The 57,671-nt window shown below is 39.1% G+C and carries 52 protein-coding genes (2 of these 52 cut by a window edge); 22 read left to right on the top strand and 30 right to left on the bottom strand.

Annotated elements, in window-relative coordinates:
* Window positions 1–824: the 5' portion of a glutamate synthase subunit beta gene (locus BV902_RS05340; RefSeq protein WP_075991066.1), read on the bottom strand. 637 nt of this gene lie to the left of the window's left edge; the window shows 824 of its 1,461 coding nt (coding positions 1–824); its start codon is at window positions 822–824; its stop codon lies off the left edge, out of view.
* A 17-nt stretch (window positions 825–841) separates the two neighbouring features.
* Window positions 842–5,356, bottom strand: a complete 4,515-nt coding sequence (gene gltB, locus BV902_RS05345; RefSeq protein WP_075991067.1) for a glutamate synthase large subunit — start codon at window positions 5,354–5,356, stop codon at window positions 842–844.
* Window positions 5,357–5,663: 307 nt separating this feature from the next.
* Here gltB and BV902_RS05350 point away from each other — a divergent pair, with 307 nt between their 5' ends.
* The 6 genes from BV902_RS05350 (at window position 5,664) to BV902_RS27970 (ending at window position 12,972) form a co-directional block, all read left to right on the top strand.
* Window positions 5,664–6,761: a mandelate racemase/muconate lactonizing enzyme family protein gene (locus tag BV902_RS05350; RefSeq protein WP_075991068.1), complete on the top strand. Its 1,098-nt coding sequence runs from the start codon at window positions 5,664–5,666 to the stop codon at window positions 6,759–6,761.
* Window positions 6,762–7,014: 253 nt separating this feature from the next.
* Entirely contained in the window at window positions 7,015–7,386 is a 372-nt protein-coding gene (locus tag BV902_RS05355; RefSeq protein ID WP_075991069.1) for a BlaI/MecI/CopY family transcriptional regulator, read from the top strand.
* Entirely contained in the window at window positions 7,379–8,854 is a 1,476-nt protein-coding gene (locus tag BV902_RS05360; RefSeq protein ID WP_075991070.1) for a M56/M15 family metallopeptidase, read from the top strand. The genes BV902_RS05355 and BV902_RS05360 overlap by 8 nt, the downstream gene beginning before the upstream one ends.
* Window positions 8,855–8,875: 21 nt before the next feature.
* Window positions 8,876–11,098: an outer membrane beta-barrel protein gene (locus tag BV902_RS05365; protein WP_083663484.1), complete on the top strand. Its 2,223-nt coding sequence runs from the start codon at window positions 8,876–8,878 to the stop codon at window positions 11,096–11,098.
* 139 nt (window positions 11,099–11,237) lie between these two features.
* Window positions 11,238–12,218, top strand: a complete 981-nt coding sequence (locus BV902_RS05370; protein WP_046674101.1) for a deoxyhypusine synthase family protein — start codon at window positions 11,238–11,240, stop codon at window positions 12,216–12,218.
* A 91-nt stretch (window positions 12,219–12,309) separates the two neighbouring features.
* Window positions 12,310–12,972 carry a hypothetical protein gene (locus tag BV902_RS27970; protein ID WP_237241975.1) on the top strand — a complete coding sequence of 221 codons (663 nt, stop codon included), beginning with the start codon at window positions 12,310–12,312 and terminating at the stop codon, window positions 12,970–12,972.
* Between the two features lie 13 nt (window positions 12,973–12,985).
* Here BV902_RS27970 and BV902_RS05380 read toward each other — a convergent pair whose 3' ends face one another.
* Window positions 12,986–13,993 (bottom strand): energy transducer TonB, encoded by a 1,008-nt coding sequence (locus BV902_RS05380; RefSeq protein WP_075991072.1) that lies wholly within the window; start codon window positions 13,991–13,993, stop codon window positions 12,986–12,988.
* Window positions 13,994–14,082: 89 nt separating this feature from the next.
* Window positions 14,083–14,694: a hypothetical protein gene (locus tag BV902_RS05385; protein WP_075991073.1), complete on the bottom strand. Its 612-nt coding sequence runs from the start codon at window positions 14,692–14,694 to the stop codon at window positions 14,083–14,085.
* 205 nt (window positions 14,695–14,899) lie between these two features.
* On the opposite strand from BV902_RS05385, the gene BV902_RS05390 reads away from it, so the two are divergent.
* Complete coding sequence (locus BV902_RS05390) at window positions 14,900–15,475, top strand: non-canonical purine NTP diphosphatase (RefSeq protein ID WP_075991074.1); 576 nt, start codon at window positions 14,900–14,902, stop codon at window positions 15,473–15,475.
* Window positions 15,476–15,638: 163 nt separating this feature from the next.
* Here BV902_RS05390 and BV902_RS05395 read toward each other — a convergent pair whose 3' ends face one another.
* Window positions 15,639–18,212 carry an OstA-like protein gene (locus BV902_RS05395; RefSeq protein ID WP_075991075.1) on the bottom strand — a complete coding sequence of 858 codons (2,574 nt, stop codon included), beginning with the start codon at window positions 18,210–18,212 and terminating at the stop codon, window positions 15,639–15,641.
* Window positions 18,213–18,266: 54 nt separating this feature from the next.
* Between BV902_RS05395 and tilS the strand changes: the two genes are divergently transcribed.
* The 7 genes from tilS to BV902_RS05430 all read left to right on the top strand — a co-directional run bounded on the left by tilS (window position 18,267) and on the right by BV902_RS05430 (window position 23,371).
* Complete coding sequence (gene tilS / locus BV902_RS05400) at window positions 18,267–19,598, top strand: tRNA lysidine(34) synthetase TilS (protein ID WP_075991076.1); 1,332 nt, start codon at window positions 18,267–18,269, stop codon at window positions 19,596–19,598.
* A gap of 144 nt (window positions 19,599–19,742) precedes the next feature.
* Window positions 19,743–20,147: a hypothetical protein gene (locus BV902_RS05405; protein ID WP_237241977.1), complete on the top strand. Its 405-nt coding sequence runs from the start codon at window positions 19,743–19,745 to the stop codon at window positions 20,145–20,147.
* 180 nt (window positions 20,148–20,327) lie between these two features.
* On the top strand, window positions 20,328–20,648 hold the full coding sequence (locus BV902_RS05410) for a DUF4834 family protein (protein WP_075991077.1): 321 nt from the start codon (window positions 20,328–20,330) through the stop codon (window positions 20,646–20,648).
* Window positions 20,649–20,681: 33 nt separating this feature from the next.
* On the top strand, window positions 20,682–21,785 hold the full coding sequence (recF, locus tag BV902_RS05415) for a DNA replication/repair protein RecF (protein ID WP_075991078.1): 1,104 nt from the start codon (window positions 20,682–20,684) through the stop codon (window positions 21,783–21,785).
* Window positions 21,778–22,104 carry a DUF721 domain-containing protein gene (locus BV902_RS05420; RefSeq protein ID WP_070560660.1) on the top strand — a complete coding sequence of 109 codons (327 nt, stop codon included), beginning with the start codon at window positions 21,778–21,780 and terminating at the stop codon, window positions 22,102–22,104. The genes recF and BV902_RS05420 overlap by 8 nt, the downstream gene beginning before the upstream one ends.
* Before the next feature lie 11 nt (window positions 22,105–22,115).
* The gene (locus tag BV902_RS05425) at window positions 22,116–22,679 is read left to right on the top strand and encodes a Crp/Fnr family transcriptional regulator (protein ID WP_075991079.1); all 564 of its coding nucleotides are present in this window, start codon (window positions 22,116–22,118) and stop codon (window positions 22,677–22,679) included.
* A gap of 257 nt (window positions 22,680–22,936) precedes the next feature.
* Window positions 22,937–23,371, top strand: a complete 435-nt coding sequence (locus BV902_RS05430; RefSeq protein WP_075991080.1) for an SRPBCC domain-containing protein — start codon at window positions 22,937–22,939, stop codon at window positions 23,369–23,371.
* Between the two features lie 367 nt (window positions 23,372–23,738).
* Here BV902_RS05430 and BV902_RS05435 read toward each other — a convergent pair whose 3' ends face one another.
* The 3 genes from BV902_RS05435 to sucC all read right to left on the bottom strand — a co-directional run bounded on the left by BV902_RS05435 (window position 23,739) and on the right by sucC (window position 27,469).
* A complete protein-coding gene (locus BV902_RS05435) occupies window positions 23,739–24,359 on the bottom strand; it encodes an L-threonylcarbamoyladenylate synthase (RefSeq protein WP_075991081.1) in 621 nt (206 codons plus the stop codon).
* 149 nt (window positions 24,360–24,508) lie between these two features.
* Complete coding sequence (asnS, locus tag BV902_RS05440) at window positions 24,509–25,954, bottom strand: asparagine--tRNA ligase (RefSeq protein WP_075991082.1); 1,446 nt, start codon at window positions 25,952–25,954, stop codon at window positions 24,509–24,511.
* A 321-nt stretch (window positions 25,955–26,275) separates the two neighbouring features.
* Window positions 26,276–27,469 (bottom strand): ADP-forming succinate--CoA ligase subunit beta, encoded by a 1,194-nt coding sequence (gene sucC, locus BV902_RS05445; RefSeq protein ID WP_046674091.1) that lies wholly within the window; start codon window positions 27,467–27,469, stop codon window positions 26,276–26,278.
* A gap of 172 nt (window positions 27,470–27,641) precedes the next feature.
* Here sucC and BV902_RS05450 point away from each other — a divergent pair, with 172 nt between their 5' ends.
* The 5 genes from BV902_RS05450 (at window position 27,642) to BV902_RS05465 (ending at window position 30,553) form a co-directional block, all read left to right on the top strand.
* Window positions 27,642–28,292: an ABC transporter ATP-binding protein gene (locus BV902_RS05450; RefSeq protein WP_172840750.1), complete on the top strand. Its 651-nt coding sequence runs from the start codon at window positions 27,642–27,644 to the stop codon at window positions 28,290–28,292.
* Between the two features lie 29 nt (window positions 28,293–28,321).
* A complete protein-coding gene (locus tag BV902_RS05455) occupies window positions 28,322–28,801 on the top strand; it encodes a hypothetical protein (RefSeq protein ID WP_075991084.1) in 480 nt (159 codons plus the stop codon).
* Between the two features lie 88 nt (window positions 28,802–28,889).
* Complete coding sequence (locus BV902_RS05460) at window positions 28,890–29,420, top strand: hypothetical protein (RefSeq protein ID WP_075991085.1); 531 nt, start codon at window positions 28,890–28,892, stop codon at window positions 29,418–29,420.
* Between the two features lie 127 nt (window positions 29,421–29,547).
* Window positions 29,548–29,703 carry a LacI family DNA-binding transcriptional regulator gene (locus BV902_RS27975; RefSeq protein ID WP_237241979.1) on the top strand — a complete coding sequence of 52 codons (156 nt, stop codon included), beginning with the start codon at window positions 29,548–29,550 and terminating at the stop codon, window positions 29,701–29,703.
* Window positions 29,681–30,553: a LacI family DNA-binding transcriptional regulator gene (locus BV902_RS05465; protein ID WP_237241981.1), complete on the top strand. Its 873-nt coding sequence runs from the start codon at window positions 29,681–29,683 to the stop codon at window positions 30,551–30,553. Before BV902_RS27975 ends, BV902_RS05465 begins: the two co-directional genes overlap by 23 nt.
* Before the next feature lie 80 nt (window positions 30,554–30,633).
* Here the strand turns inward: BV902_RS05465 and lpdA (BV902_RS05470) are convergent, their stop codons facing one another.
* The gene (gene lpdA / locus BV902_RS05470; RefSeq protein ID WP_070560650.1) at window positions 30,634–32,022 is read right to left on the bottom strand and encodes a dihydrolipoyl dehydrogenase; all 1,389 of its coding nucleotides are present in this window, start codon (window positions 32,020–32,022) and stop codon (window positions 30,634–30,636) included.
* A gap of 245 nt (window positions 32,023–32,267) precedes the next feature.
* Between lpdA (BV902_RS05470) and BV902_RS05475 the strand changes: the two genes are divergently transcribed.
* The gene (locus BV902_RS05475; RefSeq protein ID WP_046674086.1) at window positions 32,268–32,567 is read left to right on the top strand and encodes a DUF3817 domain-containing protein; all 300 of its coding nucleotides are present in this window, start codon (window positions 32,268–32,270) and stop codon (window positions 32,565–32,567) included.
* Between the two features lie 85 nt (window positions 32,568–32,652).
* Here the strand turns inward: BV902_RS05475 and BV902_RS05480 are convergent, their stop codons facing one another.
* The 8 genes from BV902_RS05480 to BV902_RS05510 all read right to left on the bottom strand — a co-directional run bounded on the left by BV902_RS05480 (window position 32,653) and on the right by BV902_RS05510 (window position 41,906).
* A complete protein-coding gene (locus BV902_RS05480) occupies window positions 32,653–33,057 on the bottom strand; it encodes an acyl-CoA thioesterase (protein ID WP_075991086.1) in 405 nt (134 codons plus the stop codon).
* A 67-nt stretch (window positions 33,058–33,124) separates the two neighbouring features.
* Window positions 33,125–34,531: a dihydrolipoyl dehydrogenase gene (gene lpdA / locus BV902_RS05485; RefSeq protein ID WP_075991087.1), complete on the bottom strand. Its 1,407-nt coding sequence runs from the start codon at window positions 34,529–34,531 to the stop codon at window positions 33,125–33,127.
* Window positions 34,532–34,745: 214 nt separating this feature from the next.
* Complete coding sequence (locus BV902_RS05490; RefSeq protein WP_075991088.1) at window positions 34,746–35,279, bottom strand: plastocyanin/azurin family copper-binding protein; 534 nt, start codon at window positions 35,277–35,279, stop codon at window positions 34,746–34,748.
* Window positions 35,280–35,455: 176 nt separating this feature from the next.
* Window positions 35,456–37,057, bottom strand: a complete 1,602-nt coding sequence (locus BV902_RS05495) for a response regulator (protein ID WP_075991089.1) — start codon at window positions 37,055–37,057, stop codon at window positions 35,456–35,458.
* 22 nt (window positions 37,058–37,079) lie between these two features.
* Entirely contained in the window at window positions 37,080–37,640 is a 561-nt protein-coding gene (locus BV902_RS05500; RefSeq protein WP_075991090.1) for a chemotaxis protein CheB, read from the bottom strand.
* 6 nt (window positions 37,641–37,646) lie between these two features.
* Window positions 37,647–37,883, bottom strand: a complete 237-nt coding sequence (locus BV902_RS28530) for a CheR family methyltransferase (protein ID WP_335682259.1) — start codon at window positions 37,881–37,883, stop codon at window positions 37,647–37,649.
* A complete protein-coding gene (locus tag BV902_RS05505; protein ID WP_335682260.1) occupies window positions 37,876–38,457 on the bottom strand; it encodes a CheR family methyltransferase in 582 nt (193 codons plus the stop codon). The genes BV902_RS28530 and BV902_RS05505 overlap by 8 nt, the downstream gene beginning before the upstream one ends.
* A 17-nt stretch (window positions 38,458–38,474) precedes the next feature.
* Window positions 38,475–41,906 (bottom strand): hybrid sensor histidine kinase/response regulator, encoded by a 3,432-nt coding sequence (locus tag BV902_RS05510; protein ID WP_075991091.1) that lies wholly within the window; start codon window positions 41,904–41,906, stop codon window positions 38,475–38,477.
* Window positions 41,907–42,781: 875 nt separating this feature from the next.
* Here BV902_RS05510 and BV902_RS05520 point away from each other — a divergent pair.
* Both BV902_RS05520 and BV902_RS05525 read left to right on the top strand, forming a co-directional pair.
* A complete protein-coding gene (locus tag BV902_RS05520) occupies window positions 42,782–43,300 on the top strand; it encodes a KdsC family phosphatase (protein ID WP_075991093.1) in 519 nt (172 codons plus the stop codon).
* 2 nt (window positions 43,301–43,302) lie between these two features.
* Window positions 43,303–43,881 (top strand): Maf family protein, encoded by a 579-nt coding sequence (locus BV902_RS05525; protein ID WP_075991094.1) that lies wholly within the window; start codon window positions 43,303–43,305, stop codon window positions 43,879–43,881.
* Window positions 43,882–43,934: 53 nt separating this feature from the next.
* On the opposite strand, the gene BV902_RS05530 is transcribed toward BV902_RS05525, so the two are convergent.
* The 13 genes from BV902_RS05530 to BV902_RS05590 all read right to left on the bottom strand — a co-directional run.
* Window positions 43,935–46,520 (bottom strand): TonB-dependent receptor domain-containing protein, encoded by a 2,586-nt coding sequence (locus tag BV902_RS05530; RefSeq protein ID WP_083663486.1) that lies wholly within the window; start codon window positions 46,518–46,520, stop codon window positions 43,935–43,937.
* 263 nt (window positions 46,521–46,783) lie between these two features.
* Complete coding sequence (locus BV902_RS05535; protein ID WP_145327817.1) at window positions 46,784–47,203, bottom strand: HYC_CC_PP family protein; 420 nt, start codon at window positions 47,201–47,203, stop codon at window positions 46,784–46,786.
* 351 nt (window positions 47,204–47,554) lie between these two features.
* Window positions 47,555–50,020: a phosphocholine-specific phospholipase C gene (locus BV902_RS05540; RefSeq protein ID WP_075991096.1), complete on the bottom strand. Its 2,466-nt coding sequence runs from the start codon at window positions 50,018–50,020 to the stop codon at window positions 47,555–47,557.
* 184 nt (window positions 50,021–50,204) lie between these two features.
* Window positions 50,205–50,966, bottom strand: a complete 762-nt coding sequence (gene trpA, locus BV902_RS05545; protein WP_075991097.1) for a tryptophan synthase subunit alpha — start codon at window positions 50,964–50,966, stop codon at window positions 50,205–50,207.
* Window positions 50,967–50,969: 3 nt separating this feature from the next.
* Complete coding sequence (gene trpB / locus BV902_RS05550) at window positions 50,970–52,154, bottom strand: tryptophan synthase subunit beta (protein ID WP_075991098.1); 1,185 nt, start codon at window positions 52,152–52,154, stop codon at window positions 50,970–50,972.
* Complete coding sequence (locus BV902_RS05555) at window positions 52,151–52,777, bottom strand: phosphoribosylanthranilate isomerase (protein ID WP_075991099.1); 627 nt, start codon at window positions 52,775–52,777, stop codon at window positions 52,151–52,153. Before BV902_RS05555 ends, trpB begins: the two co-directional genes overlap by 4 nt.
* 1 nt (window position 52,778) lies before the next feature.
* A complete protein-coding gene (gene trpD / locus BV902_RS05560) occupies window positions 52,779–53,768 on the bottom strand; it encodes an anthranilate phosphoribosyltransferase (RefSeq protein WP_075991100.1) in 990 nt (329 codons plus the stop codon).
* A 350-nt stretch (window positions 53,769–54,118) separates the two neighbouring features.
* On the bottom strand, window positions 54,119–54,586 hold the full coding sequence (locus BV902_RS05565; protein WP_083663487.1) for a hypothetical protein: 468 nt from the start codon (window positions 54,584–54,586) through the stop codon (window positions 54,119–54,121).
* 147 nt (window positions 54,587–54,733) lie between these two features.
* Window positions 54,734–54,955, bottom strand: coding sequence for a DUF2795 domain-containing protein (locus tag BV902_RS05570; protein WP_028072584.1), 222 nt, complete (start codon window positions 54,953–54,955; stop codon window positions 54,734–54,736).
* Between the two features lie 122 nt (window positions 54,956–55,077).
* The gene (locus tag BV902_RS05575; protein WP_075991101.1) at window positions 55,078–55,836 is read right to left on the bottom strand and encodes an ABC transporter ATP-binding protein; all 759 of its coding nucleotides are present in this window, start codon (window positions 55,834–55,836) and stop codon (window positions 55,078–55,080) included.
* Window positions 55,818–56,609: a lysophospholipid acyltransferase family protein gene (locus BV902_RS05580; protein WP_075991102.1), complete on the bottom strand. Its 792-nt coding sequence runs from the start codon at window positions 56,607–56,609 to the stop codon at window positions 55,818–55,820. The genes BV902_RS05575 and BV902_RS05580 overlap by 19 nt, the downstream gene beginning before the upstream one ends.
* Window positions 56,610–56,675: 66 nt before the next feature.
* Window positions 56,676–57,590 carry a substrate-binding domain-containing protein gene (locus BV902_RS05585; RefSeq protein ID WP_075991103.1) on the bottom strand — a complete coding sequence of 305 codons (915 nt, stop codon included), beginning with the start codon at window positions 57,588–57,590 and terminating at the stop codon, window positions 56,676–56,678.
* A 5-nt stretch (window positions 57,591–57,595) separates the two neighbouring features.
* Window positions 57,596–57,671, bottom strand: the end of a protein-coding gene (locus tag BV902_RS05590; protein ID WP_075991104.1) for a DsrE family protein. The gene runs 395 nt beyond the window's last position; only the last 76 of its 471 coding nucleotides appear in the window; its start codon lies off the right edge, out of view; its stop codon occupies window positions 57,596–57,598.

Consider the following 57,671-nt stretch of genomic DNA (forward strand, 5'->3'; position numbering starts at 1 on the left):
TCTTGTTCGATAGCTATTCCGCTTACTTCTTTATTCTGTTGGGTCAAAAAGTCCATAGCGAAATGTATGCCTTTAGCTTCATGTCCCGGCAATTGCATATGCCAAGGAACGGTTGAGCCGGTGGCCAATATAACTGCATCATAAGCTTTTAATTCATAAAAGCTGATATCTTTGCCAACTTCTGTGTTAACCTTGAATTCTATTCCCGATTCTTTCATGAGATTGACACGGCGATCGATCACCGATTTTTCTAATTTAAAATCCGGAATACCGTAACGGAGTAAACCTCCAACCTGGTCATCACGTTCGAAGACGATAACATCGTGCCCAGCCTTATTGAGCTGAGCGGCAGCCGCTAGTCCTGCTGGACCAGAGCCCACGACAGCGACGCGTTTGCCTGTTTTTAAATAGCTTTTATGTGCTTTGACATAACCCTTTTTAAAAGCAATCTCAATAATATGTTTTTCGATTTCCTCAATAGTGATCGGAGTACTATGTATGCCCAGTACACAGGCTGATTCGCATGGTGCCGGACATATTCTACCTGTAAATTCAGGAAAGTTATTGGTGGAGGACAAAATCTGATAGGCCTCTTCCCATTTTCCATCGTATACGGCATCGTTAAATTCAGGGATGACATTGCCCAGTGGGCAACCTGAATGGCAAAATGGAATGCCGCAATCCATACAGCGTGCAGCTTGCTTATTGAGCTCATTCTCTGAATATCCTTTATTGAATTCCTTAAAGTGCTTTATGCGACCTTCCACAGCTTCTTTTGTCGGAAGCACGCGCTCAAATTCTTTAAAACCTGTAATTTTTCCCATGATCTGTGCTTCCTATATTATGCTTCCACTAATTTTTGACGAATGACATTTTTGTATTCTCTAGGGAATACCTTAATGAATTTATTTTTTTCTCTTGACCAGTTTTGCAGGATGAAATCTGCTCTACGGCTATTGGTAAGCAAAATATGACGTTTCAGCAAAGCGATAATTGCGGTTTCGTCTTCACTTTCCAATGGATCCAGATCAACCATTTCCTGATTACAGTTTTCGCGGAAATCTTCGTTAATGTCGTAGATCCATGCGATACCACCGCTCATTCCGGCAGCAAAGTTACGACCCGTTGCCCCTAAGATCAGTGCACGACCTCCAGTCATGTACTCACAGCCATGGTCACCAACACCCTCAACGACAGCTGTTGCACCTGAGTTACGTACAGCGAAGCGTTCGCCGGCCTGTCCGTTGACGAATAGATGTCCGGATGTTGCTCCAAATAGTGCAACGTTGCCGATAATGATATTATCTTCCGGTACGAGAGCACTTTCTGCAACTGGATAGATTGCTAGCTGAGCTCCTGATAGCCCTTTTCCAACATAATCATTGGCTTCACCTTGTAATTCAAATGAAAGACCCTTTGTTGAAAATGCACCGAAACTTTGTCCGGCCGAACCTTCAAATTTGAAATTGATGGTATTATCAGGCAGGCCTTCAGAACCGTAGAGTTTTGAAATTTCATTGGATAACATTGTTCCGATCGTACGGTCTGTATTTTTGACCTTAAAGGTGCCAAACACAGGAGTTTTGCTCTCAAGAGCTAATTTAGACTGTTTTAATAAGCCCCAATCCAAGATCATGGCCATACCGTGATCCTGCTCTTCGGTATTGTATAACGATTGTCCAGGCTCGTTACGTTCCACGTGCAAGATGTCGGTAAAGTCAATTTTCTTTGCTTTCCAATGATCGATATTTTCACGTTTTTTTAAGAACTGGGCTCTTCCCACCATTTCGTTGATGGTACGGAAGCCTAGATAAGCCATTGTTTCACGGACCTCCTCTGCAAGGAAGGTAAATAAGTTGACAATATCTTCTGGTTTTCCAGAGAATAATTTACGCAGTTCTGGATCTTGGGTTGCAACACCTACAGGACATGTATTAAGATGGCATTTACGCATCATGATACAGCCGCCGGCAACCAATGCTGCTGTCGATACGCCCCATTCCTCAGCGCCCAATAGTGTAGCGATGATGATGTCGCGACCTGTTTTCACCTGGCCGTCCGCTTGTAATACGACGCGACTGCGCAATTTGTTTTTAACAAGTGTCTGATGCGCTTCTGCAAGGCCTAATTCCCAAGGTAGTCCAGCATGCTTGATTGAACTGATTGGAGATGCACCTGTACCACCATCAAATCCTGCAATAAGAATGACGTCGGCATGGGCTTTTGCAACTCCGGCAGCAATGGTACCAACACCAGCTTTAGAGACCAATTTTACGTTGATTCTTGCTTGACGGTTAGCATTCTTTAGATCAAAGATCAGCTGCGCTAAATCTTCGATAGAGTAAATATCGTGATGGGGTGGTGGTGAAATCAGACCGACACCCGGTGTCGAGTGTCTGGTTTTTGCAATCCAGGCATCCACTTTGGGGCCAGGTAATTGACCTCCTTCTCCCGGTTTTGCACCTTGGGCCATTTTGATTTGTAGTTCGTCCGCTTGTGTCAGATAATTGGACGTGACACCAAAACGAGCCGAGGCAACCTGTTTAATTGCCGAGCGCATAGAATCTCCATTGGGAAGCGGTTGATAACGCAATTCATCTTCTCCACCTTCACCGGTGTTCGATTTTGCACCGATGCGGTTCATGGCGATGGCAAGGGTACTATGCGCTTCGTGGGAAATTGACCCAAAGGACATCGCCCCGGTTGCGAAACGTTTTAGAATTTCACTAGCAGGTTCTACTTGCTCCAACGGAATAGAGTTGCGATGTTTTGCAAAGTCCAACAATCCACGAAGGGTAAACATATGTTCCTTCTGCTCATTGATTTTCTGTGCATATTTTTTATAGGTTGCGTAGTCTCCGGTGCGACAGGCCTGTTGCAATAGGTGAATCGTGTCGGGATTCCAAAGGTGGCCTTCACCGCGGCGTTTCCATTGGTAAATACCGCCTTCTGGCAATAGATTTTGCGGTGTACGGCTTTTTTCAAATCCACGCCAGTGTTTCGAGAGGGCTTCTTTGGCAAGATCATCTAATGTCATGCCACCGATACGTGAGACTGCTCCGCAGAAAAATTTATCAACGACAGATTTGTCGATGCCGAGTACCTCGAAGATCTGTGCTCCGTGGTAGGATTGCAATGTGGAGATCCCCATTTTGGAGAAAATTTTCAACAGACCATTATTGACGGCCTTGACGTAGTTTTTTGATAATTCTGGCCAAGTGAGCTCTGTATCTAAGGTATTTTGTTCCTTCATCGTACGGATGCTCGCCAATGCCATATAAGGGTTGATCGCAGTGGCACCGAAAGCTAATAGGCAGGCAAAATGGTGCACTTCCCAAGCATCACCGGCTTCGACCACGAGACCTACAGCGCCACGGTTACCTGTTTTGATCAAGTGGTGATGGACGGCCGAAACAGCTAGTAACGATGGTATCGCCGCGTGTTTGGAATCGATCGCACGATCTGAGAGAATTAAGACTTCAAAACCATCACGTACGGCATCATCCGCATAGCGGCACAAGCGTTCCAGACCTGCTTCCAATGATCCAGGTTTACCATCAGAGCGGAAATAAGACTGAATGGTTTTTGCTTGGAACAATCCTGTATCGATCGAACGCAATTTCTCCAGTTCTTTGGAGGTCAAGATTGGATGCGGCAAAGTCACACAGTGACAGAATTTCTTGTCTTCGATCAGGATATTGCCTGCATTACCGATGAATGTTGCTAAACTCATGACCAAGCGTTCGCGAATCGGATCGATTGGCGGGTTGGTTACTTGGGCAAAAAATTGCTTAAAATAACTTGAAATATGCTGTGGTTGATCGGAAAGAATGGCCAGCGGAACATCGGACCCCATTGAGCCTGTCGGTTCGTACCCTGTCAATGCCATTGGAGTCAGGATGGTTTCCAGATCCTCGCGGGAGAAACCAAATGTCTTTTGATATTTGAAAACGGAATCTTTGGAAAGATAGGTGTAGGTTACACGAGGTTCTTCCAGTTCTTCCAGTTTGATTTTGTAATTGTCCAACCAATCGCTATAGGGCTGCTGGTTGATCAGCTGGTCTTTTACTTCGTTATCGGTGAGGATACGGCCCTGTTCCATGTCGACAAGAAAAATCTTGCCTGCTTGTTGACGGCCTTTTTTGATGATGGTAGACTCCTCGATCGGAAGAGCTCCCGCTTCAGAAGCAACAACGACGCGGTCGTCTGAGGTTACGGCATAACGTAGTGGACGTAAGCCGTTGCGGTCTAATGTAGCGCCAATATGCTTACCATCGGTGAAGCAGAGTGCTGCAGGACCGTCCCAAGGCTCCATCAACGTCGCATGGTATTCGTAGAAAGCACGTTTTAGAGGATCCATTTGTGTATTGCCATCCCAAGCTTCAGGGACTAACATCAACATGACATGGGTGAGGCTACGACCACTGTGTAAAAGAAGTTCCGCTACATTGTCAAGGCAGGCCGAATCGGACTGACCACGGTCAACGATTGGAAGTAAGATTTCCATCTCTTCTTCTGTAAAATAGGGCGATGATAAAGCGCGCATACCTGCATAAAACCAATTCAGGTTACCTGTCAACGTGTTGATCTCGCCATTGTGTGCCAGCATACGGAATGGCTGTGCGAGGGACCATGAAGGGAAGGTATTGGTGGAAAAGCGCGAGTGAACTAAGCCAAAAGCAGATACCACACGAGGATCGCGTAAATCAAGATAATAAGTTCCGACCTGGTATGTTGTTAATTGACCTTTGTAAATAATTGTTTTGCAAGAAAGCGATGCAAAGTAAAGCGGGAGAGGGTATTCTTGTTGTTGTTTAACTTTTTGAATGATCAGGCGACGTAGTACAAAAAGTTTGCGTTCAAATTCTTCAGTGTTTGAAACGCCGTCCGGTCTGCTGACAAAAAATTGGACAATTTCAGGTTCTGCACTGAGCGCTGTTGGTCCAATACCTTCACGATTGACTGGTACTGGACGGTAGCCAAGGAATTTCATACCCCTTTCTGCTGCCGCTTCCTCAATCAAGTCCCGACATATTTTGTTCATGTCTTCTTCTTTAGGAAGAAAGACCATACCTGTGCCATAATAACCTGGCTCCTCCAGTTGTATACCCAAGTTGATACATTCTTCCCATAAAAATTCATGGGGAAGCTGGATCATGATACCTGCTCCATCACCGCTTTCTGGGTCACAGCCACAAGCACCGCGGTGTTCCATATTTTCCAACATGGTCAATGCATCCTTGACTTGTGCGTGTGATTTATTTCCTTTGATATGGGCGACAAAGCCTACCCCACAGGCGTCATGCTCAAAATTAGGGTCGTAAAGGCCCTCCGTTTTCGGTCTCTGTTCGATCATCTTTCCTTTTCAAATAATTATGATTGCTAATATAGGAATAAAAATCGTAAATATTATAAATATTATAATGAAAATGTATTTAATTTGATTTTATCATTTCTTTTAACAGGTTTTGTTGCTGATATTGTATTTGGTATTCGTGGCTGTTAATACAGTTTGATGCGTAGCTGAATAATGCAACATTTGGCAATATTTTTTTGTGGGATATGGAAAAAGCATCCCAAGATTGCGAGAATATATATAAATTAGGCAAAGTATTGCATATCCTTTTATGCTGTATCGACATGGCTTAACTAAAGAGAATGAGATGAAAATAACTGAAATTGAAATTTATCGATTAAGCATTCCTATGGAACCTTTTGTCATTGCGACAGGGACAATGGACTATGCGCAAAATACTTTTATACGTATATATACCGATGCCAATATATATGGTGTGGGCGAATGTTCTGCCTTTCCGATGATCGTAGGAGAAACACAAGATACTTGCTTAGTTCTGGCAAGAGATTTTGCAAAGATCTGGAAGGGGCGCGATCCCTTGGCCATAGAGGAGCGTTTGGCTGAATTGGATTTGTATATTGCCGGTAACAAAACGATCAAATCGGCTTTTGATATGGCCTTGTATGATTTGGCCGCCAAGCATGCTGGTCTACCGCTTTATCAGTTTCTAAAGGGAACGAAACGAGAGATTACGACAGATATCACTTTAGGAATTGCATCTCCGGAAGAGATGGCGCTGAAGGCAAAGCGTTTACAGGACGAAGGTGCGGTCATGTTTAAAGTTAAACTGGGGAAGGAGCCAAAAACGGATATTGCCCGTATTCGTGAAATACGTAAGGCTGTTGGATTCGAAATGCCTATTCGAGTTGATGCAAATCAAGGCTGGTCTTATGCGGGGGCAATAGAAGCTTTGCAGGGGCTGGAACCTTTTAAGATACAATTTTGTGAGCAACCAATGCGTACCTGGGATGACGAATATTTACCGCAATTGCGCACAGAAACTATTGTTCCCGTGATGGCGGATGAATCTGTTTATTCTCACCATGACGCAGAGCGCCTCTGTAAAGCTGATGCTTGCGATTATATCAATATTAAATTTTCGAAATCAGGAGGTATTCAAGAAGCCTTAAAAATTAATCATATTGCCGCGGAATACGGCATTACGTGTATGATCGGAGGGATGCTGGAATCTCGCTTGGCTTTGGCTGCTAAAGTACATTTCGCGTATGCTGCCCCGAATGTCAAGTTTTTTGATCTAGACACTTGTATGGTTGGCCATCTGGAGGATCCTGTTATCGGCGGTATTCAATATGACGGATACAAAATACATATCTCAGACCAAATTGGAATCGGCGCAGATATAGACCAAACTTTTTTAGATCAATGCGAGAAATGGATCATTTAAATTGGAAAAAAATTATGAATAGTATGAACTGGGGAATAGGGACACAAGAGATTATCGTCCTGATTATTATCGTTATCTTTTTGGTGGCGGCCTATTTGTTTTTCTCTAAGCTGTTGAAAAAGTAGGTTTTAATAGCTTTTTTTTGATTGAATATCTTCTGTAAACTTATTTTTCAGTTTTATAACTTATTTTGAAGTTGTAAAACTGAAAAATAAGTTATAGCTTTATGTTAGTATAAACAACGTATCAAATTATGGAAGAATTAACAAAAAGAGAAGAGGAAGTTATGCAGGTGATCTGGAAGCTCAACGAGGTCTTTGTCAAAGATATTATTGAGTATCTGGATCCAAGTAGTTCCATACCCTATAATACAATCTCCTCGATTGTAAGAATATTGGAAAAGAAAGGGTATGTAGGTTATAGGGCCTTCGGAAAGACTTATCAATATTATCCTTTGATTTCGAAGATGCAATACCGAAAGTTATCATTCTCAAGAGTGCTCGATCATTATTTTGATGATTCGGTCGAGAATTTACTGTCTTTTATGGTAAAAGAAAAGAAGCTTTCGGCAGAGGATATTCAGAAAATAGAACAACTCATCAAAAAACACGAAGATCATGAATAGCTTACTTTATTATTTATTAGAAGTTAACTGCAGTCTGGTAATTGGGGGAGTTCTTTATTTTCTGGTATTCAGACAGCTTTCATTTTTTCAATGGAACCGTTATTTTATCCTGGGTTTATGTTTGTTGAGTTTGCTTCTGCCGTTTGGAACGGTACGTTTGGGCGAACTATTTCTTTCGCCGACAAGTCCAGTGCTCGCTTTTGAACAATCGAACACAGTTGCTCATTCGATAGGAGCTTCGGGTGATCTCGTATCTGAAACAGAAATGGTCGATTCTTTCTGGCATTCCTTTTCGATTGGATATGGCATTGCTTATGGTTATCTGCTTGTATCTTTTATTTTGTTATGCCGATTTGCGTTACGCTATATCCGCTTAGGTCGTCGTATTGGACGCCTGAGTCAGTATCAATTTGAAGGATTTACGATGGTTGCTCCCTTTGGAAATTATGCAAATTGTTCAGTTCAGCATGTAATTGTTATGGAAGAAGATCAGCTTGATACGCCAGATGGAAAATTGATTTTTGAACATGAGAGCCAGCATATTGTTTTTAACCATCGCCGGGATAAATTGTTTATAGAAATTTTTCGTTGCCTTTTTTGGCTAAATCCATTTGTTTATCGGATGCGTAGACAGCTGTATTTGGTGCATGAGTATCAGGTTGACGAGGTGTTGGCCAATCGATATGGTAACGGCGGCTATGCTCGTTTTCTACTGACTTTAACACAGCAGTCCTGTCCTGCTGGATTGCAGAGCAGTTTATTTAACAATAGGCATGAGCTGGTTGAACGGGTTCAGGCCATGATGGCAAAACCTTCCTCCAAAAAGAAAAGATGGCAATACGTATTGACGGTTCCTTTGTTAGGCCTTTTACTGCTATTTTACTCTTTTATTAATCCACCGAAGAGCGTTTGGTTTTTCGCATCTTTAAATGGGAAAAAGAATCCGTCTAAAACGATCATCCTTGACCCTGGACACGGTGGGAAAGACACGGGGGGGATTTCATCTTTCGGATTGGAAGAAAAATCATTGACCTGGGAAACCTGTTTACTCTTGAAACAAGAGCTGGAGCGCACGGGGTACAAAGTAGTGATGTCAAGGGCTGCTGATGAATATAAATTACTTAGAGACCGATCGAACTTTGAGGGGGATTTATTGCTATCGATCCATTTCGACAATGTAAAGGACAAACAATCTCTTCCTATTCGAATATTATATCAATCGGGGGTTAATCATACGATGCTAGAAGAGCTTAACCGCAAATTTGCATTTAGTTTGGGACTAAGGTTGCAACAGAATGGACTGGCTGCGAGTGCTCCAGCGATAAATACAAAGCTAGCGATTTTACGTGGTGCTAAAATACCGGCGCTTCTCCTTGAGCTAGATAATATCAATGCCATTGATAAAAATGTGAAACCTGACTTTGTCAATAAACTAGCCCACGCTATAGATCAAAGTTTCGAACACTAAGCACTAATTTTTGTGTATATCATGAAGTTTAGGATACTCTTATGGTTATCCATGGCATTGCCATGTCTGTTATCGGCACAAATGGTTCCCAAAACTAAACAACAATTAACTGACAGTATGATGCTGGGAAAGGCTGGATCCGATTCAAGACGGATAGATACAGTGCTTGTAGAGGGGGCAAGGCCTCTCGAGCAGCAGCTTTTGGATCGGGTCCGTATTCGACCAGGCAGCAATCCCATTTTATTGAATGGAAATACTTTCGCTGTTTTAAATACCATTCCGAGTATAGAGGTAGACGAATTAGGCAATTTGTCGTTACAGGGAAAAACGGGCGTATTGATTACCATCAATGGCAAGCAGACCTATCTAACCGGAACTTCCTTGATCAGCTTTTTAAAATCTATACCAGCAAGCTCTTTAGAGAGCATTGATCTCATGACTATACCACCTGCGAAATGGAGTGCGGAAGGGGCTGGTGGAGTAATTGATATTCGTATAAAAAAGGATGTACTGAAAGGTCTAAAAGGAAATGTTTTTTTAGGAGCATCAAAAGGTAGGCTTTGGAAGTATAATAATGGTTTGAGCCTGCAGTATGGAATGAAGAGATGGACCTTAAACTCCAGTTTTTCCGTTTCACGCTCTTCGAATTATTTTGATGTTTACCGTAAGCGTGAACTTGCGTATAGTGAAAATGTTCATTATGTGATCGGACAGCTGAATAAGGAAACGAATAGCACGCATGAATTAAATGGTCGTCTGGGCATGAATTATCGGATCGACAAGCAGTCGTCTGTTGAACTGAGCTGGAATTATCTCCGCAATAATTATGAGGAGATAGGCGTCTATCAAAATGATTTTTCAGCCAATGGAACATTGAAGCAATCCACTGCTTCAACGAGTAACCTGAGAAATCCGCTGCATAGAAATAGTATAAATCTTCACTATGATTTTGCTGGGGAAAATAAGAATAAAGCGCTTCAGTTCGATTTTGATTATTTGCGTTACAGCAGTATTAGGAAACAGGACTTGAAGACAAGGACAGTACCTTTTTTTTCTGACCAGCAAGAGCAGCAGCAATTTTTGCGCTCAAATAACCCGTTCTCTGTCGATCTTTTTGGTATCAGGGGTGATTTTCAACGGAAACTTAGCGGATCCTTTTCTATGGAAGCAGGCTTTCAGGCGAGTCGGTCCCAACGTCAATCGTATGGACATTATCAAAAAGGGGAAAAAGAGTATGTAATGGTCGACGATGATAGCCTAGAAAATACTTTTAAACAAACCGAATACCTGGAAGCGATTTATACGGATTTTCAACTAAAACTTGCGCAATGGGAGATTAAATTAGGTGTACGGGCTGAATACGCACAATTTCAGACGAAAATTGACTACATAGATCGAAACACGAATGGGAGGAAGCAAATGTGCAATCTATTCCCGACAGTGTTTGGTATTTATCGAATAGCTGAAAATAGTGGTCAAGCGGTACAGTTCGCGTATGGGCGAAGAATATCACGGCCTAATTATCAAGATCTGAACCCTTCCATTTTCTTTTTCGATCCAAGCACAAGCTATCAGGGTAATGCACAGCTTTCCGCTCAATTGTCAGATAATATGGATCTTAAATATGTTCATGGTCAAAAATGGAATATTGGACTTTCTTTGATCAATCATCGGAATTATATCTCCATGGTCCATCAGCTTAGTGCGCAAAATTATACGCAAACCTATCAGAATATTGCCGGTGTTAAGAGTGCTGCTATCTCGATGAATATGGGAAAAGCCATTGTTAAAAATTTGATGCTCTATGGTTTTGGTCAGATTCAATATATACATTATAAAAATATACCAACAGATTTGAATGATCTTCTGATCAATCGGGGGATTTGGTCCTTTCAGGGTAATTTTATGATGCAGTTAAATTTACCTTATCAAATGACTGTAAATTGGACAAACTCATACCGAACTAATGTGCTTTATGCACAGACAGTCATAAAACCTTTATATGGAATGCATCTGGCGGTCAATAAGCAATTTTCGAATGCGTTAAGTCTTGCGCTGACAGCACGGGATCTGTTTCATAGCCGTGTTTTGAAACGAGAGATTTTGGGACAGGGATTCAACATTTATTCTAAAACAGTGGTCGATTCAAGAATTATTGGACTAAATTTTAACTATACATTTGGCCTTTATAAAAAGCAAAAGATCAAACAGACTTCGATTGAAGGAGAAGTGTCACGTTTATAATCGCAGCCTTGGAATACCATTTTTTTACATTTGTTAAAAAAATGTGGTCTATACGCGTTTTGAATCTCTATTGGGACGAAAATAGATTATATTCAGTACATTTGCGGTACTTATTATTTTATAAAAGTTAGAAAATATCATGAGTACTCAAAAAGGACCTATTTCTCAATTTATTGAGCATAATTACCGTCACTTTAACGCAGCTGCATTAGTAGATGCTGCAAAAGGTTACGAGGAACATCTATTGGATGGTGGAAAAATGTTGATCTCTTTGGGAGGTGCAATGTCTACTGCTGAATTGGGTGTTTCTTTGGCAGAAATGATCCGTCAAGATAAAGTACACTTTATTTCTTGTACTGGTGCTAATTTGGAAGAGGATGTGATGAACCTTGTGGCACACTCACACTACAAAAGAATCCCGAATTATAGAGATTTGACAGCTGAGCAAGAAAGAGAGTTATTGGATAATCACTATAATCGTGTTACAGATACTTGTATTCCGGAAGAGGAAGCTTTCCGTCGTTTGCAGAAACATCTTGAAGATGTTTGGCATGCTGCTGAGGCTAAAGGTGAGCGTTACTTACCACATGAGTTTCTTTATCAGGTTGTTAACTCTGGTGTGTTGGAGCAATATTATGAAATCGACCCAAAAGATTCTTGGATTGTTGCTGCTGCTGAGAAAAATTTACCAATTGTATGTCCAGGATGGGAAGATTCAACGACAGGTAATATCTTCGCTTCCAATGTGATCAAAGGTAAATTGAAAGCGAGTACTGTTAAATCTGGTATTGAGTACATGATTTATTTGACAGAGTGGTACCGTAACAACTCAGCAGGTAAAGGTGTTGGATTTTTCCAAATCGCAGGTGGTATTTCTGGTGACTTCCCAATCTGTGTAGTTCCGATGATGTATCAAGATCTTGAATGGGAAGAAGTACCTTTCTGGGCTTATTTCTGTCAAATTTCAGATTCAACAACTTCGTATGGTTCTTACTCTGGTGCTGTTCCAAACGAGAAAATCACTTGGGGCAAATTAGATATTGATACACCTAAATTTATCGTAGAATCTGACGCGACGATCGTTGCACCATTAATCTTCTCGTATATCTTAGGTCATTAATCTTTTTGACATATAGAAAGGAGCGATTCTTCGCTCCTTTTTCTTTTCTCTTTTTCTTCTTTATCTTTACTGTCTAATATTTCTTTTCCCGATGAGCAATCTTACAACAGATAATCCCGTTGCACTTCAGACCTTAATGGATGAAACAATCTTTGGAAATGGTTTTGATTTTCAAGCCAATCTGTCTGCACATCCTTTACAGGAGGAGAACAGTGTTCATGCACAAACAGCTGTTGTACAAGCATCATCGACAACGAAGGATACTTCGTATGTGGCAGTGGGGGTAGGTGCGGAGCAGGCCGCTGTGGCTATTGAGACCGGCAGGGACGGCGATACTGTTAACCATCTGGAGGTATTGGGTGGTGAATTTATATATCAAGGAAATAAGGATCAGGGAATACTTTTTATTTTACGCTACGAGCAATATCCCTACTTTTCTCCAGCTGCATTGGACGCTTTTGAAAAAACAATTGGTGCCTTGAAATTGACCAAAGAGACTGTTGCGGTTCTCAATTTGGCAAATTCCCATAACCCGAATGATTTTAAGCGCATTATGCAGTTTTTCCAACCGACTAAGATTATATTGTTGGGTGTGGAACCTGCATCTTTGAAACTTCCATTTATTGAACATAATTCCTATATGAAAGGCCGTATTGCAACGGTTTTTAATACGTTCAGTTTTGAAGAGATGTTTGTTGATGTGAATAAAAAGAAGCTGTTCTGGAATGAATTTAAAACTTTTATCGTATCATAATTTGTAAATGGGATTAACTTCCAACTTTTGCGACGGTTCTTGAATCTTTCTGCAGGTTAAGCCGAATAGGTAACATGTATGCAACACGAACGGATTCGCCTTTATATACCCTTGGGATCCATTTCTTCGATTTTTTGATGACAGCTATTCCCGCATCTCCAGTGCCAAATCCGAGGTCCTGAAAGATCCTAAAATCAGATAAACTACCATCCTTTTCAATAAAAAAGCCAATAAGGATTGTGCCACTTGCACCAGCTTTTAAAGCTTTTGATGGACAATTATAATTATTTGAGATAAATTGCATTAACTTCCCTATTCCTTCAGAATAGGTCGGATCAATATTATAATTCGTAGAATCGTAACGTGATATAGTTCCATCGTTTTTGGTCATTTCGCCATATAACAGATTATCATCTTTATAGTATTCTTTGAATGTATGTGGGATAATATCAGTACTCTTTCCTTGCCATTCACCTTCACGCTTGTTATTAACTAAAGGGCCTTCCTCAAAATCATTTTTAAATCCGGTTTTAAAATGTATAATCCCATTCCCATTTTCAATTTTTCTTATTCCTAAAGAATCAAAATAGGCTAGATATTGTGTGGTACTATTATATTGCCAAGTTATGTTATTGGTTCCATTATTAAGTGTTATTAAGTGGATTTTTCCAGATGGATAATAATAGTAAGCCGTATCGATCAAATATCCTTTAGCATTAAATGTTTCTTTGCTTTTAGGCATGCCATCTGGGTAGTAGGTCTCTTTATGCCCGATATAATTATAGGGTGCCTTACCGGACAACGATATTCCGCTTGTTTTGACTTTATCATTGCTAACAAATTTTTCCAAAACAATATATTGCTGTTTACCATCTTTAAATTCGGGAGTAACTTTCCTTGAATAATAGGCTTTGTTCATATCTGTTGTATGATTTCCGGTTTCGTCCAAATAATATTGGGCGTTGGCCCTGCTAATTCCAAACAGCAATAAACATAATAATTGTAATAAGACTCTTTTCATAAATAAGATATTTAATATCCAGAAGTTATTTTAAAACTAAGCAAATCAAACGGGGGCAAGCCGTAGCTCACGCCCGCATGTAACATGTACTATTTAATCTTCTTTGCGATTAATTTTCCTAGCGATTTACCTGTCTTGGCATAACCTTCTGCCATTCTATCGTTGTTGTTTGCAACACCACCATAAGCACTTCCAGGAGCTTTTTCACTATTTATTTCCAGCAATACATGCGATGGATTTTCTGTTTCAACAAATTTAAGAACTGTACTCACTTTGGCTGCCTGTGCCATTACGCCAGCATACCAGCCTGGGTAAATCCATATGGATTGCACAATAAGTGTATATTTCGCATTTGGATTTTTGCTGCTTTCGATATTCACATTTCTGTTCAGTAAAGAGATGAATTTATTCTGAAAATCATTTGCTTTTGATTGTTCCCAATCGGATTTCCAGATTTCTCCTTCCATTTTTCCTTTGCTGTCGGAAATCTCCTTTACCCTTCTTTTGACATATTCTTCCTCTGTGATTTTCTCATTGTAAAACGTTAATGGGGTATAATCAAATTGAACATTTAGCTCTTTCTGATCTTGTAAAAAATTAAAATTTCCGGATAGAACTTTTAAGCTTTGTGCGATAGAAACCGCAGGGATAGCCATCAATACAAGTAGCATTAATTTAATTGCAACATTTAAACTTTTCATTTTTGTTAGTGGGTTAATAATGCGTAAATATAAATTAAAAATTCTTTTCTTACCAAATGTGTATTACGAAGTAATTTGAAGCCGGATCTGAATACGTGTTGTAATTTTTTATTAAGGAGTTGATGGAGTTTTTCGGGAGGGAGGTATAAATAGCATAGTGTCGTAAGTATTTCTTACTTTTGGATTTTACTTTATTTTCAAGAAGATGCTAGAACTAGTGTTTGCAACCAATAATGCCCATAAACTAGAAGAGGTCCAAGCGATCGTGGGGGATGCTTTTGTCATTAAAAGTTTAAACGATATTGACTGTCAGGATGATATTCCAGAGACGGGAGCGACCTTTGAAGAAAATGCCCAGCAGAAAACGGACTATTTGGTGAACAAATATGGTCTTTACTGTTTTGGAGATGATTCAGGCTTGGAAATTGATGCATTAAATGGCGAGCCTGGAGTTTATTCAGCACGTTATTCCGGATCGAGGGATATGGAAAAGAATATTGATCTTGTCCTGGAAAATTTAGGCGATAACCCCAATCGTACAGCGCGATTCAAAACAGTTATTTCATTATATTTGAATGAGCAACAGCACTTTTTTGAAGGAAGTATCGAGGGGAAAATTATTGAAGAACGTAAGGGTATTGATGGTTTTGGTTATGATCCCATTTTTATTCCGAATGGCTATGATAAAACTTTTGCGGAGATGACTGCCCTGGAAAAAAACAGCATAAGCCATCGCGCGATTGCTGTCGGTAAACTTGCTGAATACCTAAAAACAAAATAGGTTATATTAAGGAACTCATTTGAGTTGTAAAATAGAAATTTCCATTTATCTGAGGTAGGGAATGAGCACATCTGATAGGATCAGCAGATAGCCTTAAATACAAAAAAGCAGCGCAAAACAATTTGTTTTGCGCTGCTTTTTTATGCGACTCAGTATTGGCCGGTTATTTGGCTTTTACTTTTGTCTGTGTACTATCTTGTGCAGGTATTATCGTCGATTTATTAGTTGTTGAGTCGGACTTTGCAGCAACTTTGTCGGTTGCGGTCTTTACATTTGTTTTTGTAGCGTTGGCTTTAGTCGTTGTTTCAGATGGCTTGGCTGTTTTGGTGACAGCGCTTGATTTATTGTTTGTAGCGTCTACCTCTTTTTCTTTCTCGAGCGTTTCGTTAGCACCAGCTTTCTTGGTGGCACCTTTTTGGGGGGTAGTTGTTTTATCGCCTTTCTTAATAGACTTCATTGTTCCAGATTCTTCACCTTCTGGTGCCGCTGGAACCGTAAATGACGCTTTTGAAAGATCCCTTTTTCGATTTAATAAATCATCTTTTGATTTAGGTCGATCTTCGGGGCGCCAAGTGAAATTCGGAAGAAACTCCTTGTCGGCCGTGACTTCAGCAATAGGATAGACTTTGCCATCCACTTTCCGAATAGATACATATTCCTTCAGCTTATTATCTTCCATCAAGATCTTGAAACGACTGCTTCGATCATGGATAAGCTCAGTAGTTACATTGGTCTTTTCATCAATATTGTAGAATATATTTTCAGCGTTGCCATCAACAAACAGACGTTCCATACGGTTATTGGTGAAAAAGCTGGTAATCTTCCGACCTTTAATCTGATTGAATTTCAATGAGTCACTTGTTGCGTTTACCATGAAAGCGTTACCGACAAGTAGTGAATTGTCCAATTTTTGATTCTTTACCTGTAGGAATATGGTATCTCCGGATATTTGTGAGTTTTCAGCCCACATCATTGGTTTCCCCATCAGTCTGAACATGGAATCTTGCATACCATAATACATAGAATCCGCTACTGCTTGCAAGTCCGATTTAAATAATCGGGCATTATAGTATGCCTTTATAATCCGTGTTTTGGCCGTATCCTGGGCGAGAGAATCCCGTTTACCCTGTTGGGCATTTTTTAAAGCTGCTCCCATCAGTTTATCGGATTCACCGCCTTTCGGGATGATCGCTTTTTTACGCAATACACTATCAGCCTTGAGATTTTTTTCAATTTCTATCTTGTTTTGATCACCGACAATAGCTGGTGTTTTCTTTGCTGCAATCGGTTTCTTATTTGTAAGTGTATCTTGTACTTTTTTAATGCTCTTTTCAAGAACCGGTTTGCTGCTGTCTTTTTTAGGCAAACTGTCTATTCCCTTGTGAAGGTCATCTTTTATGTTTTCTAATGTACCCGTGGAATCAACTGTTGTTGAGCTGGAATCCTGATCACCATAATCGACCTCATTGTCATCCTCAATAGCCCCACCTTCACGATTCAATTTAAAATCTCTTGCAATATAATCCCGGCGAAATATCATCTGTGAGAAGAGCGTGTCGGCTGTCATAAAAACAGAATCTACCTGTGAATCATCCTTAAGTGGCTTATTATTGCCGCTTTTGATATTTTTACCTGGATGTTCCTTTTCTTCTAGAGCAACTTGCGATGTAGTTTTATTTGATCTGAGGTCATCTTTGTGTTGTTCTTTTTCAATCTTCTTCAATTCTTTAGCTTCATTTTTTAGCTCTTTCTCCGATTTTTGTTGGACAGGAGACAAAGAAGATACAGAATCTTTTTGTGTTGAATCTTTTTTGACAACCGAAATGATCAGGGGTTTGTCTGTCATCGTAATGGATTCGTTTTTCCCGTTGTACAAACCAAATCCACCATAGGCGTAAAATTTGTCTAAGGTATCAACAAAGACCACATTTTTTACGGCTTTACCGATTCCCACTTGTCTATCGTAGAATAGGCTGTCTCCCTTAAGAAACTTTGTCCCTTCTGTGTAGAGGTTGTTTTTAGAGAAATAAGCCTGGCCCGTTGCCATATGGTATCGGCCTTTTTCAGTATACAGGTTTTCCCCTTTATTTCCCTTGATATTGGTAGGCCCATAGAAATCAGTAATGCGAGTATTACCATTATATTTCATGGAGTCCGTGTAGACTTTTACATTGGTTGATCGGACCACAACTTTTTGATTGAAATAAGATTCCCCTGTATTTTCGAAATAAGTAGCTCGCTGGCTTGTAATTGTATCACTTCCTGATAGAATACGCCCACCACTGTAATAATTACCGATTTTACTTCGCATATTATAGACAAGGTGATCGGTTGTCAGTATAGAGCCATTGGTGCTGACCATTCGTACAGCGCCCGTAAGTGTAGCGAGCTGCATGGCGGCTTCATAATGCAATTTATTGGAAAAAATCTGCGTACCGTCGGGTTGAGTAATGATTACATTTCCAAAGGCTTCAAAAAATTGTCTCCCAATGTTGTCTTTGTGTAAATAGCCACTATCTGATGATAGCGTTGAGCCTACATGTTCATAGACTGGGCGGTAAAAGAGGATATTGCCGTCTTTTCCAGTAATAATATGGGATGATGAAAGAAGCTTTAGTTCATCCTGTTTCTGCGCTTGGACCGACAAGCCAGTTAAAATAAATACAAAAAGTGTATAAATGTATTGTTTCACAAGGGCAAAAATATGGATTTTAATTGCTACTTCACTGGATTTCACAAATTTTAAGACTTGAATTTATCATTCGGACAAAATATACCGTAACTTTGTTATATGAATGTGCTGGAAAGACTAATGGGCTATATTGAAAAGGAGCATTTGTTGATGCCTCATGATAAAATATTGCTTACGGTAAGTGGAGGAAAGGACTCGATGTTAATGGCACATTTATTTGCAAAAGCAGGGTATACGATTGCTCTTGCACATTGCAATTTTCAATTAAGGGGAGCGGAATCAGAAGAGGATGAAGCTCTAGTCAGAAAATTTGCAGCGGAAAATAATGTGCCAATATACGTGAAGCACTTTGATACACAAGCTTACGCAAAGGACCATCAGATTTCGATTCAAATGGCGGCACGCGAACTTCGTTATGCTTGGTTTGAGAAATTGCGACATGAGCTGCAGTTCGACCGAATTGCAGTAGCTCAGCATCTGAACGATCATATCGAAACGGTACTCCTGAACCTTTCACGTGGAACCGGTCTCCAAGGCCTCCAGGGTATTTTCCCTATCAGAGAGCGCATCATCCGACCACTACTTTTTCTGAAGGCTAGCGAAATTGAACATTTCGTGAATATGTATGGGATTGCTTATCGAGACGATCAATCCAACTTTTCAACAAAATATGCACGTAATAAAATAAGGATTGATATCATCCCACATTTTAAAAAACTTCAGCCAGATTTTGAGATGGTCTTCGAGCAGAATATCAATCATTTTAAGGAATCTTACCAGCTGTTGCAGCAATTTGTGGAGCCCATTCGGAGAAAGCTGTTTTACCCTATTGACGAAGGATGGGGAGTTCGGAAGGAAGATCTGGAACCCTATATAGATAATCTGCCTTTGCTCTATGAGTTGTTTTCGGCTTTTAATTTCTCAAAGCCGGTACTAAGTGATCTTCAACAAGCTTGGTCAAGAGAGTCTGGACGTATTTTTCAATCCGATGCCTACCATATGCTCCTGGATAGAAATGAACTTTTTATTCGTGAAAAGGAATTTATTTCACCCGATGAGGCTTTAATCACTTCCGAAACTTCAACTGTGGAGTGGAAACACTATTGTTTTCATGCCAATGTTTCTGCGGATCTAGCTATTGTCAAAGCGAGTGAGGTTGCAAAGCTGGATTATGATGTATTAGTTTTCCCGCTCACGATTCGATCATGGAAAGTTGGCGATAGCTTCTATCCTTTAGGTATGGAAGGGCGCAAGAAGTTGAGTGATTTTTTTATCAATAAGAAGATCAGCTTATTTGAAAAGGAAAATATCCCGATCGTGGTGAATGGAAATGGAGATATCCTTTGGGTAGCCAATTATCGCATGGACAATCGTTATAAAATTACCGCCAATACAAAAAAAGTCCTTACTTTAGTTTGCAGAACTGATTAGCAAGAAAAATTGTTGCTGCTAAAAATCATGGAAGGATCCTGAATGATACAAAATCCATAGAAGCAAAAATGATACTAATGAGGAGTTCAAATAGTAAGAGACAATGGTGCGAAGTCTCCAAATTAATAGCTAAATCTTAAGTAAATGAAAGAAGGTGTACTCTATTCGGAAAATCAATATCTAGGTCGTGACCGTGTTTGGATCAGCGTGCGTTTAGTGCTCGTACTTTTTTGTTTTACGGCATTTTATTTGAATTTAGACCATTTGATATCGAGCCAATTGTTCTTTATTGTAGGAGTGGGGATTATCATCACATCTATTGTCATGATGTATATGGTATTATTTCGTACGGAAGTATTTCAAGACCATATACTTATTAGTGGACTATGGTCTACTCGAGTCGTCAAGATCGATCTTGCCTCCATTACAAAAATAGAAAAGGCGCCTTACAGTACATTCTTTTTCAATAATCCTGTTTATAATCTGCACACTAAAGGAAAGATTAAATTTTTCGCTGGAGGCAAAAATGCTGTTTTTTTTAACGGATAAAGATGGTCTTACCTACGTGTTGGGTACACAGCGCCAGGAAGAGCTCTATCGAATTATTATGGAAACAAAAGCGCGATTAGGAAAGTCTTAAAATTTGTTAATAAATTCTTATCTGACATTTTAAAGACAACAGTTTATCGAGTTATTGGTTAAATTTGATAAAATAGCAACGGATTAACTATGGCATTTTTAAAATTTATACTTATTACATTCGCTGTTTACTTTGTAGTAAGATTTTTATTTAGATTATTTTTACCATTTGCAATGCGTAAAGCAGCTGAAAAGTTGATGAAAAAAGCGCAGCAGCAGGGTGGAGCATACGGTAGCCAAGGATCAGGCGGTACCTTTTATTATGAATTTAATGGTCAAGGGCAACAGGAAAATAAAAGGTCTCAGCCCGAAGGTAAGGTACATGTCGATTACATTCCACCGAAAGAAAGCCCTGAACGCAAAGGGACTGAAACCGCTGGTGAGTTTGTGGATTTTGAGGAAATAAAATAATTTTTAGCAATCCAAATAGCGTATCTTTGTGCTATGTGGCTGAAGCAACTTTCTGTTCTAAATTTCAAGAATTACTCGGAATCATCTTTGGAATTTCTCCCCGAGGTAAATGCGTTTACAGGGAATAATGGTGTTGGTAAAACCAATCTTTTGGATGCGATTCACTATTTATCACTCTGTAAAAGTTATTTCAATCCAATTGATTCGCAGCATATCAAATCAGGCAATGACTGGTTTATGGTACAGGGTGAATTTGATAAAGAATCCATTAGTGATTTCATTTCTTGTAGCCTTAAAAAGAATCAGAAAAAGCAATTTAAAAAAAATAAGAAGGATTACCCGCGACTGGCTGATCATATTGGCTTATTTCCTTTGGTCATGGTATCCCCAAACGATAGCATCATCGTCACAGATGGGAGTGAAGAGCGTAGAAAGTTTGTGGATAATGTGATTTCCCAAACAGATAATAAATATTTAGATACCCTGATTATTTATAATAAGTTTTTAGCCCAACGTAACAGTCTCCTTAAACAAGCACGTCAAACCAGTGTATTGGATCTTGGCCTAATCGAAATTCTCAATTTTCAACTTGAAGAAGTTGGAAATATTATTTTTCAAAAAAGAAGGTCTTTTATGGAGGAGTTTCAGCCGGAGTTTGACCGACACTATCAGTTCCTCACCGAGGATGCAGAGTCTGTTCAATTACACTATGAATCGCCTTTAATGACAGATTCTTTTCTAAATATTTTGGAGAAGAATTTGGAACGTGACCGTATGCTGGAACGCACAACGCAAGGAATACATAAAGATGATCTGATCTTTACCATTCACGGTGGAATGCCCTTAAAGAAGTTTGGTTCTCAGGGCCAACAAAAATCTTTTCTAATTGCCCTGAAGCTTGCACAATATTCTTATCTCCAGCAGAAAAAGGGTTTTAAGCCCCTACTTCTTTTGGATGACATCTTTGATAAACTTGATGATCGCCGTACACATAAATTGATGCAGATGGTTTCAGAAGATGATTTTGGACAGATTTTCCTGACAGATACGGATTCCGTGAGAATTCAGCGAATCTTTGACGAAATCAGCCGACCTGTTCGTATATTTGATATTGAAGGAGGACAAGTCAATGTATAAGAAGCAAACTAAAAAAAGCCTGGAATTCATTCGGTCAAGCGACGATATGACAATTAAGGAGGGGGTTGAGCGTCTTCTTGAGGCTTATAAACTACGAAGAAAATTTGATGAGACTTCGATCGCATCTGTTTGGCCTCAATTGATTGGTAAAGCTATCGCTAATCGCACACAGCAACTATATGTTCGTGATAAAAAATTGTTCGTACGTGTGGAGTCTGCTGTGATTAAGAATGAATTGGCGCTTATGCGAAGACAAATTTTAGGAAGGGTAAATGAATATGTAGGTCACGTCATTATTGAAGAAGTCGTGATTTTATAAAACCTCCTTTCATGTTAGATCAACTCTTTCAAGATTTTTTTCCTATTTCTGAGGCTAGTGCCTTAAAACTTTTCTCAAACTTCGAGCGTATTGAATTAAAACGAGGTGAATATCTGATCAAGGCGGGCGATTATTCTTCCAATCTGTTTGTGATAGAATCCGGATTAATCCGTCAATATGCTTGGTCAAAAAAAGGGGAGTTTACGCAATGGATAGGTACAAGGAATCATTTTGTGACAGATCTTGCTTCTTTCATTTTTGACAGGGCTTCCATATGGAATTTCCAATGCGTTAGCGATTGTACGGTATACCGTTTGTCAAAGTCCGATTACCAGCGAATGGAATCCGAAATTGTGGAATGGAATAAATTTGAGAAGGCTTTTTGGGCAAAATGCTTTTGTACCATGGAGCATCGAATCTCGGATTTTATTTGTCTAACAGCGGAAGAAAGATATGTCCAATACTTTGAACAACATAAATTATTATTCCAACAAGTTCCCCTTCAATATATCGCCTCCGTGTTGGGTATGAGCCCAGAAACCTTGAGTCGTATTCGAACAAAAATAAGTTCTTGATAAAAGTCAAGAGCGAGCTGCCTGTCTTTTTCTAGTTTTGTCCTGTAGCTGTTAACGAACAGCTTGCTTAATCGAACACGTAACCAAAATTTTGTGTATTTATACGGTTCATAATAAGCTTGGAATAGTTTGTTTGCAGTTGTAATAATTTTGAAATTAAGACGAAACTAGAATAGCATCACATACGCTTTATCGTTATTTGAACACAGGTGAAGAAGCCTGAGCTATTTTGTCGTTTCAGCGATAAAAAGTACAAAATGAAAAAGATTGAAACGAGTATTCTCATTGATGCGACAGCAGAAGAGGTTTGGCAGGTATTAAGTGAATTTAAGGCTTATTCCCAATGGAGCCCAACAATCAAGCAGTTTGAAAAACAACCGCTAGTCGGAAAACGCTGCAAAGTCCTTTTAGAACAACCAAACGGATTCAAGATCAAGATGAATCCAAAATTCCTGTCTATTGAACAGCATATCGAGCTGCGCTGGAAAGGAGATTTATTCTTTCCAGGTATTTTTGATGGCGAGCATTATTTTAGGTTGGAACAAGTGGGAGCTTCACAAGTTAGGTTTGTCCAAGGCGAATTTTTTTCTGGATTGTTGGTTCCTTTTCTGGGAAAACTACTGATAGAAACAAAGCGCGGATTTGAACTTTTCAACATAGCGATAAAAAGGCGAGTGGAGTATCGTTCTTAACTTTCCACAGCGATCTGTTAGTATAGTTTATTTATAAACACGATATTTAACGAATTTGTCGATGAATGTTATCTTATACACATTTTTATGTGTATAACCCCCTAGTTTTGCACATTTTGTTACTTTTTTGAATCTTTTCGGTTTGCATTATTAACAATTCGATGTTGATAAATGGCTACTTATGCACATTTTATGTTAATACCTATAGGTTGGTAATCTACTTATTAACATTTATTGTGTTAATAAGTGGATTGTTTTGTTGATAAGTATGGTGGTGGGAGTAGTTTATGCACAAATTACCAACAATGCTGCTGGCGGGAATTTTGCAAATAGGTTAATAAGGGGAGTTTCTATTGAAAGTTGGTTTTTATAGGAATTGCTCCAAATCACCTTTTCCTTCACGAATAACATCAAAAGTTCCTTCGGTAACATCGACCACGGTAGATGCGACATTATCGCCATAACCGCCATCTATAACAGCATCAACTAGATCTTCGTATTTTTCATGAATTAATTCGGGATCAGTAGAATATTCAATAATTTCATCTTCATCGTGAATGGAGGCTGTCACAATAGGGTTGCCTAATTGTTTGACAATTTCACGAACAATATTATTGTCTGGAACACGGATACCCACAGTCTTCTTTTTGGAACTTAGGAGCTTAGGTACTTTAGTTGTTGCATTAAAAATAAAAGTAAAAGGTCCGGGTAATGCTTTTTTTAATACCCGAAAAACGGAGGTATCGAAGGATTTTGTGTATTGCGAAATATCTGTTAAATCATAGCATATAAATGATAGATTAGCCTTTTCTGGTTTTAGCCCTCTAATTTCACATACTCGTTCTATGGCTTTTTGTTGCGTGATATCACAGCCAATACCATATACGGTGTCGGTAGGGTAGATGATTACACCACCACGTCGAAGAATATCAACCGCCTGTTCTATTGCCTTGGGGTTGGGATTGTCGTTATATATCTTAATTAGCATTTTCTATTTTTGTTAAGTACCTGAATTGGGTTTAATCTTAGTCCCTGTTTTAGGATGTCAATAGGGCGATGGTTATTATCTGCATTCAGATACGCTATATCTAAAAGAACAACAGCCAAAATATTTTGTTTTGGCTGTTGTTCTTTATATTAAAATTCTGCGTTTTTCGGCGTACGTGGGAATGGAATGACGTCGCGGATATTGGTCATTCCTGTCGTGAATAAAACGAGGCGTTCAAAACCTACGCCAAATCCAGAATGCGGTACCGATCCAAAACGGCGTGTATCCAAGAACCACTCCATTTCTTCTGCGGGAATACCAACTTCAGCCATACGATCAAGTAAACGATCAAGATTTTCTTCACGTTGCGAACCACCGACCATTTCACCAATACCTGGGAAAAGAATATCCATGGCACGTACGGTGTTTCTTCCTTGCGCATCCGGCTCATTTTGCTTCATATAGAAGGACTTGATTTCGCGTGGATAGTCTGTTAAGATAACAGGTTTCTTGAAGTGTTTTTCAACCAAATAGCGTTCGTGTTCCGATTGTAAATCAGCACCCCAATCATCAATTAAATATTTGAATTGTTTCTTTTGGTTTGGTTTGCTACGCTTTAATATTTCAACAGCATCGGTATAGGTAACGCGTTCAAAATCGTTTGTTAATACGAAGTTTAATTTCTCTATAAGATTTAATTCTGAGCGTTCTGCAGCAGGCTTAGATTTCTCTTCCTCCAACAAACGATTGGTTAAGAACTCAATTTCTTCTGGGCAGGTTTCCAAGGCATATTTAATCACATATTTCAGCAAAGCTTCGGCCAAGTCCATATTGTCCTCTAATTCATAGAAAGCCATTTCGGGTTCGATCATCCAAAATTCGGCTAAGTGGCGTGTTGTATTTGAGTTTTCCGCTCTAAATGTCGGACCGAACGTATAGATGTTTCCAAATGCCATGGCACCAAGCTCACCTTCCAATTGGCCCGATACCGTAAGGTTCGTCGATTTTCCAAAGAAGTCTTCCTTGAAATCGATATCTCCATTTTCTTTGCGTGGCGGGTTTTTTAAATCTAGGGTTGTAACCTGAAACATTTCTCCAGCACCTTCCGCATCCGAACCTGTGATAATTGGTGTATGCATGTAGACAAAGTCGTTTTCCTGAAAAAACTTGTGTACCGCAAATGCTAAAGCATTACGCACTTTGAATACAGCATTGAATGTTCCGGTACGGAAACGCAAATGCGCAATTTCACGTAAAAATTCTAAGCTATGCTTTTTGGGTTGTAATGGATATTTTTCGGGGTCAGAGTCGCCAATAATACTTACTTCAGTAGCTTTTACCTCAACTTTTTGCCCTTTACCCAATGATTCTATCAATTGACCTTTTACGCGAACTGCGGCTCCAGTGGTGATACGTTTTAAGATATCTTCAGGTGTATTTTCAAAATCGACAACTGCTTGAATATTATTGATTGACGAACCGTCATTGATTGCTATAAACTGATTGTTGCGGAAAGTTCTTACCCAACCTTTAACAACGACCTCTTTGCCAAATTCTGTGGCATTCAATAGTTCCTTTATTCTTGTGTGTTCCATCTTAATTTTTGGAGATTGACTTGTAAAAGATGCTTTGTTAAAAAAGCAATACAAAAATAAGCTATTCTGTTGGTTTATTGGTTATAAATGTTGATTTAATTCACTTAAAGATGGTTCGTTAACCTGCATAAGGAAAATATATTTTGAAATAAAGACAGGTGAAAACTCAAACATTGGGAAATGGCACACAGCTCGTTTTGCTATGGAATATAGGTTTGCTAAGAAGAGAACTTTTTGTTTGTGTGGCGAACGATACGAAGATTAGAAACAAAAAACGCGGACTAGTTATAGTCCGCGTTTTTGTTATGATGATTAAAGGAATTATCCTTTCAATACTTTCGTTACTAATTCAGCAGCTTCTTTCAATAAGATTGCAGAATAAACTTGTAAACCGGACTCATCAATTAATTTTTTCGCTTCTTCAGCATTCGTACCTTGAAGGCGAACGATGATTGGAACAGGGATGTTACCGATTTCGCTGTAAGCGTCAATTACACCTTGAGCAACACGGTCACAACGAACAATACCACCGAAGATATTAATTAAGATCGCTTTTACGTTAGGGTCCTTTAAAATGATATTGAAACCAGCTTTTACAGTTTCAGCATTTGCAGTACCACCTACGTCCAAGAAATTTGCAGGTTCACCACCAGCTAATTTGATGATATCCATTGTAGCCATTGCTAAACCAGCACCATTTACCATACAACCTACGTTACCATCTAATTTAACGTAGTTTAGGTTTGATTCACCAGCTTCAACTTCCGTTGGATCTTCCTCAGTTACGTCACGCATAGCAGCGTAATCTGGGTGACGATATAAAGCATTCTCATCAAGATTTACTTTCGCATCAACTGCTAAGATCTTGTCGTCTGAAGTTTTTAATACCGGATTGATCTCAAACATAGAAGAGTCTGTAGAATCGTATGCTTTGTAAAGAGCGGCAACAAATTTCACCATTTCTTTGTGTGCAGCACCAGAAAGACCAAGATTGAAAGCAATTTTACGTGCTTGGAATCCTTGTAAGCCTACTTTTGGATCGATTTCTTCTTTGAAAATCAAGTGTGGTGTTTTTTCCGCAACTTCTTCGATGTCCATACCACCTTCTGTAGAGTACATAACGATGTTACGTCCCTTAGCACGGTCTAATAATACAGACATGTAGAATTCTTTTGTTTCGCTCTCGCCAGGATAATAAACGTCTTGAGCTACCAAAACTTTGTTTACTTTTTTACCTTCAGGTCCAGTTTGAGGCGTTACTAATTGCATGCCAATGATGTCAGTTGCTCTTTGTTTGACTTCATCTAAGTTCTTAGCTAACTTGACACCACCACCTTTACCACGGCCACCAGCGTGAATTTGAGCTTTAACAACAACCCAATCAGAGTTGTAGTCTTCTTTCATTTTTTTGGCCGCTTCCACAGCTTGCTCTGGAGTATCTGCTACGATACCTTCCTGTACGCGCACACCAAAGCTCTTTAGTATTTGCTTTCCTTGATATTCGTGAATGTTCATTTGCAAAAATATTTGGCGTAAAAATATAATTTTTTGGGGGATAAGACAAGGGATAAGTTGCTCTTTTATCTATTTTTTGACATTTAGACAAAATAAAATGGCTGGAATAGAGAAATAACAGCTTATTTATTCAAACTCGTGGTATCGTAAATTTATTTATCTTTGTCCTATGATGTTACATGCCAAAGGAATTCACAAAGCTTATGGGTCATTACCAATTTTGAAAGGTGTTGATATCGCTGTTGAAAAAGGGGAAATCGTCAGTATTGTTGGTGCTTCAGGAGCTGGTAAAAGTACACTGTTGCACATCATTGGTACCTTGGATAAGCCTGATCAGGGTGCGGTTTTCATCAATTGTGTTGATGTTCAGAAATTGAATGCTAAAAAGCTCAGTGCTTTCCGAAATGAACATATTGGTTTTGTTTTTCAATTTCACCATTTGCTGCCTGAATTTACAGCCTTGGAAAACGTGTGTATTCCAGCTTTTATTCAAGGAAAGGGGAGGTCCGAGGCGGAAGCTAAAGCAAGAGAATTGCTTGAACTATTAGGGGTTTCTCATCGTATTGATCACAAGCCTGCTGAAATGTCCGGCGGAGAACAACAGCGTGTTTCTGTGGCTCGTGCTCTGATCAATGATCCTTCCATTATTTTGGCAGATGAACCTTCGGGTAATCTTGACTCAGAGAATGCAGCAGCTTTGCATCAGTTGTTTTTTGATCTTAGACATAAATTTCAGCAGACATTTATTATCGTTACCCATAATGAGGAACTTGCCCGAATTTCGGACCGAACAATACATATGCGCGATGGGTTAGTCGTGTAACAGTAATCCGGATTATAATTATATTTTTAATGAAGAAAATACTCATAACTTTCGGGACCAGACCTTTGGCGATGCGTATCGCTAAAAGACTTGGGGCTGATTTCGAAATATTATATGCAAGTTCAGAAGATATTCCCGAATTGCTTTTAGCCTCAGGGAAATATGCCAAAATTCCAAAAGGTCTTCTTCCTACTTTTGCACATGAGATACTCAAATTAAGTTTAGACCAACAGGTTGATTATGTGCTGCCTTTAGGTGGTTTTGAGCTGGAACCATTGGCTGCAGCCAAAGTTTTATTTGAGGAATATCAGATTTCAGTTCTTGCCCCTGATAAAGATCTGCTTGAAACTATTCCTGTTATGGAAAATCCGCCAGCTGATTTGCCTTATAGACTTCTGTCAAAGGGCAACGATTTATTGGACTCAGCGACTTTCGAAAGATCACTGGATGGATTGTTTGTCGCTTCGGATTCCGGGGAGGATTTAGCATTAATCTGTCTATCCAAATAGAATCTTATTTTTGTGGTTAGTGTCATTAAGGTTTTAACCCCGTTGACACAGCCCTTAAATTTTAAGCTTTTACATATCATTACATATCATGATGTTCCCAGAAGAAAAAAAGGTATATGTTTTTGAATTAGATGATGTTGTTTTTCCTAAAAAGGATTACTTACTTCAAGTATATTATCTTTTTGCTAATTTTATAGAATTTACAGAGACTGTTCCTGCTCAAGCTGATTTGGTTCAATTTATGAAAAATCACCTCGAGCATCAAGGTGAGAATTTATTGTTTGAACATGCGCAGCAAACCTTTGGATTTGATCAAAAATATAAGGAGAATTTTGAGCGGCTTCATGTCAATGCAATTTTGCCGCTACGGTTACATTTGTTTGATCATATTACTACGCTGTTTAGGCAGTTAAAAGCCGCAGATAAACATGTTTGTATTTTGACGAAAGGAAATCCGCTAGAACAACTCAATAAAGTCAAATTTGTGGATTGGGGTGAATATGGGGATGCTGTAAAAGTTTACTTTAAGGATGAACTTGTTTTTAGGGGAATTGATCCATTGGAGTTCCTCGCCAATGAGTTTACGGTGGACACGACCGCAATTCAATTTGTAGACTAAGTTTACAGTCAGTATCTTTGTTGAATCTACCAACAATAATTGTTATTAAAGTCGTTGTCGATATTGTTGAGAAAAAATTATGATTAGGGATATAAAAGCCCTATTTTTATATAAAGCCCTTGGATTTATGAATAAAGTGAACAAGCCTGCCACGATTAAAGAAATTGCCAAGAAGCTGAAAATCAGTCCTTCGACAGTTTCTAGAGCATTGAATGATCATCCTAGTATTGGATTGGTGACAACAATGCGCGTAAAAAAAAATGGCCGAAGAATTGAATTATGAACCCAATCAAACGGCTATATTCTTCAAGCAGCGTAAAACATTTACGATTGCTGTTATCTTACCGAGTTTGTCTGAACCGTTTTTTTCTTTCGCCATCAGCGAAATTGAAAATGTTGCATCAGAACACCGATATACTGTGCTGATGGGACAATCACTGGATGACCCCGAGCGTGAAGAGCAGATCTTAAAAACATTTAAAAACCATCGTGTCGATGGGATTTTGATGTCTATAGGTAAAAAGACGACCAATTTAGAATTCATTGAGAAATTGGAAGCGTCTGGTATCCCGATTGTCTTCTTTGACTGTGTGCCTAGTTTACCCAATATCAATAAAGTACAAAGCGATCTTTCTACGGGTATGAACGAAGCTGTGGATGCTTTCGTAGCGCGTGGACATAAAATTATTGCCCTTGTAAATGGGCCGAAAACCTTGCCGGCTAGTGAAGATCGAAAAGTAGCTTATCTATCCGCCATGAAAAGGAATGGTATGGATATTCTAGAAAAGAATATCATCGAAACAGACCTGAGTACGGAAGGAAATGAAAAGGCTATGGATAGTATATTTGCGATGTCTGAGCGACCTTCTGCAATTATATCTTTTAATGACTTTGTTACACTTGATTTGATGAAAGCGGCCAGACAGAAGGGGCTTGTCTTAAATCAAGATATTTTCTTTATTAGTTATGCCAACTATCCGTTATGGCAATATATGGAAAATCCGCCAATGGGACGCATAGAGCAATTTCCGGGAATGCAAGCGCGTAAAGCGGCTGAAATTTTATTTGAACGCATTGACAACACCGAAATTGTCGATCAACAGATCGTCTTTAAGTCGCGATTGGTTATGTAATCGCTATTAACCATTCGATCATAAAACTAAAAAGGGGAAAATCGTTAGATTTTCCCCTTTTTAGTTTTTTTGTTTTACTACTACAAGTGGATCACTTCACCGTAAGCATCAGCACAAGCTTCCATAATCGCTTCACTCATTGTTGGGTGAGGATGGATGGTTTTAATCATTTCATGACCTGTCGTTTCCAGTTTGCGGGCAACAACAACTTCTGCAATCATTTCTGTAACATTGGCTCCGATAAGGTGTGCGCCTAGGAACTCACCATATTTAGCATCAAAGATAACTTTAACAAAGCCATCTTTCGCACCAGCAGCTGAAGCTTTTCCTGAAGCTGAGAATGGGAATTTACCAACTTTAATTTCATACCCGGCTTCTTTTGCCGCTTTTTCGGTATAACCTACAGAAGCAATTTCTGGGGAACAATATGTACAGCCAGGGATATTATTGTAGTCAATAGGTTCAACATGTAGACCTTTGATTTTTTCAACACAAGTGATTCCTTCTGCTGAGGCAACGTGAGCCAAGGCTTGGCCTTTAACAATGTCACCGATCGCATATACACCTTCGATGTTTGTTTTGTAGAAATCATCTACAACAACACGGCCGCGATCAGTTTTTACACCAACCTCTTCCAAGCCAATATTTTCGATATTTGGAGCGATACCAACAGCCGATAATACAATCTCTGCTTCGATAACTTCAATACCTTTTTCTGTTTTGATAGAAACTTTGCTCAACTCACCTGTTGTGTCAACGGATTGAACTTCAGATTTCGTTAAGATGGTGATACCTTGTTTCTTTAAGCTTTTCTCTAATTGTTTTGAAATTTCTTCATCTTCAACAGGAACGATTCTATCCATAAATTCTACGATAGTTACTTTTGTTCCGATTGCATTATAGAAATAAGCGAACTCAACACCGATAGCACCTGAGCCAACAACAACTAAAGATTTTGGTTGTTTAGGAAGTGTCATTGCTTGACGGTAGCCGATGATTTTTTTACCATCTTGAGGTAAATTAGGCAATTCACGTGAACGTGCACCAGTCGCTAGGATGGTATGTTTTGCCGAATATTCTTTAGTAGAACCGTCTGCTCCTTTTACATCGATTTTACCACCTTTTTTAATTTTTGCAGTTCCATTGATGACGTCGATTTTATTCTTTTTCATCAAGAACTGAATACCTTTACTCATTCCTTCAGCAACCCCGCGACTTCTTTTGACAATAGCGTCAAAATCAGCCTCACCACCTTGAACATTGATGCCGTAATCAGCGGCATGGTTTAAATATTCAAATACCTGAGCACTTTTCAATAATGCTTTTGTAGGGATACAGCCCCAGTTTAGACAGATTCCGCCTAATGATTCGCGTTCAATAATCGCTGTTTTGAACCCTAACTGAGCGGCTCTAATGGCAGCAACATACCCGCCTGGACCACTACCGATTACAATGATGTCGTAATTCATATAAATAAATATTCTGTAGTTGAGTGTTATAGCTTCAAATGACAAAATCTGTGAAGCATATATTCATTCAAAAGTACGCATTTTTTCTGATGAATATGAACTATTTATTGTAAAATTGGCGGTTTCTGATAAAACACTGTCGCTGTTTCTAGCAGAATGTCACATCCTGGTCAAAGGGGGAAAAATAATAGTTAAAGCGTTTTTAGAGTCTTATTTTTGAAGTTCACAATACACAGTTTATCATTATGTTAAGAATATTCAGACAGATCGCCCTGTGGGAAGCAATCTCCACCATTTGCTTGTTTTTTATTGCCATGCCGTTGAAATATTTCGCGGGAATCCCCGAAGCAGTCAAAATAGCCGGTTCCATTCATGGCTTCTTTGTCGTTATCTTCGTCGTTATGCTGATCATGTCAACTGTAGAATACAAGTGGCCTATATTAAAGGCGGTGAAATATTTCTTGGCTTCTTTAATCCCTATTTTTGGCTTTTGGGTGGAATTGGATCTTAAAAAAGAAATTGAAGGAAAGAGACAGAAATCATAGTTTGTTTAAAAAATACAAATGCATAAATTTTTACAAAGGGTTAGGTAGGGGGGAGATACCAAATTAATAAAGACAGGGGAGATGTTTAATCATCTCTACCTGTCTTCTCAATCCCCATATACGCATAGGTAATGCTATCTTTTCCATGAGGAGCTGGATTACCATCTTCATCCAAGTTTACAAAGACCAATTTATCGATCGATAGAATTGTTTTCCTGGATATTTTATTGCGTACCTCGCAGCGCATCGTTAAAGATGTTGTTCCAAAATTGATCGCTTCAATACCCAGTTCGAGAATATCGCCTTGCTTGGCTGAGCTTACAAAGTTTATTTCTGAAATAAATTTCGTAACCACTTTGGGATTTCCTAATTGAACGATAGCATAGATGACTGCTTCTTCATCAATCCATCGCAGTAGTGTTCCTCCAAATAATGTTCCATTGGGATTTAGGTCTTCGGGTTTGACCCATTTTCTTGTATAAAAATTCATCGTGTATAGGTATTTATGACAAAGGGGAAAAGTTTCCTTTTCCCCTTGAGTATTCGATATTTATCGCCTAAGCGTGTATTGCTCTGTTTGCTGTAGCTGCTAGCGCCGCCTCTTTGATTGCTTCAGTATAGGTTGGGTGTGCATGGCAAATACGTGCGATATCCTCTGCAGATGCACGGTATTCCATAGCTACGGTTGCCTCACCAATCATATCTGCTGCACGAGGACCAATCATATGTACACCTAATACTTCGTCAGTTGTCGCGTCTGCCAGTACTTTTACAAAACCATCCGTGTCACCAGATGCTTTTGCACGACCAGAAGCTTTGAAAGAGAATGATCCAGCTTTGTATTTCACACCTGCCTCTTTAAGTTGCTCTTCAGTCTTTCCAACAGAAGCAACTTCAGGCCAAGTATAAACAACACCTGGAATCAAATTATAATCAATATGTGGTTTTTGACCTGCAATATATTCTGCAACATATACACCTTCGTCCTCAGCTTTGTGTGCCAACATTGCTCCAGTGATCACATCACCAATTGCAAATACACCTTGTACAGCTGTTTCCAAATGGGCATTAACAGGGATTTTCTTGCCTCTTTCTTCTACTGTGATGCCGATATTTTCTAATCCTAAGCCTTCAGAATATGCGGTACGACCAACCGCTACGATACAATAATCGCCTTCTAAAGTGACTTCTTGTCCTTTCGGATCTTCAGCGGTTACTTTTACAACTTTACCTTTCGCGGAAGCTCCAGTTACTTTATGACCTAAATAGAACTCCATGCCCAATGATTTTTTCAAAACACGTTGTAGTTCTTTTCCTAAGCCACCATCCATTGTACCGATGATAGATTTTGCAAATTCAACAACAGAAACTTTTGAACCCAAACGAGCATAAACAGAACCTAGTTCCAAACCTATAACACCACCACCAATGACAATAAGGTGTTTTGGAATCTCTTTTAGGTTAAGTGCTTCGGTTGAGGTAATGATTCTTTTTTTATCAACAGGTAGGAAAGGCAATGAAGTCGGTTTCGATCCCGTTGCGATAATTACATTTTTACCAGTGATCTGTTCTGTAGAACCATCTGCTTTCGTTATTTTGATGGTGTTTTTGTCCACAAATGAACCCACACCCTGAAAACTGTCAATTTTATTCTTCTTAAATAAGAAGGTAATACCTGCAGTATTTTGGGCAATGACATCGTCTTTACGAGCAATCATCTTTGCCATGTCTACTTTCAGATCTTTCAAGCTGATGCCAAATGCATCAAAATTGTGCGCAGCATTGTGGTAATGCTCCGAAGAATCTAAAAGCGCTTTTGAAGGAATACATCCAACGTTAAGACAAGTACCACCAAATGTGCTATATTTTTCAATAACAGCTGTTTTTAATCCTAATTGGGCACAACGGATAGCTCCTACATATCCGCCTGGACCACTTCCGATTACAATTACGTCGTATTGCATTGATTACGTTTTATTTTTTTGTACCACAAATTTAATGATTATTAATGGGATAGGAAATCAAAACTTACGATTTGTGACCAAAGATCCTTACTTTACATTTTTTTGATAAAAGAATGGAAATTATGCACCTCGGGGAACAATGAATCGGTGTTAGTGGGGGTATAAAATTGAAAAAAGGATATTCATAGTTTGAATATCCTTTTTTACTTATTAGTTATTCTGCAACAATTTTTCCTTGCATGACACCATAGTGACCAGGGAAGCTACAAATAAACGTATAAACTCCTTTTTCAAGAGTAAAAGTGATTTTATCAGTTTCTCCAGGTCCCAATAATTTTGTGTGGGAAACAATTGAAGATAAAGCTGATTTTGGAATATATTCGTCTGCAGCAGCTGCAGCAGCCTCAGCACCAAAAGTTGGAAGGTCAACACCTGGTTTTAGGATAACTACGTTATGTCCCATGGACTCTTTTGGCATAGTACCGGCATTTTTGAAAGATAATTCTACTGGCTCACCCGCTTTTACACGGAATAAATCCTTATTATATTTCATTTGATCGTTACCTTCTAAAGATAAGCTGTTGGAAATAGCCACGTTTTCAATTCCAGGCACTGTTTCTGTTGCTTGGCTTTCTGTTGAAGTTGTCGCTTCTGTACTAGTTGATTTTTCAGACTTGTCACTGTTTCCACCACAAGATGCAATTGATAAAGCAACTGCAACTGCTGGTATCATAAAAAGTTTTTTCATTTGAATGATTGTTTGTTTATCTTTTATTTATTGTAGGCATTTCCGCAGCCTTTAGCGGTTTAGTGATGAAGTTATGACGAACGTAATTCCTTTCTGGATGCGCGTTCATGAGAAATAACATCAAAACATCTTGATTATGTTCTAAAATTAATGATTTCATTGATAAATTGAAACTATCATTTCAATTTTGACAATAAAGTATCAATTGTTTTATATAATTTGATAGGATCGAATGGCTTTCCGACAACTTCATTGGCTCCGGCATCGAGCGCTTCCTGTTGTTCGGCTTGGAGCACAGAGGCTGAAATGGAAATAATCGGCATGTTTGCGATTGTCGGATTCGTGTTTCGACGTATTTCCTTGATCGCTTCAAAACCACTCATGAGCGGCATATGGGCATCCATAAACACCAGGTCGATTTTTTTCTTATTGATTTCTTCTAGTGCGATGAGTCCATTCGTTGCCAAAGTAATTTCGCAATTCCAGCTCTTCAGGATATTTGCCAGCATAAAGCTGTTTAATTCATTGTCCTCAGCAATGAGAACCATCGGGAAGTTGAACTTCGGCAATTCCGTATAGAGTACCTGCGTTTCTTTTTCTACGGGTTTATCTTTGATTTTGTCGAAAGTACATTCAAAAGAGAAAATACTCCCTTTACCATATTCACTCGATGCAAAAACCCGACCGTTGAGCAGCGCAGCAATACGTTTTACAATTGCGAGGCCCAATCCTGTACCGCCAAATTTTTTGGTGATACTATCTTCTCCCTGTTCAAACGCAATAAATATTTTTTCCAGGGCGTCTTCTACAATGCCGATCCCTGTGTCTATAACCTGAAACCGTAAACAGATACTATGGTTATCCTCTGTTAGAAGCTGAATTTTTAATACAACAGAACCTTCCAAGGTGAATTTGAAACTATTGGAGATAAAGTTGGTCAATATTTGTTTCAACCGTAGTGGATCTGTCAGAAAATAACTTGTGATCCGATCGTCTACATCAATTGAAAAATTCAACCCTTTGTAGTTGGCTTTATCAATAAAGAGATTGTTTAGATCATCTGTAATATCTTGCACTGATGTCGACTCCATATTAAGTTTCATCATGCCCGAGTCAACTTTTGAAAGATCCAATATGTCGTTGATAATGGTCAATAGATTTTGAGAGGCAGAGTCCAGTTTATTGATCCAGTTTTCTTGCTCTAAAGTGAGCTGGGAGTTTTTTAACATCTGTGTAATGCCCATGATACCATTAATAGGTGTACGAATCTCATGACTCATATTGGCTAAAAAGGTTTCTTTCGACTTTCTGGCAAGATCTGCCTCTTCTTTAGCTTTGAGAATGGCCTGTTTTGATTCTTCTAAGGCAATGTTTTTCTCTTTAATTTCCTGCTGTATCAGTAATTGCTGAACAAAAGATTTTACTTTTGCGATGGTCGCTTCGGGGTTCAGCGGTTTATATAGATAATCCACAGCTCCGCTATTAAGTCCCTGAATGAGGTATTTGTCTTCTTTTGAAATCGCTGTTACCATAATCGGGATAATATGGTTTGTTTTCGGATTCTTCTTTAGGAAGGAAACAAATTCAAAACCATTGATTTCTGGCATCTGTACATCAACGAGCGCTAAGTCAATATCCTCTTTCCAGCAGATTTTTAAAGCTTCGTTGGGATCTGTGCTCGTCACTATATTTATATTTTCGATATCCTCCAGCAGTGCTGTAAGACTGATAATATTTTCAATTTTATCATCGACAATCAATATATTTATCTTCTTCATTATAGCAAATCTAAATACAATTTTAAGTCAATTGCTTGATGTAATCTTTTATTTCTTGAATGCTCAAAATGCGTTCCTGTGCATCGAGTTGAATAGCTGCTTCGGGCATGATGGGAACTTCAGCCGTCGCAGGGTCTTGTACAAAAGTCGTCCCGCCGTACCGTTTTATCATTAATAATCCCTGTGCACCATCCTGATTTGCTCCAGAGAATAAGATAGCGGTACAATTTTCTTTATATATTTCGGCTACAGATTCGAAAGTTACATCAATTGATGGTCTTGAGTATTGAACAGGTTCCGAGATATCCAAAGAAAAGCTATAGTCTGGTTCAACTAAAAGATGATAGCCAGCAGGGGCAAAATAAATGGTCCCATTTTCTATCGCTTCCTTATCATCTGCAGTTTTTATTTTTTGAACAAGCGCTTTGGAAAGCGTGTCCTCAATACTAGAAGCATATTTAGGGTTTCTGTGTACAATGACAATAACGGGTATGCGGATTGGTCGTTCCAATGACTTTAATAGATTTAGAATGACACTAAACCCACCGGCAGACCCCGCTAACAAAAGAATTTTCCTTTCCATCACCTACTAACCAATTTTTTGGTAAATATTCTGTTTTTTGTTTACGACCTTAAATTTAGCAGCGTCTTTATAGTTGATTAAAGATTCTTTCGCTCCCAAACATAAGAAGCCCAGATGGCATAGTGAATGATAGAATAAATCCAGGACTTGATTTTGCAGTTCAGTATCAAAATAGATCAATACATTACGGCAGGTAATCAGTTGAAATTCATTAAAAACGCCATCGGACACCAAGCTATGCATAGAGAAAAGGACATTTTTTTTTCAGACTATTATTAATGGTAGCTGCGTTGTACATCGCTGTATAATAATCCGACAGTGAGTTTTTTGGTTCTGTTTTAATAAAATTTTCCGAGTATTCTTTAACTTTCGCGAGGGAATAGATGCCGCGTTTTGCCTTTTCTAACACTTTGCCGTTAATGTCGGTACCATAAATAAATGCACGTTGGTAAAGATTTGCTTCTTCTAACAATATGGCCAGCGAATAAACTTCTTCGCCAGTAGAACAACCGGCACTCCACAGTTTTATATGTGGATAAGTTGCGAGATAGGGAAATACATCCGTTTTTACAGCTTTATAAAAATCAGGATCCCTAAACATTTCAGTTACATTCACTGTAATTTCCTGTAGGAAATAGGTGCTGAATCCGGGCTGATTAATCAAATTGGACTTTAGCTCCTGTAGATTGAGCTTGTTAAGTTCCATTATTCTAGTCACACGTCTTTTTAAGGAAGCTCTTGTATAACCGGATACATCATAGCCGTGGAGATTTTTGACTATATCAATAACTTCTTCCAACTCTTCAAAACTTATCATTGCTACTATTTTATCGGTTAACTCAGCCATACGCGCATCAGAGATATTAATTTGTCAACATCAACCGGTTTACTAATATAATCGTTTGCTCCAACAGCAATTGTTTTTTCTCTATCACCTTTCATTGCTTTCGCTGTCACAGCAATAATAGGAAGGTTTGCAAATTTCTTGTTTGCCCTTATTTTTTCAATAGCCTCATAACCATCCATGACGGGCATCATGATATCCATTAAAACAAGGTCAATCTGTTTATTTCGTTCAAGAATATCTAAAGCTTCCTGGCCATTGTTGGCAATTTCAATGTTCATATCATAGCTTTCAAATGCGGTACTAAGGGCAAAAATATTCCGCATATCGTCATCTGCGAGTAATACTGTTTTTGAAGCTAAATTGTTCTCAGCAATTACAGAGGATCCTGAGTGATTGAACATCGTGTATTCGTGCTTATTGCTGCGAATTTTATTTAAGAATAAATTAACTTCATCAATCAGACGATTATTTGATTTAGCAGATTTAAGGACCATCGCCTGGCTGTGATGCAAAATTTCGGAAGTCTGCTCTGTAGTGAGTTCCATTGCCGTATTGATGATAATGGGTAAATCCTTAAATTGAGTGTTTGATTTGATTTCATTCAGGAGTTCAATGCCTGATTTGTCAGGGAGATTCAGGTCCATAATGATGCAGTCAAACAATTTCTCTTGATCTAATAAATCGAGCGCCTGTCTCGCATTGAAAGCCTGAAATATCTGAATATGCTGTTCTTCTAAAGATTGTTTGATAAAATCGCTTTGGATTTCCTGATCTTCCACCAGCAGAATTTTTTTCAATGGATGACTAGTCGATGCTTTTATTTTTAAGAATGTTTCAGCCAAAGATTCTTCTGACACGGGTTTAGCCATAAATCCGATGGCTCCGGCAGAAATAGGTTCATCATGTAAAAATGTTCCTGCCGACATCATGTGTACGGGAATCTCCTTGGTGCTGTCAATTTTTTTGAGGTTACGAAGAACTTCCCAACCATCCATTTTAGGCAACATAATATCTAAGATAATTGCGGCAGGTCGTAAATTTTGTGCTTTTTGTAAACCATCTTGCCCATCATAGCTGATGTAAACATCGTAGCCGTTTTGTTCGGCGTAGTCTTTTAGAATATCTGCAAAAATAAAATCATCCTCAATAATCAGAAGTTTATTGTGTTTTCCATCGTTGTCGATCGACTTCGTTTTTTCGACTATAGGATTTTCCTTCGGAATTTGCGTTGGTGGATTACTTTCTTTTTCGACAGATGTTACTTTCGGGACTGAAATTTGAATCTCCTGTTCTAGCGGGATACTGAAGGTGAAAATACTACCTTCACCAACCTTACTGGATAAGGTTATTTTCCCTTTTAATAAGCTAGCAATTTCGCGGCATATCGATAAGCCTAAACCAGTGCCACCATATTTACGACTCGTTGAGCCATCTTCCTGTTTAAAAGCATCAAAAATTAGCTCTTGTTTTTCTGGAGCAATGCCAATACCGTTATCTTTTACCGTAAAAAGAAGATTTTCAGCTTCAGCTTCTATCGCTAAAGAGACTTCGCCCTTTTCACCTGTAAACTTGAAGGCATTCGATAATAAATTCTTGAGGACTTGTTGTATACGATGTTCATCACCGATGAATTCCTGCGGTGCATTTACATTGACATCGAGTAGGAAGTCAATATTTTTCGACGCTGCGGTATCATTGAAAAAATCTTTAATATAATTGACAAGATAGTTTGTGTTGATACGTTCTTTTTGGACTTCAACTTTACCGGATTCAATTTTTGCCAGATCCAACAATTCGTTAATTAAATGAAGGAGATCTGAGCCGGCACTGTGAATGACAGAAGCATATTTTATTTGATCCTCACTGAGGTTTTTCTTTTTGTTATCCTGAAGTAATTTGGCAAGAATGAGAATACTATTAAGTGGTGTCCGCAGTTCATGGCTCATATTGGCCATAAATTCAGATTTATATTTGCTGGACAGCTCTACTTCCTCTATTTTTTGGGCTATGGCCTGGCGGGCTTTTTCTAGATCTTCATTTTGTGCAAAGAGCAATTTAGCCTTCTCGTCCAGCTCGTTATTGGTTTGGATAAGTTCTTCCTGCTGTACTCTAAGCTCTTCCTCAGAAGCCTCCAACAAATGGGTCTTGTGGATTAACTCCTCATTGGTTGTTCTCAATTCCTCCTGTTGCGTCTCTAATTCCTCGGTTTGTTGTTGAAGTTCCTCATAAAGATCGGCAAGCTTTCCATGAGTTTGGGCTACTTTGATAATAACGGCAATGTTATCTTTTGCTTTATCCAGGAAGTTAAATCGTAGTTGCTCGTCTTTCTCATTGACAATGGGGCAACAGATTTCCATGACACCGACACAATGGCTTTCATAAGAGAAGGGAACAATATAAATCTCAGCGTCTAAGTGATCGGATAACGAGGTTTCTAAGATAAGATGCTTGTGGTCAATATCTTTTATTTTAACGACTTCATGATTGTTTGCAACTTCGCCCAAAATGCCATCGTTTTCCTTAAACGTTCGTTTGATATACTGTGTGGAGGAAATACCAATTTTGTGGCAAAGCTGATACTCCTGATAGTTATCATCGAAAATGTAAATCGTCCCACCTAATGCTTTTGTCGTGGAAGCAATAGCATGTAGGCTTATTTCGGCAATTTTCTTGTCTGTATAGTCACCGCGTAATTGTTCGTCGATGCCATTAATCGCATTCAAAATCCAGTTATCACTGTTGGTCTGTTCTTGCAATAGTTGGAGACTTTTATTGGATTCTTGTTGACTTTTCACTGTAGACCTCAGAAATCTAGAGATCGAGGAAATTTTAGCGAGAATATAGAAGAACCCACTTAAGCCAATGGCGATGAAAAGGTAAGTAATGTACTGGGCCAGTTGCAGTTCATTTCTAGATTTTTCTAAGAGTCTTGCCCGTTGGTCTAATAGATCTCTCGACATGAGATCGATCTGATTTAATATCGAGGCCTTTCGTTCGTGAATATTATGGGATATGGATTGAGTTTCCTTTGTGTGATCGATATCCTGCTCAAAGTCGTAAAATGCAACGATATCTTTGCGGATGTTTTCAGTGCTGTTTGGCTGAACATGATAGAAATCATCTTTCAAACTTAAAGATCGCAACAGTTCGTCCATTTTTTTAAATTCCATTTTATAAGGAATAAATAGTGAAGCGTCTTTCTTATTCAGGTAATCAAGTTTGATGTCATTTACTTCGTCTACACTTGATTTGATTTCATTAATAATATTGAATCTATTTTCGGCAACACGAACAATACTTCGCTCGTTATTTAAATTATGATGCAGCGATATGAAAAAATATAGGGCTGAAAGGAAGATAAGCGAAAAAGAAATTATCACTCCTATGGTAATTTGCTTTCTATAATTTTTTCGATTCATGTTAGAATGAGTTTATCGTTTACTTTTCTGTAGGTATTGTGTTTCGATGGTACCTGGGGAAAAAGATATATGTAAAATAACAAAAAAACTTGCTATTCCTAAAATAATCAAAAGTCAGCATAGAAGCAAACCTATAAACAGTCAAGGGGCATTCCAAAATAATCGATTACCGCGCAATAGCGATTTTTTGTTACGTAAGCGTAGCTCATACCATTTTTTGTCTTTTAATTCTGAGTTGCAGCAAGTAGGGATCAAGCAGTGATCAAATTAGGTCTTTTAACAGTACTTGTTCAGTGTTTGTTCAGTGCTCGTTCAGTGATTGTTCAGTGATCACTCAGTGTAGACTGAATAAGCAGTGACTGATCACTGTCTAAAAATTGATTGAAAATTGTTCTTAGCTATATGTTGGTAGGGAGATAGTTCAGTCAAGTTTATTAAATAGAAGAAGAAAAAATGCTTATAAAAACAAAACCCTGATGATGGGCACCAGGGTTCGTTACTAACCAATTATAAACCTAAATTATGAAAAGACTCTTTAAGGGCTTCTAAACTAAATTAGTTGCCGTGTTGTGCCGTGAAAACTAAAAATGATTGTTTTTTAAAATCTTATGCAAGCTTCAAGTAAATAACTCTTCTGACTGCTTGCTGTTAGTGTTTCATAGCGAGATAACCTTTAATTATCTTCTACAAAGATACGGTAAATATACAGTAGCATCCAAATATTTTTGAGAATAAGTTGCTAATACAACTATGTTGTGACACACAAATGATATTTTGGCTTAACTGAATAATTATCTGACAGCCCTGTCAATTAGATCAGTATCGCTACACGAATTATTACTCGAAATGCCTTACTTTTACAAAAATAAATTTTTATGGTATTGACCGAATTTAAATCGATAAGAGCATTTGTATTGGATGTAGATGGTGTATTGACTGATGGTACTGTACAAGTTAATGAAGAAGGGCATCAGTTACGTACATTTAATATAAAAGATGGCTATGCTATGCAGTTGGCGATCAAGAAAGGCTATCCTATTTTTATTATCACAGGAGGAGGTTCGAAGGGGGTCGAGCAGCGGATGAAAGGTTTGGGAATCAAAGAAGTGTATTCAAAAGTTAGTGACAAACTGTCTAAAATGAAAGAACTTGCTTATGATTACAAGCTTGAATTAAATCAGTTGATGTACATCGGTGACGATATCCCTGATTTTAGCTGCATGAAGTCTGTTGGCGTAGCTGTTTCTCCGGCAGATGCAGTAGAAGAGATCAAGAAAATTTCACATTATGTGTCTAGCTTTTGTGGCGGAAAGGGAGTTGTGCGTGAATTGATCGAAAAGGTCATGAAAGTACAAGGCAATTGGTATGAGGATGAAACAGTAAAAAGTATATAAGGATGTTGAAAAATCTAAAAAATAGAACAATTATATTAGGGTCTCAATCTCCACGGAGAAAACAGCTGTTAACAGGGCTTGGGCTGACATTTGAAGTCGACGTTCGGGAAACGGCAGAATACGTGGATCCGAATTTATCCGCTGCAGAGGTCGTTCGCCAAATCGCTATTTGTAAAGCGGAGGCATTTGGGGATAAAGACGATTGTTTGGTTATCTGTGCCGATACTATTGTCGTATCGGATAAGGGCGAAATATTAGGTAAACCCAAAGATGAACAGGAAGCCAGAGCAACACTAACAAACTTGTCTGGTAAGAAACATTTGGTGTTGACTGCCGTAGCGATCTCATGGGAGGGTAAGATTAGCACTTTCGTCGAAACGACAACTGTTTATTTTTACGAATTAGATGCGGATGAAATCGATCATTATGTTACTAAATTTTCACCATTAGATAAAGCGGGTTCTTATGGAATACAGGAATGGATCGGCTTAATCGCCGTAAAAAAAATAGAGGGAGAATATAATAATGTGGTCGGATTGCCAACGGCAAAGCTTTATCAAGAATTGAAAAAGTTAATGTAAAAAAAGCGGCAAAAGCCGCTTTTTTATTATTCATTGATTTTTTAGCTGAGCTATTATTTGATGAAATAACGAACCCCAGTGTAGAACATGCGTCCTGTTAATGGTCCCCAAAGCATTGAAGTGTCAAAATAGTTTCCAAAGGGTTGATCCGCTGCAAGTATTGGCATATTTTGGAAATAATTAGACAGATTTTCTCCGCCCACATATACAGTGAAGTTTTTCTCTTTCCCAAAAGTTTTGCTAATCTGCGCATTCATGGTCGCATAAGCTTTTGATGCTGTAGGCATTTGATATTCAACGGGGTTCTCTGCTGTTGACGGAATGCGTTTTTGTCCAACAACATTCAACGTATAGTCTACACTCCAGCCAGAATGGTGATTATAAGCTAGGTTTACAAAACCACGGTGTTTGGCCAATAGCGGTTTGGTCTTTCTGCCACTTTGAAAATCAGTTTGGACATCAAGTAAGCGATAGGCCAATCTCGTTTCAAAATGTGGTGCTGGCATAAAGCGAAATTCTGTTTGCAAGCTATTGGAGAAAGACTTCCCATTCAAATTGTAAAAATTGATCTCTCGGGGATTTTCGTAATCGACCACGACCTGATTAGAGAAGCTGTTGTGGAAAAATTCAACGGATGCCGAAGCCTCACGTCCAAAGATCCGCATACTTTGGTCTATCGCTATTCCGCTATTCCAGGAGACTTCAGGTTGTAGGCCATAAGCTTTATCGTATATATTAGGCGATTGAATAACCAATTTTCTACTACTTGCCAAGACGGCCGTATTTTCTGCAAATATATTTGCTGTACGTTGACCTCTTCCTGAGCTAGCTCGAACCGTTGTTCCCGAAATCGGTGCATAACGTAAATGGATGCGTGGTGTTGTAAACCAACCGTACAGGGAATTATAGTCTTGGCGGAGACCGATAATGGCATCAAATTTTTCTGATGGACTATAGGTATATTCTGCAAATGCTCCCGAAACCACTTCTTTCCTTTTGAAGTTTTGATCTTTTAAATACCACTCATTGTAATTGTCATAATTAATCGAGGCACCAACGCGATACTTGTGAGCGACAGTGCCGATAATATCTTGAAATAAGAGGTTAGCATATCCATTTTGTTGGTCTGAATTGTAGTTATTGAGCCCAAAATAGCTTTTTTGATTGTAATTCGACCCTGCAAGCTGGAGACCTATGCTGCGGTGCTTATTTTCGGGGAACACATAACCAATTTTAGCGAAACCTTCTACACGTTCAATATCAAACCCTAAACCATAGCGATTCGTTGTACCCTTATCTGTCTTTTCGTTAAAATCAATCTGCCCGCCTGTACGGTCGTCATTGAGATATTTTACCCCAAATTGTACCATAAGTCCTTTCCCATTTTCATAAAACCAACGGTTGACCCCAGAGAATAGATTGCCAACGGGTATATCTCTAAATCCGTTGTGACTAAAGTTCATGGATTTATTGTACATGAAATTGTCGTGCAATAGAACTGCAGTGGACCAATGCTGACCAATTTTTTGTGAAAGATTTAAGTTGACATCTGTGCGTCCCATGTTGTTCGCATAGGCATTAAAAAACAATCTTTCTGAATTTTGGGGTTTTTTCAATTCGACGTTGATCTGTCCGGCCATGTTTTCGAAACCGTTGGCTACGGAACCGATACCTTTCGCGATTTGAATTGATTCAATCCATGTTCCTGCAATAGAATTTAAACCTAAAGGAGAAGCGAGCCCACGAGGTCCGGGTAAATTTTCAACGGTTAATTGGGTATAAATACCACTAAGACCTAGCATTTGAATCTGTTTGCTGCCTGTTACAGCATCAGCACTGACGACATCGACGGAGGCATTGGTTTCAAAGCTCTCGCTTAAGTCACAGCACGCCGCTTTGAATAACTCCTTTCCTGTAAGAACTTCCAGTCGTGCAGGTGTCATACGGTCGATGTAATTTGAGCGTCGTGTTCCTTTTACCTCGACTTCCATCAACACATTTCCTTTTGCTGTAATCATGATGACTTCATGAAGATCTTTGATGGTGATGGTGTCAGGTTTCATCCCAACATAACTTACAACCAATTTGTTGAATCCTTCTTTATGGTCCAATTTAAAAACACCATTTTCGTTTGTCCTTGTGTTTTTGGTTGGAAGGTTGGCCCAGTGTAAATTGGCACCAATAATGGGTTTAAGATCCCCCTTTTCATTTTCTTCAACGACAACACCGGTAACTGTATGTGGATGGTCATGGTTATCGGTTGTTACAGTTTTCTTTTCGGGTATTTTGCCATTTTCCAATCGCGGATACATACAACATTCATGGAGTTTAGCGTAGGATTCATCAGTGGCAACCAAGTTGTCTACATCATGACCAACTTGAGCAATATTTTTCTTGATTGTCTCCAGTTGAACTTTTTGGGGGTTATATTTGATTTGCAATAAGTTGTCTCCTGCATTCCAAACGGCCGTTTCTACGCCATGCATTTTTGCGGCAGTTTCAATACGTTTTTTACACATGGCACAGTTCCCAGCCACTGTAAGAGTCCTCGTACTGTCGGTCTGTGCCTGTACAAATGCCAGAAAAAATAAGGATAGAATGGTTGTCGTATATATTTTTTTGAAAATTTGATTCATCATTTTAATTAAGAGTATTCGCTTCAACTAGCATTTAATTTTTACCTTCATGATACCACGCAACCACATTCAAGGGGTACGGATTTATTTTTTCAGTTCTACTATTTTTGCTGAATGATTTAAAATCCACTGTTTTTTGTTCCGTGACAAGCTACGGAAAGATCAATGTTGGGAATGACAGTCTGCCGTTCTCACGAAATATAAAAACTATACTGGACTTCGGTCAATTCAAGAAAATGAACTGCGTTCGGTGAAAAGAGGTGATATTAAATTCTAAAATTTTGATTGAGAATAAAAACAGGTGGGTTCTGTCTATTATCGCTCGCAAAATCGGTATACTTTAATTTAGAAAAATCGTCCTCCTCCCCAGAGAAATGATAATAATTAAGTATCCAATGAAGCGTAACTATTGCGGGAGAAAAAGTGTTAAAATCAAGATTTTGTGTTACTCGGCTGAAGTGATCGACCTTTTGTGCTTCGATCTTAACATCTTTACAGCTTCCTGTTTCATGACAGTGGTTCTGCTGTTTTTTTGCAGACTTGGCACAAAGAGGGCAGGCCATAGTATGGCTTTCCGATAACGATACACTTTTTGTTTCCCCTTGGCAAAAATGAAGATGCAGTGAGGCACCACTTGCTGCGAGCAAATAGAAAAATAAGCCGATAAATAGTGCAATTTTCTTCATCGAAGCAAAAATAAAGAAAATATGTAATTTTTTTTTTGTAATATTTTGGATAAATGTTATAACTTGTAGTAACAAATGAAAAACCAAAAATTACCAGAGTTATGTATTTATTATTTATCAATCCGGTCAGCTCGTATTTGTTAGCTATCTTTTTGATTGTTGGGGCAATTCTATTGTACAAGGGATTCTATCATCTGGTTCGTCGTATACAGGAATAGTACAGTGTGTTCGATCTTTTTTCGGAACACTTTATCGGATAACAGCGTATGTAATTTAATTCCTGAAATTTACCTATTCCAGGAAGATGTTATAAGAATGGGAACATTTTTTAAATGCTCCCTTTCGTTTTGTTTATCGGCTTAATAGAGGATCACTTTTTCCCGCATTTCCAATCTCTACACGACCCGCATATTGTTCCTCAAAGTTTAGAAAACCGGCGCAGGTGAGGCGGAAATCATACCAAAAGTTTTGCTTAGCCAAATCAAAATGTATCCTAATGGATTGCCCACCTTTAAGTTGCAGACTCCTTTTTTCTTTTCCATAGCTGATATCCTCGAAAACAAGTTGCTGGGTTGTTTTCCCCTTGTTTGTACATGAAAAAGACAAACGCCCAGTAAACGCGGATTCATTTTTACTTTTTTCATAGGTACAGCGGACCTTTAACTCTGGGTTGTTTGTGTCACCTTTAAACGCTCGATAAAATCCATTTGGGCCATAGATTTCGAGGTGGTACATTTTTTTATCGAAGGCGTCTAGCGACCATTGGTCCGTTACACGATCTCCAGGAGAAACAGCATAATTTCTTGAGGTTCCAACTTCTCCTTTGTAGCTAGCAGCATGGTAGACGGTAAAAGGTGAGCCCGCAGCATGTTTGCCAAAAATTTTATTTGAAGCTTCAAATGTGACCAAGTAATCCCCTTTGGATTGGTATTCGCCATGCACATAAAGTTCATAGGGAAGGATACATGAATCCCGGAGCCCTTTTTCTTGTTTTGGGAAGTAGGGAGAACTGCTGGGGTCTTGCTCTATTTGTTTGATCTCCATTGCGCTGAGCGCTTTGAAGCCCATGGGAAGGCCTTTGAACTTGGCTTGGTGAATCTCTTGGATAAAAGGTTCCCGTTCTAGTACAATCGGTTTGTTAATGTTTTCGCCATGATAGGGCCTAAATGCCGAAGTTAAATCTCCACATACTGTACGCCGCCAACTGCTGATGTTGGTTTCTTTTATATCTTTCTTGATTTTGTGGTTAATAAACTTCTCTAGGAATTGTAAACTGGAGGTATGGTCAAACACTTGCGAATTGACCCAACCACCTCTGGTCCATGGAGAAGCAATGATCATCGGTACACGATAGCCAAGACCGATATTGCTTTCTCTTCCGCTTTCAGGATAATATTGCTCATCGCGGCGTACATATTCTAACCCAGGGTTGATTCCCGCTGATACTTTTCCGCTTTCTGTATCATCCGGATTTGGAGCTGTAAAGGGGGCAAAGTGGTCAAAATACCCGTCGTTCTCGTCATATGTAAGTATAAAGATTGTTTTTTTCCAAACTTCTGGATTTTGGGTAAGAATGTCCATGATTTCGCTAACATACCATGCGCCAAACCAAGGAGAATCAGGATGGTCAGAAAAAAGCTGCGGTGGAGCCAGCCATGATACGGTTGGAAGTTTACCTTCCTCGACATCTTTTCGGAATTGATACAGAACATCCCCTTTAGGGATCTGTAACTCGCGCTGTTGTCCCCCTTCTTGATAATGCATTGTTTCCAATTCCATATAATCGGGCTGTGCACTGTTGTTAACAAAAGCACGGCGATGAATATCTTTTGTCCGCTCATCGAACTTTTCAAAGTTCTCGGCAGTATATAGCTGTAATTCTTCTAGCGTATGTTTGAGATTTTTCTTTAAATTTTCAAGCGCTTCGCCAGCTGTTGTTTCGCTAATTTTGCGTTCGAGATCTTCTTGTTTTAATGTCAGGAGCTGACGATAGCGCGGATGATATTTGACTTGATATTGGGGGAAGTATTCCATCGGATTACAACCAAAATTGGCGAGCCAGCTATTTGCTTCGCCACTATAACCAGCGCTGCTCGAAGAAATTTCATTTTGATAGATTTTCCAGTCTACGCCTAATTCCGAAAGGCGTTCGGGGAAAGTTGTCCATGTTGCTTTCCCGCTAAACTCGGAGTCTCCATTCCAAACCAAGGCTTTTCCTGTAAGATTTTCCCGGATATTGGCTGTCCAGAAATAAAGCCTATTCGGATTCGTGCCGGTGATGCTCGAACAAAAGTGTTGGTCGCAGATTGTGAAAGAGTCCGCGAGAGAATAGTAAAATGGAATATCTTCGCGACTATAATGTCCCATAGTCAACGGTAGATTCGAAAATTCTTTAAATCCGGAATGTTTTACATCCAACCATTTGTTCATCTTGCCTTTATTGCGAGCATCTGTTTGGTCGGTCCAGTTGTGCGGGAGACAACCCATCCAGGTGACTTTTGAATCTTTGATATCCAATCGGAAAGGAGCAAATGTTTCGCCGGATTTTTGCGTCTGAAACCAAACTTTATTCCGATTGGGTTGACGGATAGCTCTAGGATCATTGAAGCCTCTTACACCACGCAGTGTTCCAAAGGCATGATCAAATGAACGGTTTTCCTGCATTAATAAAACAACGTGCTCGGCATCATAAAATGTGCTGCCCAATGCTGGATTTATAGCCATCGCTTTCGCAATAGCGGATGGAATAACATGGGAGATAGAAGCTCCCCCAGCAAGCATAGCCGCTTTCTTTAAAAAATCTCTTCGCGTATCCATGGTTATAACAGTATTGATTTGATTGGCTGCCTATTGCTTGGTTGATCAAGGCAACAAAGTTATTCTCTTCGAAAAATCACATTTTCGAAAACTGCCTTAAAAATAAGAGTTCGATCCAAGAAAAAAGACTTTAGACCGAACTCTTATTAAAAAATTAACGCTTTGCTAATTTCTAGCCTACATATTAAGCTTTGATAGACGCAATAAATGCTGGAATCTGTGTAAGATAATCCGGTTCTTTTAGCCGTTTGACAAATGCTGTACCTATAATGGCACCGGCCGTATGCTTACTTGCTTTTTGAAAGGTAGGTTTATCGGAGATACCGAAACCAACGATCAATGGGTTTTTTAATTGAAGATCATGTATCCGCTTGAAGTAAGCAGCTGTATCGTCTCCAACATCAAGTGTTTTACCTGTCGTTGCATTGGAAGAAAGTAAATAAATAAAGCTCCTGGAAAGGCTGTCTATTTTTCTGATTCGTTCTTCAGAAGTCTGCGGTGTTACAATGAATATATTTGCAATCCCATTTTTCTCGAACGTCTCTTTGTAAAGTTCTTCGTATTCATCCATGGGTAGGTCAGGTATAATGACACCGTTTACACCTGCATTTTTACATTCTTCACAGAATCTTTCAACACCAAATTGGAGCACAGGATTAAAGTAGCCCATCAAAAATACGGGAATGCTAACATGTTTACGGAGGTCAATCAATTGATCGAACAACTTTTTTACGGTCATGCCGTTTGCCAAAGAGACTTCTGAACTGTGCTGAATGACAGGCCCGTCTGCCACTGGGTCGGAATAAGGAAAACCGATTTCCAAAAAGTCCGCGCCAGCTTCTTCCAATTTCTTGGCAATACTTATTGTGCTGTCCAATGTTGGATATCCAGCTGTAAAATATATCGATAAAAGGGGAGTACCTTCTTTTTTTTCAATTGTATTCATGCCTTAAAAATCAAAGTATTTCATATAATTATCTAGATCCTTGTCACCACGTCCAGAAAGACAGACAACGACAGTCTCATCACCTTTAAAAGGTATTTTTTCCAAATAAGCCAGGGCATGAGAACTCTCAATAGCCGGTATGATACCTTCTAGTCGGGTAAGCTCAAGACCTGCCTGCATCGCTTCGTCGTCAGTCACACTTACATAGTTACCTCTGCCGGATTTGAATAACCAAGCGTGTTGAGGGCCAATACCGGGGTAATCGAGTCCTGCCGATATGGAGTAAGGTTCTATGACCTGGCCATCCGCTGTTTGCATCAGTATAGATCGGCTTCCATGTAAAACGCCCTCTTTTCCTAGTGCTGTTGTCGCAGCGGATTCGCCTGAATCAACACCATGGCCAGCTGCCTCTACGGCATACAATTGAACCGATTCTTCATCGAGGTAATGATAGAACATACCTGCCGCATTGGAGCCTCCACCGACACAAGCCAATACGATATCTGGATTTTCTCTTCCTGTTTTTGCTAATAGTTGTTTTTTCGTTTCTTCAGAAATAATAGACTGAAAGCGAGCAACCATATCGGGATAAGGGTGTGGTCCCACAACAGACCCAATGATATAATGGGTGTCGACAGGATTGTTGATCCAATCGCGCAAAGCTTCATTGGTCGCATCCTTTAGCGTTTTGGAGCCCGATGTTGCGGGAATAACTTCGGCCCCCATCATTTTCATCCGTGCTACATTTGGAGCTTGACGTTGAATATCAACTTCTCCCATGTACACTGCACATTGTATACCTTTCAGCGCACAAACGGTAGCTGTGGCAACGCCATGCTGTCCTGCGCCTGTCTCGGCAATGATGCGCTTTTTACCCAAGCGTTCCGCTAATAGAATTTGGCCAATAGTATTGTTGATTTTATGCGCTCCGGTATGGTTAAGGTCCTCCCGTTTTAAGTAAATCGTAGTTCCATATTTTTCAGAAAGACGCTTGGCATGATATAATGGAGAAGGACGTCCGACATAATCGCTGAGCAGTTGGTTAAATTCCTCCTGAAAGCTCTCTTCTTCGATAATTTTGAGATATTCTTCACGTAGCTCTTTCACATTGGGATAGAGCATCTCAGGGATATAGGCTCCTCCAAAGGGACCATAATATCCTTTTTCATTGACTTGATATATACTCATTTTTTAATAGTATTTATACTGTGGCTTAATAGCTCAATATCTTTTAAGCCGGGTTCTACTTCAAATTTTGAATTTAAATCCAGTGCATATAGCCGTGGATCATTTCTTTCTAGCGCTGTTTTGATATTTTCGGGATCTAAACCGCCGCTGAGAAAATAGGGGGTAGTAAGTTTGTATTGGTCCAATAGGGACCAGTCAAATTGTACTCCTGTACCACCATAGGAACTACTTTTTGTATCAAATAAAAAGTAGTCTACAATTTTAGCGTAAGGATCCAGCTGTATCCAGTCAAAGTTTTTATCTACTCCGAAGGCTTTCACGATGCTAACTGCTGATTTTTCTTTCAATTCAAGACAGTATTCCGCAGATTCATTTCCATGCAGTTGAATTGCATTTAGTTGGAATTCAGTTATTTTATCTAGAATTTCTGAAAGGCTGGCATTGACGAAAACTCCGACCTTACTTAGGCTGTCAAGGTCCTTAATGTATGAGGAGGAGCTTTGACCAACATAACGTTTGGATTGATCATAAAATATGAATCCCATATAATCGATGCCCAAGGAGGCTACAGCGGTTATATTGTCGGGATATTTCATGCCACAAACTTTTACTTTGATCGCCATTTTATTTTTTGATTAGTTTTTGGAAACTGCGCAAAGCTTTACCTCCCATCAATGAACTTTCAGCTTCATAAAAACAGTCACCAAAAGATTTTTTGGGATTAAAGGTCTTAATCGCAAATGCGGCATTCGTCAAAACAACATTGTTCTGCACATCTGTACCCTGATTGTTCAATATAGATAAGAATGTCTGGGCGGCATCTGCTATCGTTTCACCTCCCGTCAACTCCTGAGCTGAGACTGGGGTAAAACCAAGTTCTTCCATGTTGTAGTAATTCTCTCCTTGGTTGTTGATTACCTTAAAATCACCGGTCATGGATATCTCATCATAACCGTCCAAAGCATGAATAATGGAATATTGTTTGTTGGTATTTTGGTATAGATAACCATACAGTCGTGCTAATTCCAAACTAAATACACCAACAGACTGAAATCTAGGATTGGAAGGATTTGTCAATGGACCCAGCATGTTAAAGAAAGTCTTAACACCCAATGCACGACGTATCGGGGCAACGGTTTTCATGGCAGGGTGAAACAATGGCGCATGTAGGAAACAGATATTGGCTTCATCAAGTTGGCGTTGTAGCTCAGCCTTGTCGTTGCTGAACTGATAGCCTAAATATTCCATGACATTGGATGAACCACAGCTCGAAGATACCCCGATATTACCGTGTTTTGCGACATGGTAACCAGCCCCAGCAGTGATAAAAGATGCTATTGTCGAGATATTGAAGGTATTTTTACCATCCCCACCTGTACCGCAAAGGTCAATTAAATCATAACCGTTAAAATCCAGCTTGAGGCATAAATCATACATCGCATCTCTAAACCCTCCAAGCTCTTCAACGCGAATACTGCGCATACCATAAGCCGTCATAAATGCCGCAATTTGGTGACTGTCATACTTGCCCATGGCAATGTTGGTTAGGATCTCGTAGGCTTCTTGCCGAGAAAATGTCTTGTATTCAAATAAATGCGCTAAAATTTCTTTCATGGTAATTTAAATAAAAAAAGGGCTTACCTTATTTAGGCAAGCCCATCATATCTTGACGTATTAATCAAATAATGCAATAGGAGTTTGCCACAACGTTATTCGTTGTGCCACCACCAAGCTTTATTTGATACAGTTGTTATCATTGTTATTTTTATTAATACAAATATGGTTGATAGAATTATAAAATGCAAGTGTTTTTATTGAAAAATTTTTAAGAAAGCATCTTTGGCTTAATATTGCTCACAAATATACTTTAAAATAAAACCTGATAAGCGTGCATTTGTGTAAGACTAAGCGTGATATTTAAGGATTCTAACAGCAGGCGTCTGATAAAATAGGGGCAATGAAAACTAATAGAATACAAAATGAGCTTTATTGTTCCCTTTGGAAACTAATGTAAAAGAGGCAATTTTGCTATCACGGATGACTGCTGCAAATACAAAACGCTTGAGGTATTTGACAAAGTAGACTTGTTGCGGGTCAATACCTTCGAGATCGATATCACTTGTTTCTTTTCTTCCTGCTTGAGCAAAGCTAAGATATTCCAGTTGGTTGATATCCTTGCTCTGTACATTTATCCTGATTTCATCGATGCTTGCCAATAGGTATTCCTGTAGATCTTCGTCCAGTTTTTTTGATGTTATTAGATCTTGGCTTAAAATAATATCAGTCGCTAAATTAGGATCATTCAAGCGCTGGACAAACTTTTTTAAAACAACAACCTGTTCATTGGAAGTTTGTTGTTCCTGAGCAAATAGGCTTTGGCTGACAATACAGCCAATAAACATGAACAACAATAGCTTTAATTTTATCTTCATACTTGTAAGACTTGTCTTCATCAAAATAGATTAAAACTATGGAATAAAAACCTTCGGGAGGTTATGGATATCGTACTGAGTTGTCTCCGAAGAGAGGGCGATGTCTTTAATAAAAAACGCCTTTTGAATAAAGGCGTTTTTTATTTTTTAGTATTCATCTTCATTGAAGAAGAAATCGTCTTTTGTTGGATAGTCGGGCCAAATTTCTTCGATATTTTCATATGGCTCACCATCGTCCTCAAGAGATTGTAAGTTTTCAATCACCTCAACAGGTGCACCCGAACGAATAGCGTAATCGATTAATTCATCTTTTGTTGCTGGCCATGGTGCATCTTCTAGATGCGAAGCTAATTCTAATGTCCAATACATATAAAAACAATTTAAGTTCTCTATTTTCGCAAAACTATGATTTAATTTAACTTAAGCAAGTAAATCACGTGTTATTTTTGCTGTATTAATATAAGTTGTTGATTTTTAGCGTTATAATATTTTTAGATATTCTCAAAGTCACTTCCCTTTTCGTTTAACGCATCAAGTCTTGGTGACACTGATTTGATTTCTGGGTTTGGATAATCATTTTCGATCAAGCCATCTCGCATGCGTACAATACGGTGTGCATGTAATGCGATATCCTCTTCATGTGTGACTAGAATAATGGTATTACCCTTGGAGTGAATTTCCTCCAGTAGGCCCATAATTTCAATGGACGTTTTGGTGTCAAGGTTTCCTGTTGGCTCATCGGCAAGTATAATGGAAGGATCGTTGATCAATGCTCTTGCAACAGCAACACGTTGTCGTTGTCCACCCGATAGTTCATTAGGTCTATGATCCATACGATGCCCTAAGCCGACACTTTCCAATGCTGCAGTAGCTTTTTCCTCACGTCTAACTTTATTATAGCCCGCGTAAATTAGGGGAAGCGCAACATTTTCAAGTGCTGTATTCTTTGGTAACAGGTTAAAAGTTTGAAAGACGAAACCAATTTCTTTGTTTCTTACTTCGGCGAGTTCATCGTCAGTCATGTCACTCACATTAATCCCATTGAGGATGTATTCTCCTCGGCTTGGCGTATCCAAGCAACCGAGAATGTTCATTAACGTGGATTTGCCTGATCCTGAAGGCCCCATTAAGGCAACAAATTCTCCTTTATGGATGTTGAGTGTAACGGAGCTTAAGGCATGAATTGTTTCCGCACCAATTTGGTATTCTCTAGCAATATCCTTGATTTCGATTAAGATCTTTCCTGACATATTTTTTGGAGGTTCTCTAGGTTATGAAAATACGATTTATTCTTCATAATCCAATAGGAATGCATTTTGTCGTATACAACTTTTTCTAGTTCTGATGCATTATCATCGTTAAAATCTTTAGTTTCTATCGGGTTGAATACATGGATTTTAACTATTCCCGGCCGAGATCCCCTTTTCGAGCCGTCATCGAAAAAGATATCCCAGGCATTTTCTATGATAATGGGTACTGTGGGAACGTCATTCTGAATAGCGATTCGAAAGGCTCCGGATTTAAATGCATGAATCTGTGGCGGAAAACTATCGTCGATTTTTCCTTCTGGAAAGATAACGACACTTCTGCCATTTCGGACGAGTTCATTGGCACGTTGGAAGGCCTTGAAAGAAGATACTTTACTTCTTCTTGTGACCGGGATATCTATTGTTTTGAAAAAAATACGTGTAACCGGATTTTTAAGCAATGAAGCTTTTCCGATAAAAGAAAAAGGAGCTGGGCACAAATAGGTGAGGGCTGTTATATCCAAGACCGAAGTATGATTGGGACACAATACCATGGAACGGTTCCAATCTATTTTTGATTCATAGCTCACCTTAAAAAATACACCAGCTAGGGCCGAACCACCAACTGATACCCAGCGTCGCATACGGGCGATTCTAGCATAGTTTTTTTCGGGACGTCGTGCTAAAAAATAGATATAAGGGAAAAACAGAAGAAAAACAAGTAGAACGCTGATAAAATACCAATACCGATGGAGTTTTTTGAGCAATAGGATCATACAAGTCAACTAATTTTGACCTAAAGTAAAGAAAGAAAATGGATAATTAATTATCCATTTTCTTTTTTAGTCTACTGTGAAACCATATTTCTTGTAAATATTCTTGGCCGTTGGTGAGTCCATGAATTTTAAAAAGTCATCTGCAGCCTGCGTATGGGGGGCGTTTTTAAGCTTTGCAGCAACGTAAGTTGCCGTTGTATTTTGCGCATCAGGAATGGTGATCCCTTCAACTGGATGGCCAATTAGTTTTTGGTAAACGACTTCAGAAGCCCAAACGGGAGCCGCATCTGCCTGTCCATACAATATACGCATGGGGCTCTCCCTATGGTGGATCTTGGTCAGATAAGTGCTGCCATCTTTGACCTTATCATCCATGATTTTCTTGACGAGTTGTTCGCCCCCGGCTTTTTTATAAGATGCTTTGATCTGCACCCCAATTCCTTCCCATTGGGGATTAGGCATGCTAATACGAACTTTGTCATTCCCCAGATCATTCAATGTTCTGATATTAGCGGGATTTCCTTTTGGAATCATCAAACAGATATTGTTGTAGCAATAAACCTGTGTATGGCTGAAGTAATCTGCCATCTCGTTGATCGCTCGTTTGCTCGCTGTGTAAATATCGGGCTTATGCGTAATACGTAGGTTGCCTATCGTGATTGATCCGCCTTTAATCTGTTTAGCTAAAATGCCCGGCGGCAGAGTTTCAACAAAAATACGTTCGTATTGTGGGTATTCTTTTTTGAATGATGCAAGTAGATCATCGACAACCATAAATTGATTGCCAGCGAAAAAAACGGTAAGCTGCGGATTCTCGATATCACCATATAAATCTGGAATATTGTCTATCCCGGGTACCGTAAAATTTAGAGCCGATTCTGGTGGATTATTCCAGGGGGGATCAAAACGATGTTCTTGTGCCTTAATTTCCTGGGCTCCCAATAATGCTATTGTTAGACCAAGCAGTAGAAAATTTTTCATTATACTTATGGTTTAACGATAACCCAACCTTCATTTGCTCTTAAGATTAATTCACCATTTCCGCTAGGAACATAGCCTATA

It is taken from the genome of Sphingobacterium sp. B29 (assembly GCF_001952815.1).
In the GTDB taxonomy this organism is placed as follows: domain Bacteria; phylum Bacteroidota; class Bacteroidia; order Sphingobacteriales; family Sphingobacteriaceae; genus Sphingobacterium; species Sphingobacterium siyangense.

Excerpts from the sequence above, each read along its gene's own strand:
- BV902_RS05530 (WP_083663486.1), bottom strand. The coding sequence starts at position 46,520 with ATGATGAATCAAATTTTCAAAAAAATATATACGACAACCATTCTATCC.
- BV902_RS05525 (WP_075991094.1), top strand. The coding sequence starts at position 43,303 with ATGTTGAAAAATCTAAAAAATAGAACAATTATATTAGGGTCTCAATCT.
- gltB (WP_075991067.1), bottom strand. The coding sequence starts at position 5,356 with ATGATCGAACAGAGACCGAAAACGGAGGGCCTTTACGACCCTAATTTT.
- BV902_RS05360 (WP_075991070.1), top strand. The coding sequence starts at position 7,379 with ATGAATAGCTTACTTTATTATTTATTAGAAGTTAACTGCAGTCTGGTA.
- lpdA (WP_075991087.1), bottom strand. The coding sequence starts at position 34,531 with ATGCAATACGACGTAATTGTAATCGGAAGTGGTCCAGGCGGATATGTA.
- BV902_RS05505 (WP_335682260.1), bottom strand. The coding sequence starts at position 38,457 with ATGATAAGTTTTGAAGAGTTGGAAGAAGTTATTGATATAGTCAAAAAT.
- recF (WP_075991078.1), top strand. The coding sequence starts at position 20,682 with ATGTGGCTGAAGCAACTTTCTGTTCTAAATTTCAAGAATTACTCGGAA.
- BV902_RS05580 (WP_075991102.1), bottom strand. The coding sequence starts at position 56,609 with ATGATCCTATTGCTCAAAAAACTCCATCGGTATTGGTATTTTATCAGC.
- trpD (WP_075991100.1), bottom strand. The coding sequence starts at position 53,768 with ATGAAAGAAATTTTAGCGCATTTATTTGAATACAAGACATTTTCTCGG.
- BV902_RS05370 (WP_046674101.1), top strand. The coding sequence starts at position 11,238 with ATGAGTACTCAAAAAGGACCTATTTCTCAATTTATTGAGCATAATTAC.
- trpA (WP_075991097.1), bottom strand. The coding sequence starts at position 50,966 with ATGAATACAATTGAAAAAAAAGAAGGTACTCCCCTTTTATCGATATAT.
- BV902_RS05510 (WP_075991091.1), bottom strand. The coding sequence starts at position 41,906 with ATGAATCGAAAAAATTATAGAAAGCAAATTACCATAGGAGTGATAATT.
- sucC (WP_046674091.1), bottom strand. The coding sequence starts at position 27,469 with ATGAACATTCACGAATATCAAGGAAAGCAAATACTAAAGAGCTTTGGT.
- BV902_RS05465 (WP_237241981.1), top strand. The coding sequence starts at position 29,681 with ATGGCCGAAGAATTGAATTATGAACCCAATCAAACGGCTATATTCTTC.
- BV902_RS05460 (WP_075991085.1), top strand. The coding sequence starts at position 28,890 with ATGATGTTCCCAGAAGAAAAAAAGGTATATGTTTTTGAATTAGATGAT.
- BV902_RS05380 (WP_075991072.1), bottom strand. The coding sequence starts at position 13,993 with ATGAAAAGAGTCTTATTACAATTATTATGTTTATTGCTGTTTGGAATT.
- tilS (WP_075991076.1), top strand. The coding sequence starts at position 18,267 with ATGAATGTGCTGGAAAGACTAATGGGCTATATTGAAAAGGAGCATTTG.
- BV902_RS05475 (WP_046674086.1), top strand. The coding sequence starts at position 32,268 with ATGTTAAGAATATTCAGACAGATCGCCCTGTGGGAAGCAATCTCCACC.
- BV902_RS05455 (WP_075991084.1), top strand. The coding sequence starts at position 28,322 with ATGAAGAAAATACTCATAACTTTCGGGACCAGACCTTTGGCGATGCGT.
- BV902_RS05540 (WP_075991096.1), bottom strand. The coding sequence starts at position 50,020 with ATGGATACGCGAAGAGATTTTTTAAAGAAAGCGGCTATGCTTGCTGGG.
- trpB (WP_075991098.1), bottom strand. The coding sequence starts at position 52,154 with ATGAGTATATATCAAGTCAATGAAAAAGGATATTATGGTCCCTTTGGA.
- BV902_RS05450 (WP_172840750.1), top strand. The coding sequence starts at position 27,642 with ATGTTACATGCCAAAGGAATTCACAAAGCTTATGGGTCATTACCAATT.
- BV902_RS05365 (WP_083663484.1), top strand. The coding sequence starts at position 8,876 with ATGAAGTTTAGGATACTCTTATGGTTATCCATGGCATTGCCATGTCTG.
- BV902_RS05565 (WP_083663487.1), bottom strand. The coding sequence starts at position 54,586 with ATGAAGATAAAATTAAAGCTATTGTTGTTCATGTTTATTGGCTGTATT.
- BV902_RS05430 (WP_075991080.1), top strand. The coding sequence starts at position 22,937 with ATGAAAAAGATTGAAACGAGTATTCTCATTGATGCGACAGCAGAAGAG.
- BV902_RS05390 (WP_075991074.1), top strand. The coding sequence starts at position 14,900 with ATGCTAGAACTAGTGTTTGCAACCAATAATGCCCATAAACTAGAAGAG.
- BV902_RS05480 (WP_075991086.1), bottom strand. The coding sequence starts at position 33,057 with ATGAATTTTTATACAAGAAAATGGGTCAAACCCGAAGACCTAAATCCC.
- lpdA (WP_070560650.1), bottom strand. The coding sequence starts at position 32,022 with ATGAATTACGACATCATTGTAATCGGTAGTGGTCCAGGCGGGTATGTT.
- BV902_RS05420 (WP_070560660.1), top strand. The coding sequence starts at position 21,778 with ATGTATAAGAAGCAAACTAAAAAAAGCCTGGAATTCATTCGGTCAAGC.
- BV902_RS05585 (WP_075991103.1), bottom strand. The coding sequence starts at position 57,590 with ATGAAAAATTTTCTACTGCTTGGTCTAACAATAGCATTATTGGGAGCC.
- BV902_RS05385 (WP_075991073.1), bottom strand. The coding sequence starts at position 14,694 with ATGAAAAGTTTAAATGTTGCAATTAAATTAATGCTACTTGTATTGATG.
- BV902_RS28530 (WP_335682259.1), bottom strand. The coding sequence starts at position 37,883 with ATGCATAGCTTGGTGTCCGATGGCGTTTTTAATGAATTTCAACTGATT.
- asnS (WP_075991082.1), bottom strand. The coding sequence starts at position 25,954 with ATGGAACACACAAGAATAAAGGAACTATTGAATGCCACAGAATTTGGC.
- BV902_RS05435 (WP_075991081.1), bottom strand. The coding sequence starts at position 24,359 with ATGCTAATTAAGATATATAACGACAATCCCAACCCCAAGGCAATAGAA.
- BV902_RS27975 (WP_237241979.1), top strand. The coding sequence starts at position 29,548 with ATGAATAAAGTGAACAAGCCTGCCACGATTAAAGAAATTGCCAAGAAG.
- BV902_RS05570 (WP_028072584.1), bottom strand. The coding sequence starts at position 54,955 with ATGTATTGGACATTAGAATTAGCTTCGCATCTAGAAGATGCACCATGG.
- BV902_RS05535 (WP_145327817.1), bottom strand. The coding sequence starts at position 47,203 with ATGAAGAAAATTGCACTATTTATCGGCTTATTTTTCTATTTGCTCGCA.
- BV902_RS05555 (WP_075991099.1), bottom strand. The coding sequence starts at position 52,777 with ATGGCGATCAAAGTAAAAGTTTGTGGCATGAAATATCCCGACAATATA.
- BV902_RS05350 (WP_075991068.1), top strand. The coding sequence starts at position 5,664 with ATGAAAATAACTGAAATTGAAATTTATCGATTAAGCATTCCTATGGAA.
- BV902_RS05355 (WP_075991069.1), top strand. The coding sequence starts at position 7,015 with ATGGAAGAATTAACAAAAAGAGAAGAGGAAGTTATGCAGGTGATCTGG.
- BV902_RS05520 (WP_075991093.1), top strand. The coding sequence starts at position 42,782 with ATGGTATTGACCGAATTTAAATCGATAAGAGCATTTGTATTGGATGTA.
- BV902_RS05410 (WP_075991077.1), top strand. The coding sequence starts at position 20,328 with ATGGCATTTTTAAAATTTATACTTATTACATTCGCTGTTTACTTTGTA.
- BV902_RS05500 (WP_075991090.1), bottom strand. The coding sequence starts at position 37,640 with ATGGAAAGGAAAATTCTTTTGTTAGCGGGGTCTGCCGGTGGGTTTAGT.
- BV902_RS27970 (WP_237241975.1), top strand. The coding sequence starts at position 12,310 with ATGAGCAATCTTACAACAGATAATCCCGTTGCACTTCAGACCTTAATG.
- BV902_RS05495 (WP_075991089.1), bottom strand. The coding sequence starts at position 37,057 with ATGAAGAAGATAAATATATTGATTGTCGATGATAAAATTGAAAATATT.
- BV902_RS05490 (WP_075991088.1), bottom strand. The coding sequence starts at position 35,279 with ATGAAAAAACTTTTTATGATACCAGCAGTTGCAGTTGCTTTATCAATT.
- BV902_RS05575 (WP_075991101.1), bottom strand. The coding sequence starts at position 55,836 with ATGTCAGGAAAGATCTTAATCGAAATCAAGGATATTGCTAGAGAATAC.
- BV902_RS05425 (WP_075991079.1), top strand. The coding sequence starts at position 22,116 with ATGTTAGATCAACTCTTTCAAGATTTTTTTCCTATTTCTGAGGCTAGT.
- BV902_RS05405 (WP_237241977.1), top strand. The coding sequence starts at position 19,743 with ATGAAAGAAGGTGTACTCTATTCGGAAAATCAATATCTAGGTCGTGAC.